The sequence below is a fragment of the Corynebacterium phocae genome (assembly GCF_008693075.1).
GTDB classification, from domain to species: domain Bacteria; phylum Actinomycetota; class Actinomycetes; order Mycobacteriales; family Mycobacteriaceae; genus Corynebacterium; species Corynebacterium phocae.
This window is the reverse complement of the sequence record NZ_VXKJ01000037.1, coordinates 1-57483: the sequence shown is the minus strand read 5'-3', so window position 1 is coordinate 57483 and position 57483 is coordinate 1. Positions and strand designations below refer to the sequence as shown.

Sequence of the window (57483 nt, the reverse complement as noted above, 5' to 3'; positions counted from 1 at the left end):
CTGAAAGACATCAACCTTGAGCTACAAGAGCAAAGAATAGGCATTATCGGCGAAAACGGCAGTGGCAAGTCCACGCTCACCCGCCTGATTAACGGGCTCGGGGAACCCAGCACCGGGACCGTAACGGTCAATGGCCAGGACGTGGCCCGCAATGGCAAGCAGGTCCGCAAAGAAGTGGGGTTCGTGTTCTCCGACGCGGAGAACCAAATTGTCATGCCCAACGTCCGCGATGACGTGGCCTTTTCACTGCGTAGGTTCAAGCTAGACAAACAAGAACGCAACCGCCGGGTTGACGCCGCTCTGGCCAGGTTCGGTCTAACTGACCTAGCGGACAGATCACCCCACACACTATCCGGGGGTCAGAAGCAGCTATTGGCGCTCGCAGCAGTGCTGGTAATTGATCCGAAGATTGTCGTTGCGGACGAACCAACCACACTTCTAGATCTACGCAACCGGGATAGGATCCGGCGGGAGTTCGCCGCGCTCGAGCAGCAGTTAATAGTGGTAACCCACGATCTTGATTTCCTCCAAGATTTTGACCGGGTGATCTGCATTGACAAAGCACGCATTGCTGCGGACGGACCCCCAGCGGAAGTCATTGATTTCTATGTTCGGCTCATGGCTTCGCGCCCCCTGTAGGAGATAACAACGCCATGTCTAAACGCAGGGAAAACATCCCGCTGTCGGTCTACATCCCCGGAAATTCCTTCATCCACCGCGTCAATCCGGCGGCGAAAATAGCCGTGGTGATGCTTTTTGTTATAGTGACCAGTATTTCCTTCAACACGCTCTGGTGGGGGCTGTCCTATATCGCAGTAATCGGGGTGCTCTACGTTTGCGCGCGAATCCCAGTACGGGTTGCGTGGAGCCAGACGTGGCCGCCATTACTGTTCTTACTTCCACTAGCAGGTTTCCAGTGGTGGTCCGAGGACTTTGTTTTTGCGGCGGAAAAATTCTTGGTCTTGCTCTCCGCTCTACTTTTAGCATTCTTGCTCACATTAACCTCTACGGTTGCACAGATCATGGACTCGGTGACCACTGCCCTCTCCCCGCTGGAGAGGATTGGAGTCCCCGTAGACACCATCAGTTTGGCCATGGCCTTGACTATCCGGCTCATTCCACTGATGTTTGAAACCGTCTATGAAGTCCTGGATGCCCGCCAAGCCCGCGGTGCTACGGCCAGCCCGCTGGCTTTTGGCACCCCGGTCATCATCCGCTCCATCCGTCGCGCCCAAGCAATAGGTGAAGCTCTAGCCGCCAGAGGCGTGGGAGACTAAAGCAGCACTAAACCCCGCTGGGGTGAGAACCGAAAACATTTCTTCGGTAACACCCAGCGGGGTTTACTGTTATTACAAGCTGCTACAAGCTACTACAAGCTACTACTGCTCACCACGGAGCTCACGCAAGCGTGCCTGAACTGCGGCGTCATCCACGTCCTCGGTGGTCAGCTTCTTCTCACCGGATGGCTGCGGCTGAGCTGCAGGCTCAGGCTTTTGCATACGCACCGACTTCGCGCCGGCGGCGTTGTCAGCCCTAGGAGCCTCGATGGACTCCTTCTTGTCGCTTTCCACGGCCTTGGTGGAGTTCATCTCCGCGCGAATCTGCTCTAGGCGGGAGTGCCCTGCCATCTGAATGCCTGCCTGCTCCACCTCATGCATACGCGCGTCAACGGAACTTTCTGCCAACTCCGCCTGCCCCAGGGCGTTGGAGTAGCGGCGCTCAATCTTCTCACGCACGGAGTCAAGGGTGGGACCAGATGAAGAGGTAAGTTCGCTCATGGAGCTCAAGGACTCAGAAACTTTTTCCTGCATCTTGGCTTGCTCCAGCTGGGACAGCAGCTTGGAGCGCTCGTTGACCTTCTCGCGCAAAGAAGCGGCATTACGCTCAACAGCCTGACGGGCCTTAGCAGCGGACTGCAGCGCCTGGTCATGCATCTTCTTAGTGTCTTCAACGGATTGCTCCGCAGTCACTAGCTGAGCGGCGAAGGCTTCTGCGGCATTTTCGTACTCCACTGCCTTGGAATCATTGCCATTCTGGCGCTCCTTATCCGCTAGCTCAAGAGCCTGCCGGGTGTTGGCCTGTAGCTTCTCAATATCACCCAAACGGCGGTTGAGCTGCATCTCCAGCTGGCGCTGGTTTCCAATGACGGCGGCCGCCTGCTGGGAAAGTTCCTGGTGCTGGCGCTGAGCTTCCTCGATAGCTTGCTCGATTTGTACCTTGGGGTCAGCGTTTTCCTCAATTTTTGAGTCAAACAACGCCATGAGGTACTTCCATGCCTTAACAAACGGATTAGCCACTATCTTGGGCCTTTCTTATAGAGGGTTTACTATTCTCACGAGTCTACGCTGCTACGAGGACTCACTTTTAACGTGTCTCCCATGTTAGCCAACCCGTATCCACGGTGTTCCACAATGTAAGGATTTAGGGGCTCAACTTAGGGGAAGGCCGTCTATGCCTCCGCTGCAGCAGGTGCGGTGGCGGCCAGTTCCTCATTCATGGTGGGCATCACCATATTACCGGCGGCTTCAATGAGGACCTCTGCAACCGTGGTGCCCAGCCCGTGACACACCGCAGCCAGCATCTCAGAAGAGACTTCCTTGCGCCCGCGTTCTAGCTCTGACAAGTACCCCGGTGACACGTGCGCGATGGAAGCGAGCTCACGGAGCGTAACGCCCTTATCAGCACGGAACGCACGCAGCGTCAGCCCCAGGGCCTGCCGCAGCAACGGCTCCGGCGTCCGCGTAGCCGTCTTTGAAGCCGGAGATGACATCTGGGAAATTGGCTTTTCAAGAAGTGCAGTAGTTGTTTTCATCACTATGTCTAACGCACGGTGGCGGGGATTTGTTCCCGGAGTCTCTATGATTTTTCTAGAATGCCCAAGAAGGTAGATAGGGCAAAGGTTACGGCACCGGTCCGGATTTCCTCCCGGGAACCGTACAACCCCGTTGCCAGGAAGGTCTCCACGGTGCCCCCGTGGTGAGCAATCCCCACGAACACTGTCCCAGGTGGGTGCCCCTCCTGTAAGTCAGGACCAGCCACCCCAGTCAGGGAAATACCCCACGTGGATCCGCAATGCCTGACAGCAGCCACAGCCATGTCCTTGGCCGTGAGCGCGGACACCACCCCCTGCGCTTCCAGAGCCTTTACAGTAGTGCCCAGGAAAGCTGCTTTGACCTCAGTGGCGTAGGTGACCAAACCCCCGCGCAACGCGTGTGAAGCGCCGGGGACTGAACCCACGCTTGCAGCCGCCAAGCCTGCGGTAAGGGACTCGCAGAAAGCTAGAGTCTCTCCCCTGGCTTTTAGAACGGTGAGGACATTTTCAGCAGTCACGTGCTTTTACCTTTCTTCACTGCGCACCAGCACGGGCGGGGTATGGGCTGTTAACCGTTGCTGCGCCGTGCGTCTAGAAGGTACTGGGCACCGGTCACCACGGTCACCACTACTGCCAGCAGCATGACTAGGAAACTAGGGATATCCATCCATCCTGGCAACGGAAGGAAGTAGAGGGCCACGGCAAAGGCTTGGAGCACGGTTTTCAACTTCCCGCCCTTGGAGGCGGGAACCACCTTGCCGGAGCGCAACATCCCCATGCGCCAGAAGGTGATCCCAAACTCGCGGACCAAAATGACCACGGTTACCCACCAGGGAAGGCCGTAAGCCAGGTTGAGGCAAATCAGCGCCGTGGACATCAAAGCTTTGTCCGCGATAGGGTCCGCGATCTTGCCAAAATCTGTAACCAGGTTGTGTTTGCGGGCGATATCCCCGTCAAGTTTGTCGGTAAACATCAACAGACCGAACACCCAGAACGTCCACCACTGGTGACCTGAGAGGGCCAGCCACGCGAAAACCGGAATGAACAGGATACGCAGGCTGGTCAAAACGTTTGGAACGTTGAGATTAGACGGCTTGGACGTAGGAGTCATTTTTCGGTCAGTCACGCCCGCCATCCTACCGCAGCCCCGGCCCGCGCGCGTACCCGTTCGAACGTGCGAGTGTATCTGCCTGCTCCCCAGCTTGCAGGCTCTTATACACACCCGGCGCACACGGCCGGGCGCGGCAGCGGACAGAAACCTCCCCGCAGGCCGGGGAAAAAAGTTTAGACTGTAGCCATGAAATACTTCGCAGTTTCCTACAAGTACGACCCCGAAAATTCCGGTATTGCCCAGACCCGTCCGGAGCACCGGGAGTTCATCTCCCGGCTCCATGGGGAGGGAAAGATTCTAGGCTCCGGCCCGCACCCCGACGGCTTGGGCGGCGCGCTTATCATCTTGAAATTCGATGATGAGTCTACCGAGGTAGCCCAGGTAATTGACATCATGGACCAGGACCCCTTCTGGAAGGGCAACTTGGTGCCAGACCGCACCATCCGCGAGTGGAACCCGGTCATCAACTCTTTCTAGTCTATTTGCCCGTTTCGCCTTCCTAGGACTTTCAGCGAACCGCGCCTGGCACTTGGGTGTAGCTGGCGCTGCGGTACGGACCGGGCCCCATAGACGCTCGCGCCGGGAATGACAAAGCTCTTCCCACCCCACCGGTGCCCCGCGGGGAGCTGCCGGTGAAAGTGGGAAGAGCTTCGTGTGTGTGTCTCCCTTTTACCGCTGGCTAGGAATAACGCGGCTGGGAGTAACGCTTCGCTTTAGCGTTTGGCGGTGTCAGCCTCGGTGGCCTGGCGCAGGAATTTGCCATTCTTGTCGCGGACAATTTTGTTTCCTTCCTCGTCCCAGTCCAGGCGGTTAGAGGTGGCACGCTGGCCGCCGTTGGCCACGTCACGCTTGCTCTTGATAAGAGATAGCACCACCGTTGTGGCCAGGACACCCACAATCACTACCAAGGACCCCAGCGTGGAAATTTCCGGGATGGAGTGGACGTCTTCGCCGCTGTTGATAAACGGCAGGTTGTTCTCGTGGAGCGCGTGGAACAGCAGCTTCACGCCAATAAACAGCAAGATGATACCCAGGCCATAAGCCAGGTAGACAAGTCGCTCCAGCAGGCCGTCGATGAGGAAGAACATCTGGCGCAGACCCATGAGGGCAAAGGCGTTGGTGGTAAAGACCAGGAATGGCTCAGAGGTAATCCCGTAGATGGCGGGAATGGAGTCAAAGGCAAACATGACGTCAATAAGCCCGATAGCAATCAGCGCCACGAACAGTGGGGTTAGGGCGAACTTGCCGGCCTTGGCCCCGGACTTTTCGCGGTAGGTCAGGTTATCCCCGTGGTAGCGCGGGGTCACGTGGACTACCTTGCGCAGCCACTTGATGACCATCATGTCGTTGGGGTTGGTTTCCTCTGCGCCGCGGACTTCATCGATGATGAGCTTGACCGCAGTGTAGATAAGGAAGACGGCAAAGATGTAGAACACATCGGACCAGGCTGCAATCAGCGCTGCGCCGAGCAGGATGAAGATGAGGCGGAACAGCAAGGCCAGAACAATGCCAATCAGCAGCACCTTTTGTTGGAATTTTCGCGGAATCTTGAAAGCCGCCATGATGAGCGTGAAGACAAAGAGGTTGTCTACGCTCAGCGCGAGTTCAGTGATCCAGCCGGTGTAGAACTGCATGGCGTGCTCACCATCCCAAGTAATCCACACTATCCCGCCGAACACCACGGCCATGCCCATATAAAAGGCTGCCCAGGCACCAGCTTCCTTCATGGATGGCGCGTGCGGTGAGCGCACATGCGAGAAGAAGTCAAAGACAAAAAAGCCAGCGATAACGGCCATAGTGATGGCCCAGATCCACAAGGGTACGTGCATAGTTAAAATCCTCCGGTCGGTACTGAAAAGCTAGTACGGTAAAACGATAAAAAAGACCGGAGGTCTCCCCCGCCCACAAAGCAGCAAAATGTGCGGTGTGGACCGGCGCGACCGGGAGCAAGTCTCAGTGGACGTGCAGCCGTGTTGACGGCCAGCGCCGAAGGTGTGGGGTACTCCCCTCCAATTCTTTAAACACACTACACCAAAAGCGCCAACAAGCCCCAGCGCACGCGGTTGCGCGCGGCTGGGGCTTATGGCCGGGTTCCGGAAACCCGGAGCTCTAATACCGCCTCCGGTGGTTAGAAGGCACCAGCGGAGGGATTGTAGGTTGCCTTGACCGCTTTGGTTTCGGCGGCGTCCTCCACTATTTCACCGTCTATGACGGAGGTCTCATCACCGCTGGGGCCGGCTTCCTGGTCCAGCTCGTCCTGCATCTCCTTGGGGGCATCGGCGGGGTCGGCGCCCTTCAAGTACCACAGCATGGTCTCTAGCTCTTCCGGCTTGGTGAGTACCTCGCGGGCCTTGGATCCCTCGGAGGGGCCCACGATACCGCGGGTTTCCATCAGATCCATGAGGCGGCCGGCCTTGGCAAAACCAATGCGCAGCTTGCGCTGAAGCATAGACGTAGAACCCAACTGGGAGGTGACCACCAGCTCGACGGCCTCAAGCAGGTCGTCCAGATCCTTTCCGATGTCCTCATCAATGTCCTTCTTGGCCTCAGCCGCCTTGTCCTCGGTGACTCCCTCGGTGTAGTTGGGCTGGCCCTGAGCCTTGGCGGCATCGACAACAGCTTGCACTTCGTCGTCCGCAACGAACGCGCCCTGCATGCGCACCGGACGTCCGCCCTGTGGAATGAACAGGCCATCACCCATACCAATGAGCTTTTCCGCACCGGCCTGGTCCAAAATCACGCGGGAGTCCGTCAGCGAAGAGGTAGCAAACGCCAGGCGCGAAGGCACGTTGGTCTTAATCAAGCCAGTCACCACGTCCACGGACGGACGCTGGGTTGCCAGCACCAGGTGAATACCAGCGGCGCGGGCCTTTTGCGTGATACGCACGATGGATTCTTCGATCTCCTTCGGCGCGGTCATCATCAGGTCCGCCAGCTCGTCTACCACGCACACGATAAACGGGTAGGGGCGCATCTCCCGCTTAGAGCCGGCCGGGGCCTGGATTTCTCCAGAGCGAACCTTGTCATTGAAGTCCATGATGTGGCGCACGCGCGCGGACTTCATGTCCATATACCGCTGCTCCATCTCCTCAACCAGCCATTGCAACGCGGCGTTGGCCTTCTTTGGCTGCGTAATGATGGGCGTAATCAGGTGCGGGATGCCCTCGTACGGGGTCAGCTCCACCATCTTCGGGTCCACCAAGATAAGGCGGACCTCCTCCGGGGTGGCGCGGGTGAGGATGGACACCAACAGGGAGTTCACAAACGCGGACTTACCCGAGCCGGTGGCACCGGCCACCAACAGGTGTGGCATCTTCTGGATGGAGGAAGAGATGAACTGCCCCTCAATATCCTTACCCAGGCCCACCAACATCGGGTCGGTGGTGTTCATGTTCTCCGAGTCCAGCACCTCGCGCAGGCGCACCATCTCCCGGTCTGGGTTAGGCACCTCAATACCTACCGCGGACTTGCCGGGGATAGGCGTTAGCAGGCGTACATTCTCGGTGGCCACGGCATACGCCAGGTTGGATTGCAGGTTGGTGATCTTAGAGACCTTCACGCCCGGGCCCAGCTCAATTTCATAGCGGGTGACTGTGGGGCCACGGCTAAAGCCCACCACGTGGGCGTCAACCTTGAACTCTGCAAAGACGTCGGTTATCGCCGCAATAATGCGGTCGTTGACCTCCGTGTGCGCCTTGGCGGGCTTGCCCGGCGTGAGCAAAGAAGTTTCCGGAATGTGGTAGTTACTGCCTTCATCAACAGGGATAACGCTAGTTTCCCCAGCGGGTTCTACGGCCGCCGGTGGTTGTTCCATGTTCCGGCCGGTGGCCGGATCCATCCCGGAACGCTGAATAATTGCCTTGCGCACGGCCTCCCGTGACGCCGAGATGGTATCTCCGGCCGCACTAGCAGCTGCCTTACTTGCCGATACCGCCGCGCCCGCGCCGGCCGCACCTGCAGCCAGGGAGGCCCCGGCCGCTCCAGCAGAACTAGCTGCCGCACCTGCAGCCAGGGAGGCCCCGGCCTCGCCTGCCGAACGGGCTGCCGCACCTGCCGCACCTGCAGCGCCGGCACCGGCAATGGTGGCACCAGCAGCCCCTGCCGCTCCGGCAACGTCTGCTACCGCCTGCGAACGCTTGCGTGGTGCAGGCTGACGCGGTTCCGGAACCACCGGGATCTCGTCCGTGTCGCTCGCGCTGAACGTGCGGGCTGTTCCCAGGTGCTGGGTAGCACTACTTGATTCCCCGTCTTCGGGTAGTTGTGCCGCATCCGCGGACGGGCGTAGCCCCTCGTCCAACGGGTAATTATCCAGCGGGGAGCTTCCGGGGCGCCCGGGGCCGCTATCTCCCCTGCGGGGGGCAACGGACTCAGCGCTAGGAGCGCGCCGGACTGTGGGGCGCACGCCACGGCGGCTCGGCCGCCGCCGGTCTTGTTCAATGTCTTCGATATCTGCGGAAGCATTGCCGTACAGATCTTCATCCTGGTCAAGATCAGGATCATCGTCATCGGTGGAATTGAGCTGCTGGCTAACCCACGCTGCCACCATATCCCACACCTCGCGCACAGTAATGCGGGTTATAAGAAGGGCGGCGTAGACAATAACCAGCGCTAACAACGGAATAGCAACGTAGGCTGAAAAGCCGGTGGCCAGCAGACCTCCGGTCCAGGCCCCCACTGCCCCACCGGCATCCATCCGGTCCGCCCAGGAGTCCGGGTTGTCCGCAAAGAGGTGAATCAGCCCCAGCATGGAGACAACAATGAGGGCAACCCCCACAATCATTCGGGTCTCCATCACTCCGGAGGGACCTTGCAATTGCAGCATGAGCGCGACTGCAACAGCCACTAGGGCCACTGGCAGCACCAGGGCACCGGCACCGATAATCAAGTGCGCGACTTTAGCGATAACGGCTCCGATGGGGCCCGCGATGTCTAGCCAGACCGAGGCTCCCAACACTGCTGCCAAGCCTATGAGCACCAGGCCCACGACGTCCGGGTTACCTATGGCAATACCGCTGGAGGTTGATGGCTTGTCCGGATGGTCCTCCATTCCGTCATCCGCGTCATTTTTAGCCACGCGGGACCGCCCGGAGTCACCAGCATCTTGTTTCTTAGTTCGCTTGGACCGTGATTGGCGTTCCTTGCTCATCCTACCCGTTTCTACATCTTCTTCTTCGTCTTCTTCAGCAGCCAAGAATTCGTTCAACCCCACCCCAGCGGCGTAAGAGCTGGAATCTGAGCCGTAGCCGTCCTCGCGCCCGGTCCCGTCCTCGCGGTCATCACCGTCTTGGTTTCCGGAACCAAGGCTCCGAGTGAGGCTTCCCAGGCCGCGGGCGGCCGCGCCAAAGGCAGCCCCTACCCCGTGGCCTACTGCTCCGAAGGCGCTGCCGGTGCGCTCACCGGAGGTAGCGGCCGCCCGGCTGGACGAGGCGCCGGTGAGGGTCAGCGAAGACGCGCCGCTGGCGGAGCGGGCGCGGGTTTTCGCGGCTGGCCGGCTGCGCGCGGTAGTGGAACCTTGCGCCTTCGAGCGTCGTTTGCTGCGGGAATTCCGCGAGCTGGAGGAAGCATTCTTGACAGACATGGAAACCACTTTAGACGCTTTGACACCAGTATTCCCATACGCAACACCAGTGAGCAGAACTTTTCTTCAGTCCCGGGCGCTACCCAGAAGGTAAACCCTAGAGGCTTGACCTAACGATGGCGGTGTCATCACCCTTAATGACCACCTCAGCCTCGTCCCGGCCAAAAACCCACAGCAGTAACTCCGGGACCGCGCCCATCACGGTAACAACCGCACTCCCCTGACTGGTCACCCCGCGCGAGTTCGCGGCAAGCAAACGCGGGTAGCCCGGAGCAAACAGCGCCACCGGCTTGGTAGATTTGGTCAACATCCGCGGTGCCAACACCGTGAGAGTCTTATACATTTTGTCATTAACCACGGTGGAAAACTCCCGGGGCTTCACCATGCCGTTGGCCCTCCGCACATCCTCGTGGTGAACAAAGTGCTCCGCAAAGTTGGCAACGGAATCGAAGAACCTTAACGGGTGGAACTTCTTGGGGCCGGCGGCCCACGCGGAGACAACCGCTGCGTAATCGCGCTCCGCAACCTCCCGCATGACATCTTCAGTCACTTTAGAAAGAAATGGGAAAACAATCCCGGCGGCGGCCCGCGGATGGTGTTCCCGCAACCACAGATGGGCGGCCATCTCACGGGTATCCCACCCACCGCACAGGGTAGGAGCAGCGGGGCCAAGTTCCAGGAGCAACGCAGCGAGCTTTTCACGCTCAGCAGAAGAAAACGACATGAGCCCTAGCATACAACCAAAGGTTGCAGCTAGGGCTCACCTCCACGACCTGATGCCTATAAGGACCGGGAAACGTGGTTCACGTTAACTAGCGCGACTCCCGTGCGCCTGATACGTCATCATCAAGATCGAGCTGCCCGGAGGCGGTCTGGATGATGGTGGGCAGAATAACCGGTTCGCGCTTGTGCTTTACCGACATCAGGCGGGTGACCTTGCGGCGCACCTTCTGCACCATGCGGTAGGTGTCATTTTCGCCTTCAGCAGCCAAGTCATTCATGGTGCTTTCTACCAGCTCCGCGATTTCCGGCACTACTCCGCGGTCATCATCGCTAAAGCCCGTGGTCTCAACCGTTGGGCGTTCCAGCAAACGGCAGGTCCGGTTGTCAATTACACAGGTGATGGAGACAACGCCGCCAGCACCCAGGTTAGTACGGTCCGCCAAAGTGTCCGCGTCCACGTCACCCATTGTTAGGCCGTCCACGTACAAGTTGCCAATCTGCAGCTGGCCAACCACTTGCGCGCGCCCCTTCTGCAGGTCCACAACCACACCGTTTTGGGCCAAGACCACGCGGTCACGGTCCACGCCGGTGGAGATTGCCAGCTCCTTGTTTGCACGCAGGTGGCGCCACTCGCCGTGTACCGGCATAGCGTTGCGCGGACGGGCTGCGTTGTAGAGGAACAACAGCTCCCCGGCGTAGCCGTGTCCGGAAGAGTGAACCTTGGCTTCCTTACTGGTGATAATCTCCGCACCAATCTGGGACAGCATATTCATCACGCCGTAAATTGCTTCCTCATTGCCCGGAATGAGCGAGGAGGAGAAAATAACCATATCCCCATCGCGGACAGTGATCTGGCGGTGTTCCCGGCGGGCCATGCGCGACAGTGCCGCCATGGGTTCACCCTGCGTACCGGTGGTAATCAACATGACCTTGTGAGGGGCCATCCGGGCGGCGTCATCGATAGAAATGATGGTGCCACGCGGGACCTTCAACAAGCCCATCTTCTCCGCGATTTCCATGTTCCGCAGCATGGACCGGCCATTGAAAGCAACCTTGCGGCCGTTGGCAACAGCTGCGTCCACAGCGGCCTGCACGCGGTAAACGTTGGAGGCGAAGGTGGCCAGAATCACGCGCTGCTTGGCCCCGGAGACCAGGCGGTTGAGAGCCGCCGGAATATCTCCCTCAGAGCCCGAAACACCAGGGATGTTAGCGTTGGTAGAGTCACAAAGCATGAGGTCCACGCCCTCATCACCGAAGCGGGACAGTGCCGGCAAATCCGTTGGGCGGCCGTCAAGCGGGGTCTGATCCAGCTTGATGTCACCAGTCTGGATAACGCTACCCGCTGGGGTGTTGAGCATGATTCCCAAGGCGTCAGGAATGGAGTGGTTCACGGCCCAGAAACGGCACCGGAACGGCCCATAGGAAACATCAGACTGCTCATTGACCTCAATGAACTTGGGACGCAGGCGGTGTTCCTTACACTTCGCGGCGATCAGCGCGATAGTAAAGCGGGAAGCCACGATAGGGATATCACCGCGCAACTTCAACAGCCACGGGATAGCACCAATGTGGTCCTCGTGCGCGTGAGTGATAACCAGCGCCTTGACCTTGTCCAGCTTCTTTTCAATCGGACCGAAGTCAGGCAGGATGAGATCCACGCCGGGCTCACCGGAGGACGGAAACAGCACGCCACAGTCGATGATGAGCATGTCGCCCTGGTAATCGAAGACGGTCATGTTACGGCCAATTTCGGAAATACCACCAAGGGCGTAGATACGCAGGGCATCTTTAGGCTGCTTTGGTGGCTCCGGAAGACGCTTGGTCAGATCCGCACCCTGCATTGATTTCAGGACACTCCGGCGGCCACGGTTTCCGCCGTTGTTGTTGCCACCGCCCTGACGGTTATTGCCGCGGCCGTTGTTCCGGTCATCACCGGAGTTACCGCGAGACCCGCCGCGATTGTTATCACGGTTGTTCTCCCGATTGTTCTCGCGGTTGTTGTCACGGCCGTTGCCGTTGCCGCTGCGGCCACGGCCACCCCGTGATCCACGGGAGCGGCGGCGCGAGTTATCCCCGTCCTGCTTTTCTCCGTTGTCTTGACGCTCGGAATTGTCCCGCCTGCTGTTCTCAGAACCCTGGTTCTGCGAATTAGCGGCACCAGCGGTTTCAGCAGCCTTGCTAGCTGCATTCTCCGGTGCTTGGAAAACGGGAGAAGCCGCCTCATTTGAGGCCGCTTCGTTTGCTTCTACCGGTGGGCCCGCCTTGCGGGTAACCTTCCGGGAACTCTTGCGAGATTCAGTCATTCTTTAAAGACTCCAGCCTTTGTCATATCTTGGCGAAGCTCCGCAATTTCTGACTCCGTTGCATCTAGCACCGGAAGCCGCGGAGATCCGCAATCCAAACCTTGCAGTCGCAAGGCAGATTTTGCCATTGTTACGCCACCCAAGCGTGCTTGCGCATGCATGAGTGGGATTAAGTGTGTGGCGTTAATCTCGCGCGCACGCGCGAGGTCGCCATCTTCGAAAGAAGTATAAAGTTCCGCCAAATATTGTGGCGCAGCATGTCCTATAACGGAAATCAGACCAGAGGCCCCCAGGGATAACCACGGTATGTTCAGTGGGTCATCACCGGAGTACCAGTCAATTCCGGTTTCATGCATAAGCTCAGCACCCAGACCAAGGTGACCCTTGGCGTCTTTCACGGCACTGATGGTGGGTAGCTTCGCAAGGCGACGTAGAGTGTCAGCCTCAATAGCAATACCCGAGCGGCCAGGTATATCGTAAACGCACACTGGGAGGTCTGTAGCCTTAGCGATCTCTTCGAAATGGGCAAACACCCCGTCTTGGGAGGGCTTGGAGTAGTACGGGGTTACCACCAGCAGGCTGTCCGCACCGGCTTTAGCCGCAGCTTTTGCCAGCTCAACGGAAACCTTGGTGTTGTTAGTCCCAACCCCGGCACAAACCTTTGCCCGCGTGCCCACTTCATCGATGACGGCCTTGAGCAGTTCAATCTTTTCTTCCGGCGTGGTAGTCGGGGCTTCGCCCGTGGTGCCGGAAATGAACAGAGAGTCAACGCCGTTGTCCACGAGGTGCGTAGCTACCCGACGCGCGGTCGCGGTATCTAGCGCTCCGTGATGATCAAAAGGGGTGACCATAGCTACGCCAACCCGGCCAAATACCGGGGTGTCGGAGTGTGCTGTCATACCTGTGCTCATGTCTGACTAGGTTACCTGTAAACGGCGCTTTTGTTGGTATCCTCTCCGCGTGGTGGCCCCACCGTGTAAGCGCTCCCGGAAAAACCCCAGGTCATGCCATGGTCACGGTCATGGTCATGAGGTGAAACATCCAGGGGGCGGCTAAGCGTACGGGCTGGACGCCATCTCCGTTCCGTCGGCGAGCTTGGTAATGGTGAAATCGGAGAAAATCACCGGTGATTGTTCCATTAAGATTTTCAATGCCGCTACCGCCACCGTCCGCATTTCTTCATCGGCATGCTCGGTGGCGTGGGCGGCAATCATTTCCCGCCACGCGCGGTAGTTCCCGGTCACCACAATCCGCGACTCCGTGGCGTTGGGCAACACCGACCGCGCAGCCTGCCGGGCCTGCTTGAGTCTTAGCAGCGCATTGGGTTCATTAGCAAGGTTTTCCTCAAGACCGGATAGCAACTCCTCGTACATAAACCGCGCGTCCTCCACCGCTCTGATGAACGTGCGGCTGAGGTCTTCGTCCTTGGCAATGAGTGCCGGAACCACGACTTCGGGCTCCTCCGGGTGGACGAACCGTTGGGACAGCTGAGAAAAGGAAAAATGCCTGTGCCTGACCAGTTCGTGGGTAGCTGACCTGGAGATGCCCCTAATGTAGAGCGTCGCAGTAGCGTGCTCCAGCAAGGCGAGGTGGCCCACCTCGATAATGTGGTGCAGGTAAGCCTCATTGCCCGCTGTACGCGGGTTGGGCTTATCAAAGGACTCATAACAGGCACGACCGGCAAATTCGACCAAGGCTTCGCCCGACGTAGCAGTCTCATCCGGCGACCAATCAATATCCGCCGGGGGGTGGAACTCCGTGGCCGCCACCAGTTGAATTTCAAGACTACTTTTCTTTGTCATTCCCTCAGATTCTTTCTTCCTCATGTACGTCAAAGTGACTACCTGTGCGGTGGCTACCTGTGCGCCACTGCATTCGCCGTACGTCACCGGATTGCAGATCCCGCCGAGTTCCAATCCCGTACGGGCGGGCGCCGGATACCAGCTAGATATCCAGGTAATTTTCTAGCCCAACCACCAAGCCGGCGTGTTCGGCTATCTTGCGTACCCCCACCAGAACACCGGGCACAAAGGATGAACGGTCATAAGAGTCCTGGCGAATGGTAAGGGATTGCCCCTGTGCGCCGAAGATTACCTCTTCGTGGGCAACCATTCCCCGGGTGCGGACGGCATGAACGGGGACGCCGTCAACAACCGCCCCCCGCGCGCCTTCCAGGGTCTGCTCCGTGGCGTCCGGCATCTCCCCCATTCCGGCCCCCGCGCGCGCCCGGGCAATACCCTGGGCGGTGTGGATGGCGGTGCCGCTGGGCGCATCCAGCTTTGTGGGGTGGTGGTATTCCACTACCTCGGCCGTTTCAAAGAACTTTGCTGCTTGGGCTGCAAAAGCCATAGTCAAAACTGCGGAGATGGCAAAGTTGGGAGCAATGAGAACGTGACCCGCGCCGTCCTTGCTGGCCCACTCGGCTACCTTATCTAGGCGTTGCTCATCAAACCCCGTGGTCCCCACCACGCAGTGGATGCCATGACCCACGCAGAATTCTAGGTTGTCCATCACCGCACCGGGTTGGGTGAAATCAACCACAACCTCAGCTCCGCTATCAACCAACTTGTCAAGAGAGTCACCCCGGTCTACCTCCGCGACCAGCTCCAGGTCATCTGCGGCGCTAACCCCCTCCACAATCGCGCGGCCTACGCGCCCCTTCGCTCCTAAGATGCCTACTTTGATTGCCATCGTGTGTACTCCTTCGCCTTAGTTTTGCCACTACCCCGCAGTAGTGCTGTGTTTTCACCGCCAGCGCCGCCGCCTCACCACTAGAGCTTGGTGGCAACGTTTAGCCCAGTTGCCCCATGGTGGCCAGAAAACCAGCGCTAGGTAGCCACGCTTGCCGGTTTTTCTCAAAGTCTACAGGCACGCCCCTGGAGTTTTTGTACCGGGCAAGCCGCTACCTGCACGCAGTCCTTATGGAAATCTGTGAAGTAATTTAGAAGCTGGAAAGTTCGGGGCACAAAAGTTTATCTTTCACTGGTACGGGTTTTCCATTACTCTCGTAACCATGTGTGAAGATTTTTCTCAGCCCGGCCCAACGCTTGTAAAACCCCTCGCTGCCTCTTTAGCTGTCTGCGTAGCCGTCTCTCTCTCCGCCTGCTCTCCTTCTGATGGAGTAGACAACGCGCAATCCCAACTGTTAACCAGTACCACCACGGTGTCCAAGGCCAATGCGAAGAAAGAAACGTCCCCTGCGCACACCCCTGGGGAGGCCACAACGGAAAAGGCCACCCGTCCAGCAGACAACGGCGCGGCTGCCAGCACCGCCAGCCCTCCAGCTAAAGAAGCCCCACAGGCCAACGGCTTGCCCGCCGGATTCTTAGGCCAACCAAGTGACCAGGACCGTCCGCTGACCATGAACGGTCCAGCCGACCTGGTTCCCGTTGCGGTCCGCACGGGCTCACACCCCGGTTTTGACCGGTTTGTCATTGAATTCACCGGCACCGGCAAACCCGGATGGTATGCCCGCTATTCGACCGAACCCGCGCAGCAGGGCTCCGGATTCCCGGTTGAGTACCGGGGCACAACGGCTTTGACGGTGGGTGTGGAGGGGACGCCGTGGCCGTTTTCTGCGGAAAAGCAAGCATCGTTCATCGACGCCGGCACTTTCCCAGGCGCGGGAAGTATCCGCTCGGTGGAATTTACCGGAGCGTTTGAAGCCCAGTCCCAATTTGTCCTCGGCCTCGATGAGAAGCGCCCCTACTCCATCACTTTCCTTGAGCAGCCTTCCCGTTTGGTCATAGACTTCCTCAAGGACTAGCACCCCCGGGCGTAGGACCGCCTGATATCCGGTGCCAGTGCAAGAAGAAAAAGCCGCCCGCGGCTAAGCCACAATCTGTGGCCAGCCAGGGCGGCTTTATTCAGCTGACTTTAGTCCTCTACTGGAATAAGGGAGATCTTGCCGCGGTTGTCAATGTCCGCGATTTCTACCTGGACTTTGTCGCCCACGTTGTAGACGTCCTCTACCTTCTCAATGCGCTCATCTCCGCCAATCTTGGAGATGTGCATCAAGCCGTCTGACCCTGGAGTCAAGGAGATGAAAGCACCAAAGGCAACGGTCTTGACAACCGTACCTAGGTAGCGCTCACCAACGGTTGGTAGCTGCGGGTTAGCAATGCCGTTGACGCGCTCGATGGCGGCGTCGGCTGCCTCACCAGTGGCTGCGGAGATGTAGACGGTGCCGTCTTCCTCGATGGAAATATCAGCGCCGGTTTCTTCCGTAATCAGGTTGATGGTCTTGCCCTTGGGGCCAATGAGCTCACCAATCTTGTTCATTGGAATCTTCACCGAGGTAATCTTCGGTGCCAAAGCGGACATCTCATCCGGGGAGTCGATGACGGTTTCCATGGTGTCCAAGATAGCGGCACGAGCATCACGTGCCTGCTCGAGGGCATCCGCCAGCACCTTAGAGGGGATGCCGTCCAACTTGGTGTCGAGCTGCAAAGCGGTGATGAACTCGGAGGTACCAGCGACCTTGAAGTCCATGTCACCGAATGCGTCTTCTGCACCAAGGATGTCGGTCAGCGCAACGAACTTCTCCTTGCCCTTGACCTCACCGGAGACAAGTCCCATAGCGATACCAGCCACGGGTGCCTTCAGCGGAACGCCGGCGTTAAACAGAGACAGCGTGGAAGCGCAGACGGAACCCATGGAGGTAGAACCGTTGGATCCTAGAGCCTCAGATACCTGGCGGATGGCGTAAGGGAATTCCTCACGGGTAGGAAGAACCGGAACCAAAGCGCGCTCAGCAAGCGCACCGTGCCCGATTTCGCGGCGCTTGGGCGAGCCCACGCGGCCAGTCTCACCTACGGAGTAAGGAGGGAAGTTGTAGTGGTGCATGTAGCGCTTAGATGAGTCAGGCGACAGCGAGTCAATATGCTGCTCCATCTTCAACATGTCCAGGGTGGTTACGCCCAGGATTTGAGTCTCCCCGCGCTCGAACAGCGCGGAACCGTGCGCGCGCGGAATGAGTTCAACCTCAACCGCAAGGTCACGAATGTCGGTAACGCTACGGCCGTCAATACGGAAGCCCTCGTTGAGGATCTTCTTACGGACGATGGCCTTCATCAGGGAGTTGTACGCATTGCGGATTTGCTTGGAAGCGTCATCCAATTCCTCAAAGCGGTCCAAGAGAGCTTCTTCCACGGTGGCCATATGCTCATTGGTGGCGTCATCGCGGTCCTGCTTGCCGGCAATGGTCATCAGCTCTTCGAGCTTCTTCGCAGCCTTCTTCTCCACTGCCGCGTAGACATCATCGGAATACGGCGGGAACAGTGGGAATTCCTGGGTTTCTTTAGCCGCACGCTCTGCCAGACCAGCTTGGGCCTTGCACAGTGTCTCAATGAAAGGCTTAGCGGCCTCAAGACCAGCTGCCACGGTGGCCTCCTTGGGAGCCGGGGCACCTTCCTTGATGCGCTGGATGACGTTGTTGCCAGCTCCAGCCTCCACCATCATGATGGCAACGTCTTGCTTGCCACCCTTGTCTACCAGGCGGCCTGCAACAACCATCTCGAAGAGAGCTTGATCGTGCTGGGCGTGGTTGGGGAACGCTACCCACTGGCCCTTGGGGTGCTTATCATCGGCAATAAGCGCCATGCGTACGCCGCCCACAGGGCCGGAAACTGGTAGACCAGACAGCTGCGTTGCAGCAGAGGCACCATTGATAGCCACAACGTCATAGAACTCTTCAGGGTTCATGGACATGACCGTGATGACAACCTGGACTTCGTTGCGCAAGCCTTTAACAAAGGTTGGGCGCAGCGGGCGGTCTACCAGACGGCAGGTCAATACAGCTTCAGTCGAGGGGCGGCCTTCGCGGCGGAAGAACGAGCCCGGGATTTTGCCGGCTGCGTACATACGCTCCTCAACGTCCACGGTCAGCGGGAAGAAATCAAAGCCTTCGCGCGGCTGGTTGGACGCAGTGGTGGTGGTCAGCAGCATGGTGTCATCATCCAAATAGGTGGTGACAGATCCGCCGGCCTGGCGCGCTAGCTGGCCAGTCTCGAAGCGGATGGTGCGAGTGCCAAAGTCCCCGTTGTCCAGGGTGGCAATGGCTTCAGTGATGCCGAACTCTTCGTCGACAATAAATTCAACAGCGTTATTTTCGCTCATTAAAAAGTGTTACTCCTTCAAGTACCGGCGATCATCGTTGCCGCCGGGGGTTTCCAATATTGGTCTTTAATACCAGGGAAAACCTTAGCAGGTTTTAGCTAGTTCCGCTCATAAATTCGCGTCCGGCGCAACCCGAGTGCCTACTTGCTGCCACATAAAGGGGTTCGTTGGGGGCTAAATCACAGCCGCGAGGCCGCCACTTAAAACGAAAAATGCACCCGGCAAAAGCCAGGTGCAAATTATTTTAGACCGTCATCTGACGTCTAGCGTCTAGCGCAAAATTAGCGGCGCAGACCCAGGCGTGCAATCAGGTCACGGTAACGGTCAATGTTGTTAGCTGCCAGGTACTTCAACAGGCCACGGCGGCGACCAACCATCAAAAGCAGGCCACGACGGGAGTGGTGATCATGCTTGTGGGTCTTCAGGTGCTCGGTCAAGCTGTTGATGCGGTAGGTCAGCAGTGCAACCTGTGCTTCGGGAGAGCCGGTGTCGGTCTCGTGTAGGCCGTATTCCTTGAGAACTTCGGTCTTCTGCTCAGTGGTCATTGCCATGAGGTACAACTCCTAAAATATTTTCAGTCCACATAAAATTTATGCCCTTAAAAAGTTTCCCAACGCTAGGCGGTGGTGTCCTTTCTTCGTGCAGCCCGCAACTGCTGTGAACCGCAGTAAGACGAACCGCATTTACTGTACAGCCCTAGCCACACGCGCGCAAACTTCAAGGCCCACAAATTCTACGGGCACAAACCGGAGGTACGGCCCCGCGCCGGCTAGGACGTTTAGTCTTGTAAGAAGAAGGTACCAGGCACCCGCGTGCGGGAATCAGCGCTTAAGACCTTCCGCGCTTTGGCCACGTCGCGGGCCATGTTTTCCAACAGCTCATCTACGGAGGTGAACTTCACCATGTTGCGCAGGTGGGCCACAAACTCCACGGTGGCGGTGTGGCCGTACAAGTTCGAATCCCGGTCCAACACAAAAGACTCAATGGAGCGCTCAGTGTCCCCAAACGTGGGGTTAGTCCCTAGGGAAATAGCGGCCGCATAAGCAATGCCCGGCTCCATGTTGCCCTCCAGCGCGCCTTCAAAGTCAACGATCGTCAGCCAGCCGGCGTAGACCCCGTCAGCGGGCAAGGCCATGGAGTCACTGGGGTATTGGTTAGCCGTGGGATAGCCCAGCTCTTTGCCACCACGCCCAGCGCCGCGAACAATGGGGCCGGTATAGGACATGGGGCGCCCAAGGGCCCAGTTGGCTCCCTCAATATTTCCCACGTCAAGCTGGCTACGGATGAAAGAGGAACAGATTTCTACTCCTTGGTCCGCCAGCAAAGGAAGAGTATGGGCGTCGAATCCGTACTTTTTTCCTAACTCGCGCAGCGTAGCGGCGGTGCCTTGCGCGCCCGCACCGAAGGTAAAGTTCTCCCCCACAAACACTGCGCTGCCATGCAAGGTATCCCGCACCAACAAAGTGACGTAGTCTTCCGGGCTCAAGCCGGCCAGCTCACGGGTGAAATCAACCACTAAGGCGGCGTCTACCCCATGAGCGTGGGCAAGTTCTAGCCGCCGCTCCAGCGTGGACAACGCCTTGGGCGCACGGGACGGCAGAAATACCGACACCGGGTGCGGGTCAAAAGTCACCATCACCACTTTTTGACCACGGGCGTGGGCTTCCGCCGCCGCCTGCGCAATCAGGTGTTGGTGACCGCGGTGCACGCCATCGAATACCCCGATGGTCACCACACACGGGGCGATGTCCGCAGGGACGCTGTCTAATCCGTACCAAATATCCACGCCTGCCATGTTAATACGGATGGACCCAATCCTTTAGACTGGCCTGCATGACTGATGTATTGGCCACTTCTGGCCTGGTTGTTGTAGACAAGCCTGCGGGCATGACTTCCCACGACGTGGTGGGGGCCTTGCGCCGTATTTTCGGCACCAGAAAGGTGGGTCACGCAGGAACACTAGATCCCATGGCCACTGGTGTCTTGGTGGCCGGGATAGAGCGCGGCACCAAGTTCTTGGCACACCTTGTAACTACCACCAAGGCTTATGAGACCACTATCAGGCTGGGAGAAGCCACCACCACGGACGACTTTGAGGGTCAACGCACGTGGGGCGAGTCCGCGGCCGGGCTCTCCGAAGAACAGGTACTAGCAGCCGTGGACAAGCTCACCGGAGACATCATGCAGCGCCCGGCCAGCGTGTCAGCCATCAAGATCGACGGCAAGCGCGCGCATGAGCGGGTCCGGGACGGAGAAACGGTGGATATCCCCGCCCGCCCTGTAACCGTTTCAAAGTTCCAGGTGCACGCGGTTAAACGCGCAGGAGACTTCCTAGATATTGACGCCACGGTGGAATGCAGCTCCGGAACCTACATTCGTTCCTTAGCACGCGATATGGGCGAGGACCTGGGCGTGGGAGGTCATCTTCTTGCGCTACGCCGCACCGAGGTGGGGCCTTTCGCGCTGGAAGATTCCCGCACCCTGGACCAGTTGAAGGATAACCCCGCGCTTTCACTGAACCTGGACCAGGCGCTAATCCGGTCATACCCCACCCTGGAAGTCACCGCAGAAGAAGCCGCGGCGCTGGCAATGGGAAAATGGCTTGAGCCGCGCGGGCTCCACGGCGTTCACGCCGCCGTCTCCCCCAGCGGCCAGGCAATTGCCCTCATCAAAGAGCAAGGCAAACGGCTGGCCACAGTATTCGTTGCCCGGCCATCCACACTGTAGGTACCCACCTGCATGACAGGTGCCCAGCCCTGAACGTGGCCGGCTGGATAGCCTCACCGGCCCAGACGGGCACACTGGTCCAGGTGGGCGCAACGGTCTAGACAGGCACGACGGCGGAGACCACCGCGTAGCCATCCCGGGCTAGCCAGCTGCCCTCGATAGCGGCAACCGGGGTGGGGTGGGATAAAATCCGCGAGGTAAGCGTGCCGTCTAGGCGTATATCAATTTCGGCTTCGTCGAAGTCCAGGAAACGCTCTGTCAGCGGGAACCATGCCTTGTAGGTGGCTTCCTTTGCGCAAAATAGCAGTTTATCCGCGTAGAAGATACCGGCTGCTTTCAGTTCTTCAACCTGGCGGGCCTCCGCTGGGCGGGCGATAGCCTCTAGCACCCCCGGCGGAAGCGGTTCAGTAGGCTCCGCGTCCAGGCCAATCGAGCGCACCTTGTCACCCGGGGCCACCACCGCAGCCCGGAAACCGTTGGTGTGGGTGATGGACCCCACGTAACCCTCTGGCCATAGCGGCATTCCTCTCTCACCGCGCAAGATAGGACTAGCTTCCCCCAACCCCAGTTCCTGTAACGCCTGGTGAGCGCACCACCGCGCGTCCCCAAATTCCGCTTTCCGGGAGTCCACGGCCTGGCTTACCAACGCTTGTTCCAACGGGTGGAGCTGCTCGTAATTCGCTAGGTTGGGTTTGTTCCCCAGGCTGCTGTCACCGGTGCCAAAGATTCCGCTGCTACCGGAAATGGCCGAGCGCAGGTAGCAATAGCGGGCTTCGTCGGGGAAAAGTAAGGATTCCAACATCAGTGGCCTCCTTGCAGGATAGATGTATCCCCGGGAGCCGCGCTATCATCCATTATCTTGACAGGAAAAGGTGCCTCAAGCCCAGCTTTGTCGCGGCCATTCCAGTCGCGCGGATAGCCAAGCGAGACCTCAATGTGCTTGACTCCATCAATTTCCTCTACTCCCGGCATGTGGAGGTGGCCGTAGATGACCGCCAGGGCGTTATAGCGCCGGGGCCACGAGCGTGTATGGCGGGTGCCACACCACAGGGCAATCTCTGCCCACCGCATGTGAAGGGTGGGCTCGCGCACTAATGGCCAGTGATTAACCAGGATTGTCGGGCCTGTGACCCGGCTTAAGCGCTTTGTCGAATACGCCAGCCGGTCCCAGCACCACGCCCTGATGTCTACAAAAGGCGCGATGGCTATCTCATCAGTCATGATGATGTTTTTCTCGTAGGCCAACTCTAAGGCTTGCTCCACGGTGAGCTGGGGCGGCCGGAAGCTGTAGTCATAGAGCGTGAAAAGAGGCGCAATAGTCACCCCGGCGAAAACTGGGTACGCGTCCTCCGGGGTAATAACACCAATCTCGCGGCACCCGCGCACCAGCGCGTTATAGCGGTCGCGGCCGCGGTATTGGTCCTGACTGCGGGAAAACAGCTCGTGGTTTCCGGGGACCCAGATAACTTGGGCATAGCGGGTAGACAAGGTTTTGAGAACCTTGAGCACCAAGTCCACTCTTTCTGCGACGTCACCGGCCACAATCAACCAATCGGCAGGATCGGGCGGGACTAGCTCATCTAGCCTCGAATAGTTAGCCTTCACCGCCGCGTGGAGGTCGGCCGTGGCCCACAGAGTTGCCATCTATGCCCGTCCTTTCTCCCGGCGAGGTGAATCTGGAGTGGATTGTGCCCATTTCATTGATTTAAAACGGTACACAACTCCGGCGGTGCGCAACAGGATAAACGCCAACAAACCGCACCACACGCCGGTTAGTCCTAGGTCCGCCACGAAAGCTATCCAAACACCGGGGAGGTACCCGGCCACCACGCTAACAATCGTGAGCGTGCGGAGGAAAGCGGCGTCCCCGGCCCCCAGCAAGACGCCATCCAAGGCAAACACCACGCCCCCAGCAATGACCATTACAACCATGACCCACCAGGGCGCGGACATAGCGGCAAGCACTTCGGAACTAGAGGTGAAAAAGCTGGGTATCACCCTAGAGCCCAGTGCGAAGACCGCAGCTAGCACTACGGCAAACCCGGTGGAATATTTGAGTATTTTTACGCCGGCTTTATAGGCGTGCTGAGCGGAGCCGGCACCGAGCGCCGCCCCAATGAGGGTCTGCGCGGCAATGGCTAGGGAGTCCAAGACCAGGCTGAGGAAATTCCACAGCTGAGTCATCACCTGGTGAGCGGCTAGGGAGGGCGCACCAAAGCGGCCAACCACGGCAGTCGCAGAAATCATGGCCACCTGGAACGCAAGGGAACGCACAATGAGATCGCGGCCCAAGACCAACTGTTTGCGGATTACCCCAAAGTCAGCGGCCCAGGAGCCTTCATGCTCCCGGATGAGCTCAAATACGAACAATGCCGCGATAATGGCCATGCCCATGACAGTGGCAATGGCTGAGCCCTCAAGGCCCCACCACCTGACAAAGATGGGAATTGCTATGCCTCCGGGGATAAGGCCCGCCAGGGTGAAATAGAGCGGCTTACGGGTGTCTTGGACGCCGCGCATCCATCCGTTGCCGGCCATCTCAATAAGTGCGATGGGGATAGCGGGCGCTGCAATCCGCAGCCAGCTGGCAGCCAAAGCGCCCACCTCGGCGCTACCGGTCAGCGCACGGGCGATAGTGCCGGCAAACAGCCACATCAAGATCATCAACACGCTGCCTATGCCAAGGGCCACCCAGGTTGCCTGCACACCTTCCGCCACAGCCTCCCTTCGGTTGCCCGCTCCGAAGTGCCGGGCCGAGCGTGCCGTGGTTCCATAGGACAGGAAGGTCAACTGGGTAGTAACTACGGACTGCACCACGGAGGCAGCGCCTAATGCCGCTAGCTGCTCCGTCCCTAGCCGGCCCACCACCGCAGTATCCAGCAGCAGGTACAGGGGCATAGCCGCCAAAACGCCTAGCGCCGGAAACGCTAGGCCAAATATTTTACGGGCGGAAATCTCCACGTGAGAGTCCATATTCTCCTTTTAGGTTGTTGTCTTGCGCACCCGGCTACTGATGGGTAGCTTCCAGCGCGCGGACTAGCTCCTTAATCACGGCAGCAGTGGACCCGGATGTTGAGTACCCGGCCGCGCCCACATGGCCGCCGCCGCCAAGAAAGGTAGCCACGGCCGCGCAATCCACCGTGGCAGACCGGAGGGAAACAGTCCAGCGGTGGTGGGAGAACTCCTTGAATACCACGCCTAACTGGGTGCCCTCCAAGACACGTACTTGGTCGACTAGGGACTCAACGGCAACTTCCGAGGCCCCTTGAGTTTCTGTCTCCCTGGCTAGCAAAACCGCCAGGCGATGAGAGCGAGTGTCAACTACCTGCAGGGTGGCCAGAACTTTTCCCTTCATCAACAAGTCCGTAGCGGTGGATGAGTCCAGCAAATCCGCTGCAATCTGTTTGGTGTTCAGGCCGTAATCAATCAGGCGGCGGGCGACGTCGTGCATCTGCGGGCGCCCCCACCGGAACGAACCGGTGTCGGTCATAAGCCCGGCATACAGACAATGTGCCAGTTCCTGGTCAAAAGTAACGCCCAGCGCGTCAAGGATCTTGATGAGGACCACCGTAGTGGACTCACAAGCGGTATCTACGACGTTGATGGCGGCAAATCCGGGATTGGACGCATGATGGTCGACGCAAGCGAAGTTGGACTTAACGCTCAAGGCGTCTGCCAAGTAGCCCGTTCGGTCCAGTGATCCGCAATCAACGGTGACGTAGAGGTCAAAGCCCTCCGGCAATTCCTGTACCCGGCGCACCTCAGTGGCCCCGGGAATGGACATCAGGTTGGAGCTAATCTCCCGCCGTTGGCCCACCAACATCTCAGTTTCCTTGCCTAGCTGGCGCAGCCCCTGGGACAAGGCTGTAGCGGAGCCAATGGCGTCAGCGTCCGGCCGCAGGTGGGCAATAACACACACCCTTGTGGCTTCCTGCAAAGCCGCTATCAGACGTTGATACTCACGCTCGAGGTCGCTCATCTAATTAGTTGTCCGATTTATCGGTGGAATCAGCCGTCTTATAAGGATTGGGATCACCGGCTGGCTGGGCGTTTTCTTTGAGCTTTGCCAATTCTTCGTCGCGTTTGCGGGCGCGCTCAAGCAGCTCTTCCATGTGCGCGGAGGCCTCGGGCACGGCGTCGTATTCAAAGCTAAGAGTTGGGGTGTAGCGAACCTGTAGCTGGTCCCCCACAATCTTGCGCAGCTGGCCGCGTGCCCGGAGTAGTGCTTCTTGGGCCTGCCCCAAATCAGGTTCAGAATCGATATCTTTACCCCTGACGGTATAGAACACCGTGGCGTCATGAAGGTCCCCGGTCACGCGGGTGTCGGTGATAGTCACCAGCTCAAGCCGGCGGTCTTTTACCTCGCGCTCGATGGCGCTGGCCACGATCTCCTGGATTCGCTTAGCCATTCTTGCGGCGCGTGCGTGGTCAACCATGTGAGGTTTCTCCTTCTCATCAAGCGGATAGTGTTGTGATCTTCCAGTTTAATCTAGTTGCGGAATCTACACACACCGAACCCAGCGCAGGGCCACCCATAGTCCCCACCTGCAAGAAAGCACCCGCCGCCCCGAAGAGGGGCAAGGCGGGTGCTGGCTTAGGAAGGCAGGGCCTAGGTTCGCGGAACCTCAACCTCTTCGAATGCCTGAATAATGTCGCCTACCTGGATATCCGGGTAAGACAGCACCATACCGCACTCGTAGCCGGCGTTAACTTCGTTAACGTCGTCCTTCTCATGGCGCAAGGACTCGATCTTTGCACCGTCGGTGACAACGTTGCCGTCGCGCACCAGGCGGATCTTGCCATTGCGCTTGACCTTGCCGTCGGTGACCATACAACCTGCAATGGTACCCACAGCGGAGGACTTGAACAGCGCGCGGATTTCCGCAGCGCCGGTCTCGCGCTCTTCGAAAATTGGCTTGAGCATGCCCTTGAGAGCTGCTTCAACCTCTTCGAGTGCACGGTAGATAACCGTGTAGTAACGGATGTCCACGCCCTCAGCGTTGGCCTCCTCTGTTGCCTTGCCTTCAGCACGCACGTTAAACGCAATGATGATGGCATTGGAGGCGGCCGCCAGGGTGACGTTGGTCTGGGTTACAGCACCGACGCCGCGGTCGATGATGTTGAGCTCTACCTCGTCGTCGATCTGGATATCCAACAACGCGTCTTCCAAAGCCTCGACAGAACCGGCGTTGTCGCCCTTGAGGATGAGGTTGAGCGTAGAGGTTTCCTTGAGCACGGCATCCAGGTCTTCCAAGGACACGCGCTTGCGGTTTTTGGCCTGCATAGCGGAGCGACGGCGGGCGTCGCGCTGCGCAGCAATCTGGCGTGCCACGCGGTCATCTTCAACCACCAGCAGGTTATCGCCAGCACCAGGAACGCCGTTAAGGCCCTGGACCTGAACCGGACGGGACGGGCCCGCTTCTTCCACGTCATTGCCAAATTCGTCGAGCATACGGCGAACGCGACCGTGGGCGTCACCGACCACAATGGAATCACCAACACGCAACGTACCGCGCTGAACAATAACCGTAGCAACCGGGCCGCGACCGCGGTCCAAGTGAGATTCTACAGCCACGCCCTGCGCGTCCATGTCTGGGTTGGCGGTCAGTTCCAAGGCGGCGTCGGCAGTAAGAACGACTGCTTCCAGCAGGTCCTCAATATTGAGGTTGTTCTTTGCAGAAATGTCCACGAACATGGTGTCACCACCGTACTCTTCCGGAATGATCCCGTACTCGGTCAGCTGACCGCGGATCTTCTCCGGCTGGGAGTCCGGCTTATCAATCTTGTTCACTGCCACCACGACGGGGATGTCGGCGGCCTTGGCGTGGTTGATAGCCTCAACCGTCTGCGGCATGACGCCGTCATCAGCTGCCACCACCAGGATGGCCAAGTCGGTGGACTTAGCACCACGAGCACGCATGGCCGTGAATGCCTCGTGACCCGGGGTATCCAGGAAGGTGATGGTGCGCTTTCCGCCGTCTACCTCGACCTCGGTCTGATAAGCACCAATACCCTGGGTAATGCCGCCGGCCTCACCCTCGCGCTCGTTGGTCTTACGAATAGAGTCCAAAAGGCGGGTCTTACCGTGGTCAACGTGACCCATAACGGTAACTACCGGTGGGCGCTTGGCAAGCTCTTCCTCGCCGCCCTCATCTGCGCCGAACTGCAAGTCAAAGGACTCCAGAAGCTCGCGGTCCTCATCCTCTGGGGAGACAACCTGAACGTCATAGTTAATCTCAGCGCCCAGCAGCTTCAAGGTCTCCTCAGAAACCGAAGCCGTGGCGGTAACCATCTCACCGAGGTTGAACAACGCCTGTACCAAAGCCGCAGCGTCCGCGCCGATCTTTTCAGCGAAATCGGACAAAGAGGCACCGCGACGCAGGCGAACAGTCTGGCCGTTGCCGTCTGGCAAACGTACGCCGCCAACCTCGTGCTTTTTCTGCTCTTCGAACTCGTTACGCTTCTGGCGCTTGGACTTCTTACCACGGCGTGGAGCGCCGCCTGGGCGACCGAATGCACCAGCGGTGCCGCCACGGCGTCCGCCGCGACCGCCACCTGGGCCACCGCGGAAACCGCCGCCGCCTGGGCCACCTGTTCCCGGTGCGCCGCCTGGGCGTCCGCCACCACGGCCACCGCGACCGCCGCCGGCAGCCGGTGCCTTAGCAGGCATAGCAGCCGGGTTGGGGTGCGAAGGCATCATGGCTGGGTTTGGCCTGCGGCCACCAGCTTGGCCGCCCTGACCGCCCTGACCGGGACGGTCGCTCTGAGGCTTGCGTCCTTGACCACGGTTATCCCCGGGCTTGCCGGCACCGCCACGGCCACCTGGGCCTGGCTTGCCGCCGCCACGCGGGCCCTTGGTACCACCCGGGCGCGGCGCGGTGCGCTCTCCGCCACCGGTGGAGAAGGGGTTATTAGCCACACGGCGCGTGCCGCCCGGCTTAGGCATACTGCGCGGGGTGGGGGTGCGCTTTGCAGCTTCCTCTTTAGGCTTAGCGGCGGGCTTGGGAGCGCCGGGTTTCGGAGCCGCAGAATCCTTAGCCTGAGGCTGCGGAGCAGCAGGCTTGGTAGCGGGCTTTTCCGCAGGCTTGGTGCTGGGCTTTTCTACCTTGGCACCAGCTGGTTTAGGCGCAGATTTTGGCGCGACCTTATCATTTTTAGGTCCGGCTGGCTTCTTCGGTGCCGGTTTTGGTGCCGCCGCGCCCGGTTTTGGTCCCGGCGTAGGCCTGTTGGCTCCGCCTGGTGCTGCAGGCTTGTTAGATCCCGCAGCCTTGGCATCTTTGCCTGTCTTGCTGGCTTTGCTCTCACTGCCTTCGTTGTCAGCAGAGCCGCCACTCTTGGATTCGTAAAAAGCCTTCATCTTCTTCACCACCGGTGGTTCGATGGTCGAAGACGCGGTTTTGACAAATTCGCCCTTTTCTTTCAGGGTTCCGAGCAATTCTTTACTTGTGATCCCGAGCTGTTTTGCCAGCTCGTGGACGCGTAGCTTTCCGGCCACTTGTCTCCTTGTAGGTTTGTACCTTGAGGTGTGGCCGGCCAGCGTTTTAACGCATATAGCTTAAGCCACCCTCAAGCGAGTGAATATTGACTTTCATCGCTGATGCTTCATCGTTGTGCGCTCATCAGTGTTCGGTCTTCCTTTTTTCGTCTTGACGGGTAGAACTACTTGCTAGACCATGGTGATCTTGCAAGTATTGATGTACCTGACCTGTGTCCACGGGTGCGGACGTACGAAACGCGCGGGCAAATGCCCTACGGCGCTCCGCCAGCTCTAAAGCGCTTTCTTCCGGAGTAATCCACGCTCCCCTACCGGGAAGGCGGCGCAACGGATCTGCCAGGACACGGCATTGTTTTTGCTCACTGGTATCAACAACCAGGCGCAAAAGCTCAGTGTCCGGACGGCGCTTTCCGGTAGCAATACAAGTCCGTAAACGGGTCGAGCTCATAGATGAACGTCAACTCCTTTACTAAAAGAACTAAAAACTTGCATTGGTGCTCGAAAAACACACTCGCGCTTAAAGGCCGTGGTTTATCCTACGCGATTTAGCTCAGAAAATACAGTTACCGCCAGCGGTGGGACCCGCAGGTCCACCGCTGGCGGTGCTTTGTTGAGGCTTCGCAGCCGGGTGAGGCTAGCTCTCTTCTTCCGGGGTTTCGGCGTCGGAGTGGATGTCAATCTTCCAGCCGGTAAGACGCGCGGCCAGGCGTGCATTCTGGCCCTCTTTTCCAATAGCCAGTGAAAGTTGGTAGTCCGGAACAACCACGCGGGCTACCTGCAGCTCATGATCTGTGACGTCAACTTTAACCACTTTGGACGGTGCTAGGGCGTTGCCCACATACACCGCTGGGTCCTCGTGGTAATCAATGATGTCAATCTTTTCCCCGGCCAACTCCCGCATGATGTTGTTAACGCGCGATCCCTTGGGCCCAATACAAGCACCCTTGGCGTTAATGCCTTTGACCTTGCCTTGCACAGAGATCTTGGTGCGGTGGCCGGCTTCGCGGGCGATCGCGACTATTTCCACGGCTTCGTCATTGACCTCAGGAATCTCCAGCTCGAACAGCCCGCGCACTAGCTCCGGGTGCGTACGCGACAAGTTGATGGAGACATTCGCCCCGTTCTTGTTGACTCCTACGACAAATGCTTTGACGCGGTCGCCGTGCTTTAGCTTCTCGCCCGGGATCTGTTCAGCGGGGAGCAGCACGCCGTCCTGGTGCTCAAACTCCGAGCCCAGATCGACTACAACTATGCCGCGTTCCCTAGCGCGCGCGTCGGCCTGAACCACACCGGAAACAACTTTGCCGGTTTGCTCGTTATAGGAATCATAGGTACGTTCCGCCTCTGCTTCGCGGAGGCGGCGCACGATTGCGGCGCGGACGGCGGGCGTAGCCGCGCGGCTGAAGTTCATTGGTGTGTCTTCGTACTCACTGATCACATCACCCGTCTCCGGGTCGGATTCGGTGACGATGACGGCCACCGCACCAGTGTCAGCGTCAATGTCCACGCGCGCTTTGGTGGTTTCTGCTAACGCGGCGGGAACTTCTTCCATCTCCCGGTATTCGCGGTACGCAAACAACAACGCGCCGGCGATGGTGGAGAGCATGTCAGATACGGGAATGCCATGCTGGGACTGGATAGTGCGCAATGCTGCAATATCAATATTCACTTGTTAATCCTCTCGAATTGCCTGTTGTGCCGCTTCTTCGAAGTGTAAAGCGGCTGCCTGCGTTTCTGATTCAGGCGGCTTTGCGAACTCAATTTCTACCACTGCACCGGTCAAATTATCAATTCGGGCTACCTGAACAGGCACGTCCTTTTTGCCTGATTTCTTGGTTCGCGGCACCACAATGACAGACTGCTCATCATCTGACAGCGCGCCAAGGCGGTAGATCTGGCCGTCTTTGTTGATAAGGCGGCCACGGTTGCGGCGGAAATGCCGCGGCAAAGTCAACGGTAGGTCAACGCCCGGGGTGGAAACCTCAAGCGTGTACCCGGCACCGAAGTTAAGCTCGCCTTTATCTTCTAACTCATCAAAGAACTCGGAAATCTCCTGGGTCATCACCTCTAGGGTGTCCGACGAGGGGCGGGTATCCCCGTCTAGACGGATAACCACCTGGGATTTTTTCCCGGCCGGGGTTGCCTTAACGTCTTCAATGTCTAGCCCGTGTGAGGCTGCCAGCGGGGCCAAGCGGTTGGTTAAAATTTCTGCGGTGGGAAAAGCCATGTTCCTTAGCTTACTGGGTTGTGCAATCCGGGGCAGGAATGGGCGGTAGAGTATGAGTAGTGAAACGCCAAAAACTATTTCTTGCCACCGCTATATCCCTCCCCGGACTGCTAACGCTGTGCGCTTGTGCCCCGGTAGTGGAACTTTTTGGCCCCCGCCCGGATTCCGCGTTGGTTGAGCTCGCCGCCGCTGAACAGGCCGCCGGCAGAACCGAACATGCGGACGCCCTTTTCGCCGAGGTTTACCGGCTGTGTGGCACCACCCCGGAAGGTGGCCCTCCACACACCTGCTTAGTGGACCGCGAGCAGGCAGTGCGCAACCTAGCAGACTCCCCCGCGCCGGCACTCCTGGACGCAAGAGTCCCGGAGGAATCCCGGCCGCTCATCATCAGCCTGGCTATTAACAACGCCGCGGCGCAACGGCGGCAAAATCTTGAAGGCAACCCCAGTGAGGACAACGTCGCCAATCCGTCTAGCGATGATCCTCTGGGGTTGCCTGCCTTGCCAGCGCAGCTCACCGAAAATGAGGCGAACCAGGCCCGGGCACTGCTGGATTGGGAGTACCAGGTAATTTGGGGGCTGGATTTCGCGCGGGCCTACGCCTCGGAGGGCCTGGAAGAAAGGGTGGACGGGCTAATAAACGACCACCAGGAGATCGCCCAGCGATTGTCCGCTGCGCTAGACTCAGCCCCGGTGCCAGCCGCTGGGTATGATTCAGGCGAGGTAGGACTTCCCACCAATGCGGAACAGGCAGAGCATTTTAGCGGAGAACTACAAGCTCGTACGGCCGCGCGTTTTGAACGAGAAGCCACGCTTGCACCCCAGGCAAAGGCATCCGGAGATTCCCAGGCTTCCTGGATTGAATGGCTGGTGGCCACCGCCGCCTGGGCGCGCACCCGCTAGGAATAGCCCGGAAAAGCCGCTAGGGCTTGCCCGCAAAAGCACAGCCCCGCGCACGCCAACCGAAGCCAAGGAAAGCCAAGGTGAGAGTGATTGCCCCCGCAAGGGGCCTTAAACAACCTAAGCAAGCGGTCGCGGTTCAACCAACACTTGGGGCAATCGAAGCCCTTAAGTACGAGCTATCCGGGCGGCTAAAGAGATGAGCCACAGCTGGGCCGGCTGACGCAGCAGGTGATAGCCCCATGCCTTGGGCCAGTCCTTGATGGCGTGATAGATATTTGCCGGCCACACCGCCAGGAAGAGGGCACACGCACTTACGCCGCCGGCCGCAGCGGTGTTCTCGCGGGCCAGCAGACCCGCTGTAGCTAGCTCCCATGCCCCGGAGGCAAAGTTGTACAGGCGGGGGCCTCCGGGCAACTGCGGCGGGACAATCGATTCAAAGGGGTCGGGCTTGGCAAAGTGCAGTGCGCCCATGGCGGCAAGAGCGCACGCTAGTACGTAACGGCTTTTCATAACCGCCCAGCCTACGTCCACGCAGGGAAAAAGCACCACTTACTAAGGTTCCCAGTGGTTCTTGTAGCCCAGTGGTGCTTGCAGCCCAGTGGTTCTTGTAGCCCAGTGGTGCTTGTAGCCTTCGGGAACCTTGTAGCTTAGGCGGTGGCCGGCGGGGAGCCTAGCCGCGAACTAGTTGCACGAGTGTGTCCACAACGTCATCTGCCGGGACCTCAAGAGTTTCCCCACCGCGGATACGCAGCTCGATTACCCCGTCCTTGAACGACCTGCCCAGGATGGCAACAAACGGCATACCCAGCAGCTCAGCGTCTTTAAATTTCACGCCCGGAGAGACCTTTGGCCGGTCATCGAAGAGGACCTCAATACCGCGGGAATCTAGTTCCGCTACCAGCTTGTCACCGGCTTCCAAAGCGGCTTGGTCCTTGTTGGCCACCGCCACGTGGACTTGGTAGGGGGCAACCTCCACCGGCCAGTTCAGACCCTTTTCATCAGCACGCTGCTCCGCCAGAACGGCCATCATGCGAGAGATTCCAATTCCGTAGGATCCCATGGTGGGAACCGCACGCTTGCCGTTTTCATCCAGAATCTGCACGTCGAAGGCCTCGGTGTATTTGCGCCCCAGCTGGAAGATATGTCCCAGCTCAATACCGCGCTTGAGCGTGAGCGTTCCCTGCCCCGCGGGAGCTGGGTCACCTTCTTTGACCTCCGCTGCCTCCACGAACTCATCCACCTGGAAATCGCGCCCGGCAACTGCGCCCACCACATGGCGGTCTGGGGTATCCGCGCCGATTATCCATGCGGAGCCGTTGACTACGCGGGGATCTGCATAGACCTTGACTTCATTAGCGTTGAGCGCCCGCGGCCCCACGAAGCCCTTGACCAGGAAGCTGTTTTTCTTAAAATCTGCTTCCTCGGCCAAGACGTATTCTAGGGGCTCCAGAGAGGCCTCCAAGCGCTTTTCATCCAGCTCGCGGTCGCCGGGCAGCAACACTGCGGCCAGTTCCCACTCACGTTCTTCCTCGGTAGCCGCAGGCTTGGCCACCTTGAGCATCATGCACTTCAACGTGTCTTTGGCCGTGGCCTCAATCCCGTTTTCTTGCGCCCATTGCACCAGTGAGTCAATGGTGGTGGCACCGGGAGTGGACTGTTCGGTAGCTTCCGGCTGGCCGGTGATGTCAATGGCTTCCGGCACGGGGGTAACAACGGCCTCTACGTTGGCGGCGTAGTCACCGTCGGTGGCCTGGACAAAGGTGTCCTCCCCCACTGGGGAGATAGCCAGGAATTCCTCAGACGCGGAGCCACCCATGGCCCCGGAGGTGGCCTTGACAATGGCGTAGTCAATTCCTAAACGGTCGAATACGGCCTTGTATGCCTTCCGGTGGCGGGCATAAGCCTCATCCAGGCCGGCGTCGGACATATCAAAGGAGTAAGAGTCCTTCATCACAAACTCGCGGCCGCGCAGGATCCCGGCGCGGGGGCGCTCCTCATCCCGGTACTTGGTCTGAATTTGGTAGAGGGTGACTGGGAAGTCTTTGTAGGAGGTGAACATGTCCTTCACGGCGGTGGCAAACAGTTCCTCATGGGTGGGGCCCAGCAGCATGTCTGCGCCCTTACGGTCCTTAAGGCGGAAGAGGTTGTCCCCGTATTCGGTCCACCGGTTGGTCAACTCATAGGGTTCGCGGGGCAGGAGGGCGGGAAAGAGCATCTCCTGCCCGCCGATGGCGTTCATTTCCTCACGCACTACGTCCTCAATCTTACGCAGGGTGCGCAATCCAAGGGGCAACCAAGTGTAGACGCCGGGCGCGGCGCGGCGGACGTATCCTGCACGAACGAGGAGCTTATGGCTGACCACCTCGGCATCTGCGGGGTCTTCGCGGAGGGTACGGAGAAAGAGCTGGGAAAGGCGTGTAATCATGTCTTCACACTTTACCCGGCTAGCATGTATTTATGCTCATTATCCTTCCCCCTTCGGAGACAAAAGCCCACGGCGGCACCGCTGCCCCACTTCAGTTAACGGAGCTGTCCTTTCCGCGGCTCACCCCGGCGCGCCAGGAGATAGCTGACGCTCTCAGCTCCTTAAGCGTTGATGAGGCCCTGGAGACATTAAAACTTTCGGAAAAGCTCCGCCCGGAGGCGGAGAGTAACCAACGCTTGTTCTCCTCCCCCACTATGCCCGCGATTGAGCGCTTTACCGGCGTGCTCTACGACGCGCTGGACGCCTCTTCTCTTCCCGCATCCGCCCGTGCGCACCTGGCGGTAGGTGACGCCTTGTTTGGTCTTATCCGGGCTGATGACCTCATACCCCACTATCGCCTCTCCGGAAACTCGAAACTTGAGGGCCGGACCATGAAATCGCGCTGGGGAAAGCTCATTTCTGCGGAGTTAAATGAACTTAGCGCGGCGGGTGAGTTGGTGGTGGACATGCGCTCTGGCGCGTACCAGAACCTGGGCAAGTGTGCTGGTGCCATCACGGTGCGGGTGGAGTCCGTCCAGAAGGACGGCAGCCGCAAGGTGGTCTCTCACTTCAACAAGCACTACAAGGGGGCTCTGGCACGGGTGCTGGCTATGGCTGAGGCCAGCCACGGCGGCATCGACACGATTGGCGATACCGCTGCTGCGGCTAGCCGCGCGGGCCTGCAGACCGAAATCCGCGGCCAGGAACTGGTGCTGGTGGTCTAGCCGTGCCGACGCCCTGGTCCCGGCACCCAAATTCCGGCGTCCCAAATCCTTCCCCCCTAGTGCAAGGTGGGGTTGTAGCGGAGGCTATTGCGCTTGGTCCGAGTCTCAGTGGCAATGGCTATCCCAGCAGCAACCTCACCGCCTTCGCGGCGTGCGTAGAGGCTTTCCACCACGCGGTCGCGCAAGTCCCACGGGGAAATGGTGTTGATATAGATTTTGGTGCCGCCCTCGAACCCGGCCAGGGTGGAAAGCCGCAACTTGATCATCACGCGCCATGGTTGCGGGATATCCACGCTTGGGGACTGATGGTGCCATTCCTCATTACAGGCCACCTGGGGGCCTACTGCGGCGTGCGCCGCGTGGATGAGATCGGACATCGCTTCGACCTCTGCGGGAGTCTGCTTCCAAGGCTCCGGCGTTGGTGACTTGGAGTAGATCTCGATTGTTGGATACCGGTGACCAAAGCCGGCATACATCACGGCATGGTCGTTTTCTGCGATGATTAAGTTATGCTGCGCGGCGTAGTCCACCGCCCACTGGTTGTACATGTTCGGGTTAGCGCGCAACATCTCTACCTCACGCTCCGCAGAGATACCCCGGTCATCAACGGCCACCAGTTGCTTGTGCAGATGGTCAAAGGACGCACCAGCCGGTGCCAACCAGTTCTGGAAAGCCACCACGTAGGAAACATAGCGGTTGCGCTGGTAGAGGTCCCGCATGGAGTCTGCGGTAAAACGGGTGAACAGATAGTGCTCATTAGGGGTCAGCGTGCCAGAAGAAGCCAGCTGGCTGGTATCGGTAGCACCGTCGGTGAAGTGGCGCTTAGCAATTATGACGTCATGGCCTCCACCAAAGAACCCGGTGGCAATGGCGGTGAGCTCTGCGTCCGAAACATCCGGGTTTAGCCCGGAGGCTTTAAGCCGAAACCGCGCGACGTCAAAGACGTGCTCCCGGCCCGCCGGGTCCTCCAAGTAGCTAGCCATACGCGCCTTCGTAGTAGCGTCTAGCTCATAGCCGTAGTTTTGCTGCCAGTAAGTAAACGGAAGGATTTCAAAAAGGTTGGGCACCCGCCTGAAAAGTGGCTCCGTGTCCCATAACTTCCCCGGTTTTAGACCGCGCAGAATTTCCCCGGAGGGAAGAATACGTGACTTTTCCGGTGGAGTTTCCAGGCGCCGGTTCACACAAAAAGCGCAGGTTGCCACCTGGGATTGTGCGTCAAGCGGCCGCGGGGCGGACACTGATCTACTCAAGGGCCGGTTGCCCCGTCCCGGTACCGTCCACACCTCAGTTCCAGAAAAGGGATTTAGCTGCTTGATTGTCCCGTCTGCCATAGTTTGGATTGGTTCAGTCCTGGCAAAAAGTGGAAGGTTCATACTTTTAAGGATAAACCCCCTATAGACTTGTGCGCTAAGCCAACCTAGCTAAATGTTGAAGGATCCTATGCGCCCGGAAATTACCCACGAATTTGCCACCCAGCTGCCGGAGATGGCCGCCCAAGCCCGCGGTGAGGAGCAGCCCTCACCGGAGCTGGTGGTTCTCAACGTTGACTTGGCCGCGTCCTTGGGGTTGGACCCGGAGTGGCTGCGCAGCAGCGAAGGCCTGGATTTCCTGCTGGGGCACGGCACCGCGCACGCCATGGCATACTCCGGGTACCAATTTGGCCAGTTTAACCCCCACATGGGTGACGGCCGGGCGTTGCTGCTGGGAGAGGTTGGCGGCCGGGATCTCCACGCCAAGGGCACCGGCCGCACGCCCTATTCCCGCCATGGTTCAGACGGCCGGGGCACGTTGCGTTCCATGCTGCGTGAGTATCTCATGAGTGAAGCCATGCACGCTTTGGGAGTCCCCACCACCCGGGGCCTGGCCGTTATTGCTACCGGCCGGAAAATCCAGCGCCAGATAGTTGAGCCCGCCGGTGTCCACGTCCGGGTGGCCGCCAGCCACATCCGGGTGGGCAGTTTCCACTTCGCGGCCCGGGATTCCGGGCTGCTGCAACGCTTGGCGGACTACACCATTGCACGGCACTACCCGGGCAGCACCTACCGGGAGCTCTACACCCAGGCCATGGACGCACAGATTGCCACCGTGGCCGCCTGGCAGCGCTTGGGGTTTATCCACGGGGTGATGAACACTGATAACACCACTCTGTCTGGGGAAACAATCGACTACGGCCCGTGCGCGTTCATGGAGACTTACGACCCTGATACCTGGTTTAGCTCCATTGACACCCAGGGCCGCTACCGCTTTGGCCAGCAACCAGCCATGCTGGGGTGGAACCTCGCGCGTCTGGCGGAGTCCCTGTTGCCGCTTTTTGACAGTGGTCCCAACCGCGCAGTCGAGTTCGCTCAGGAAACCATTAACGGCTTCTACGGCAAGTTTGAACGCCAGTGGCACGGCCAGCTGGCCACCAGGCTAGGCATTTCTGCCGATGCCGTCCCCGGCTACCTCGCCGCAGTCACCGGCCACGACCTCACCAACTTCAACGCCGGACTCAATTCCGGTGGTGCCGGCCTGGCACCGGAGTGGGAACAACGCTGGCGGGAAGAATCCAGCTTCTCCACCCCGGACCCCGCGCAGCGCTTCCACCGCGTAATCCCCCGCAACCTCAACGTGGAGGCCGCCTTAGCCGATATCGGTGAGTTCCACCGCCTCCTGGACGCCGTCACTCACCCCTACCAATCTCAACCCGAATACGAGCAGCCGGGGGATTTGAGTACCTACCGGACTTTCTGCGGTACATAAGCGGCTGCGCCTTGCCCACCACAGCGGGTTTGCCCACCAGGCCAGACACCAGCGGGCTTGCCGCACCGGTTGAGGTGCGCCAAGCCCGCTGGGGTGGGGTTTAACCCTAGCTTTCCTCGAGTTTGAGGGATTTCTGGGTGAACTCCCACAACTCTTCGTAGAGTTTGGGGTTCTTGGAAAGTTTGGATCCGTAGGAAGGCACCATCTCCTGAAGCTTGTCAGCCCAGTGAATCATGTGCTCGCCAAAGCAGCGCTCTAACAGCTCGATCATGGCAGCCGGAGCAACCGAGGCACCTGGAGAGGCACCCAGCAGACCCGCGATACTGCCCTCTTGGTTGTTGATGAGTGAGGTACCAAACTCTAGCGACCCGAACCGTGGCGCACCGGCGGGCTTGATGACCTGGACGCGCTGTCCCGCCACGACGGTCTCCCAGTCCTCCGACTCGGCTGACGGCACGTAAGACTTAAGCTCAACCATGCGCTCGTCGAAGTCCTTCATGACCTCGGAAACTAAGTACTTGGTCAAACCAAATTCCTGCGCGGCCACGCCCAGATAAGAACTGAGATTGTCCGGGCGAATGGACTTGAACAAATCCAGGTAGGAACCTTCCTTCAGGAACTTCGGTGACCACCCGCCGTAGGGGCCAAACATGAGCCCCTTCTGGCCGTCAATGACGCGGGTGTCAAGGTGTGGCACGGACATAGGGGGTGCGCCTACCGCAGCCTTGCCGTAGACCTTCGCTGCATGTTGCTCAATTAGCTCCGGGTTGGTGGAACGCAGCCACATGCCAGAGACCGGGAAGCCGGCAAAGCCAAGGATCTCCGGGATGCGCGCCTTGCGCAGAAGGTTCAGGGCGTAGCCACCGGCACCTACGAAGACAAAGTTTGCGCGCACTACCGTGGTGTCTCCAGTCTGTGCATTCTTGGAGTACACGCGCCACTTTGCGCCGTCGCGCTTGATATCAACCACTTCGGTGTTATAGCGGATTTCGGTGCCTGCGGCGCGAGCCGCCGTAAAGAACTGCTCTGTGAGCGCGCCAAAGTTGATATCCGTGCCGGCGTCGGTCCAGGAGATAGCCACCTTGGGGTTGTCAAAGTCGCGCTCCAACGCCATCAGCGGTAGCTTGTCCGCAAACTCCGCCTCATCATCCGTGAACTGTAGATCCGGGAAGAGATGGTTTCCTTTGAGGATATCGAACCGGCGCTTGAGGAAATCTACCTGGATTTCGCCTTGTGCGAAGGAAATGTGCGGAACCGGATTAATGAATTGACGCGGGTCAACCAAGATGCCGTTGTTGACCTGGTGGGCCCAAAACTGCCGGGACTTCTGGAACTTCTCATTGACTGCCAGCGCCTGGGAGACGTCAACTCTGCCGTTTTTCTCCGGCGTGTAGTTAAGCTCACAGAGAGCGGAGTGGCCGGTACCGGCGTTATTCCACGGGGAGGAAGACTCCAACGCTGGCCCCTCCAGGCGTTCGAATACCATCTGGGTCCAACTGGGCTCTAGTTCGCGAAGCATGGCGCCCAGGGTGGCACTCATGATTCCAGCACCTATCAGCGCTACGTCAACTTCTTCCGCGGGCTGTGGGGAGTTCTTAACGGAGGACAACTCTTTTTACCTCTTTTAAATATCGATTTGTATTTTCTACGGATGTGAATAAATGTTGCTGAAAATGTTCAAGGGTCCGGATTCGGTGATCTCGAACGATCATAATGCCTACCACCATACGCCCACACCTAATCCGGGAAACTAAACCACCCTCATTGTGACAATTTTCTACCCTCTTGCGGCATTCTGCAGCAAAATTACCTACGATTTAGGGGTATGAACCAAATTACCCCCACGTGGTCCGATGTCCCCTGGAATGAGGACATCCTGGGCCCAGACTTCTATGCCACCTCCCTTCCACTTGGTACAGACCCCGACGGCGAAGGCACCATCGAGGCAACCCTGGTGGCCTACCAGCCCCAAACCCCGGGTTTTGCGGACCGCCCGGCACTGCTGTGGGTCCATGGGATGACCGACTACTTTTTCAACACCCCAACAGCCCAACACTTTCACGAGTTAGGCTACGCCTTTTACGCCGTTGACCTGCGCAAGTGCGGCAGGTCCCGCCGTGAGGGCCAACGGTGGCACTACGTCTCCGATCTCAGCTACTACTACACAGACTTGGACAAGGCCCTTGACACTATCCCCAACCAGTCGGTGGTTCCTATGGGCCATTCCACGGGCGGCTTAATCTGCACCCTCTGGCTCAACGACCGGCGGCCGAAGAACGTCAAGGGGCTAATCCTCAACGGCCCGTGGCTGGACATGATGGGAGTCTCACGCCTGACCTATAATTTGCTCAAACCCGTGGTGAATACGGTAGGAAAATACTTTCCGCTTCTCCCCTTTCCCGGGGGCAACCTAACAGCCTTCGGGGACTCCATGCACGTCTCGCGCTACGGCGAGTGGGATTATGACCTGGGATGGAAGCCGCTTCACGGGCACCGGAAGTATGTGGGCTGGTTGCGCACAATCGTGGAAGGCTTTGACCGTATTCACCGCAGAGGAATTGACGTGGGCGTGCCGTACCTAACTGTATGCTCCACCCGTTCCATTTTGAGCGAGCCTTATAGCCGCGCCATCAATTACGTGGACGCGGTTGTGGACGTGAATCAAACCGCCATGTGGGCAACAACTTTGGGCGAGGATCACACTTTGCTGCCCATCCACGGAGCCCGGCACGAGGCTTTTTCCTCCGTGCCCAAAGTCCGCGAGCAAGTTTTTAGCGTCACCGACGCCTGGCTAGAGCGACTCGACTTATAGTTGCGCTACGGTGGCTAAGACATATGGTTCCACGGCGCCTTCCGCCAGATGGACACACCAGTCCTCCGCCATAGGCACGACCCAACTTTCGTTACTAATAAATAAGGAATAGACCACTCTATGACAAGCTCCACTCCGCAGCCTTCCGCTCACTACGACCTCATCATTATTGGCACCGGTTCCGGCAATTCCATCCCCGGCCCGGAGTTCGAGGATAAATCCATCGCGATTATCGAGAAGGGCACCTTTGGTGGCACATGCTTAAACGAGGGGTGCATACCTACCAAGATGTACGTCTACGCCGCCGATGTTGCCCTCGCGGCGCGCCAGGCAGGCAAGTTGGGCGTTGAGGCCACAGTCAACAACGTTGATTGGCAGTCAATCGTTGACCGCGTGTTCACCAACCGGATCGATCCCATTGCCCAAGGTGGTGAGCAATACCGTCGCGGTAATGAAAACCCCAATATCACGGTCTATGCTGGCCACGCCCGCTTCGCGGGACCAAAACTGGTCGAGGTTAATGGGGAATATCTCTCCGCAGATGACATAGTGATCGCGGCAGGAGCGCGCCCTTTCATCCCACCAGTCTTTGCAAACTCGGGCGTTCGTTACTACACCAACGAGGACATCATGCGGCTTCCCCAGCAGCCCAAGAAACTCATCATCGTTGGTGGCGGCTATATCGCGATGGAGTTCGCCCATGTCTTCGATGGTTTGGGAACTAAGGTGACCATAGTCAACCGCTCCCAGACGGTCCTGCGTTTCCTAGACGAAACGCTGTGCGACCGGTTTAATGAGCTAGCCAAACAGCGCTTTGACTTCCGGATAGGGACCGGGACAAAGCTATCCGAATCCGCCACCGGAGTAGTCCTTACCTTAGATAATGGCGAGGAAATAGAGGCTGACGCAATCTTGGTAGCCACCGGGCGGGTACCCAATGGTGACCAGATGAATCTTGGCAGTGCGGGGATACGCACACACGCCGACGGCCGCATTGAAGTGGACGAATACGGCCGAACTTCGACCCCAGGCGTCTGGGCCCTGGGAGATGTGTCCTCGCCTTACATGCTCAAGCACGTAGCAAACGCGGAGACCCGCGCTGTCAAGCACAACTTGGCTAACCCAAGCGACATGCAGAAAATGCCCCACGACTTAGTCCCCTATGGGGTCTTCACTCACCCGCAGATTGCAACGGTAGGGCTGACCGAACAGCAAGCCCGTGAACAAGGCCGCGAGCTGACTGTGAAGGTTCAGGCCTACGGGGACGTAGCCATGGGGTGGGCGATGGAAGATTCCGCAGGCCTGGTCAAGCTCATCGCCGATAAAGAAACCGGCCGTTTATTGGGCGCCCACATCTTAGGTGCGCAAGCGACGACGCTCATCCAGCAGTTAATCACCGTCATGGCTTACGATATCGACCTGCGCGGCTTCGCTCGCAATCAGTATTGGATCCACCCTGGGCTGCCGGAGGTAGTTGAAAACGCTCTCCTCGGGCTGGACTGGGAATAGACCATATAACCCCAAGGCGTTACGTGATATAGAACACAGCTACCCCTGGGGTTTTTGGGACCAAATAGTTTCCCTAGTAGATCCGCCTTGTCCTTGCCAGATCTCCCGCCCACTATGACGGGGTGGGGGGAATTTTCCCCAGAGCGAATCAAAATCTGTGATTTAGTTATGCGAATCTGGGATGATCAGGCTAAAGTGGGCTTATAGCACTGGACTATGCCCCATAGGCAACCACGTGTTGTCTGGAATCTCTCTGTCTATTTAAGATAGATAGCCCAAGACCATTGATGGTTTCATCACGAAACCTGACACTTTCAACGTTTAAGGATTTTTTGAATATGCGTATTCGTAAAGCTGCCCTTGCCGGCGCTACCGCAATTGCCGTAACCTTCTCCGGCACCGTTGCCGCAACCGCCCAGGAGACTACCGAGACCAACACTGGCTCTTCTTCCATCTTCCCTTCTGAGAAGCGCGCTGATACTGATGCAGAAGGCAACCTAATCAACAACGGTGACAAGAAAGACAGCACCATGTCCTCGAAGCTCGGTAGCCTGCTTGACGCAACCAAGCCTGCTGACGGAACCAAGATCTTCGGCGATGACGCTGACGTTTCTTCCCAGCCTAAGTGGGCTCAGGCTCTCTACGGCGTAGGCATTGCCTCCATCGTCATCACCATCCTGGGTGGCCTGGTTGGCCCTGTACTGAACTTCATTCAGTACGGCCCATTCTCCCGCTAATCAAACCTCACCAGCCCCCACAATTTTTGAAAGGCATTAACAATGCGTAACTTCCGCACCGCAGCTATTGCCGCTGCAACCGCCGTCACCGTCGCTTTCGGTGGCGTATCCATCGCCTCTGCTCAAGACAACAACGTCTCTCAGGGGTCAGATACCTCCAAGACCTCTTCTTCCACGACCAAGCCTGGCGAGACCATGCCTAAAGGCGAGACCAAGCCTGACGAGACCATGCCTAAAGGCGAGACCAAGCCTGACGAGACCATGCCTAAAGGCGAGACCAAGCCTGACGAGAAGATGGACGGTGACTCCAAGGCAGCCGTAGACACCGGCAAGGACTTCAAGAAGGCCGCTGACGCTGCGTCTTCCAAGGGTGAAGGCTCCCTGTCCTCCAAGGTTGCTGGCGTTACCGAAGCCGACAAGCACGCCATCGGCGCCAACCTGCTGGGCAAGTACATTGATGACACCCAGAACCCAGCATGGGCACGTATCTGGCGCGAAGGCACCTACGTTGGCTTGATTGCCGCTGGTATCTCCACCGTTATCGCTATGTACAACTTCGCTGTATTCAACGGTCTCATCCCTGACCTGCTTGCCGGCCTTTTCGCCCACAAGTAAATCCTTTAGGGTTATAACTTTTTAAAGAGGGTGCCTCCGCTTCGTGCGGAGGCACCCTCTTTCTTCTATGTCAAGGCTGAAGTGAAAATTGTGGCGGTATCACCTTCCAGGAGGTGGTACCGCCGCATACTTTGCTACACCTGTTCTCGCTCCGCAGGTGACAATGTGAGGATCTCATTTCCTTCCTCAGTGATTACCAGGGTGTGCTCAAACTGGGCGGTGTACCGGCCGTCAGTGTTTTGCACCGTCCAGCCATCATCCCAAATCTCATAGTCCAAGCCACCAATGTTAATCATCGGCTCTACAGTCAGGGTCATTCCGGGCTCTAGGATGTTCCGGTAAGTCATGGAGTCGTAGTGAAGTACAACCAAACCGTTGTGGAAGGTAGGCCCCACCCCGTGCCCGGTGAAGTCCGTAACCACGTTGTAGCCAAAACGCTTGGCATAGGCCTCAATCACGCGCCCAATGACATTGATTTCGCGCCCCGGCTTGGCGGCCCTGATACCCCGCATGGTGGCCTCATAGGTGCGTTCCACCAACAGCCGGTGCTCCTCGGAGACGTTTCCTGCTAGGAAGGTGCGGTTGGTGTCCCCGTGTACGCCGTTTTTGTAGGCGGTCACGTCAATATTGACTATGTCCCCGTCCTGGACAACCGTGGTGTCCGGAATCCCGTGGCAGACGATCTCGTTGAGGGACACACAGCAAGACTTGGGGAAGTTCATGTACCCCAACGTGGAGGGGTAGGCACCGTGGTCCAGCATGTATTCGTGGGCAATCCGGTCTAGCTCATCAGTAGTAACCCCGGGCTTAACGGCCTTGCCCGCCTCATCCAAAGCGTCAGCTGCAATGCGGGAAGCCTCCCTCATTGCCTCAATGATTTCTGGGGTTTGCACGAAAGGTTCGCCCATATTTTCCTGGACAGAGTCCTTCCACACGTACTCCGGACGTTCAATGGACTCCGGTACGGTGCGTAGGGGGGTTGGTTTTCCGGGTTTTAGCTTTCCTCGTTGATTCATGCCCCCTATGCTACTGCTAGCCGCCTGCGCGCAACGCGTCCAGGGTGCGCAAAAAGTGGTCAGTGATATTTACCGAGGTAGTAGAACCGCCGCCCAGCACCACCAACGTGGCAAAGGCTAAGTCATCATCACGGAATCCGGTGAACCACGCGTGGGAGCCCTGGTTAATTTCTGCCTCACCGGTCTTGCCGTAAATAGCGCCGCCGGCCTGCATGCCAGCCGCAGTACCCGAGGTGACCGTTTGACGCATCATCGTCCGGAGGTTGTCAATCACGTACGGCGTCGGGCCATCCGGGTTGGCAGAGGGCGTGGTTTCCTGGTTGGAGATAAGGGTGGGCACCGGGCGGTGGCCAGCCGCAACCGTTGCGGACACCAGGGCCATACCAAAGGGGCTAACCAGGTCCAGGCCCTGTCCGTAGCCGGCCTCAGTCCTTTCCAATGGGGTCTCCCCCGCCGGGACGGAACCGGTGGCGGTGTTTAAGCCAGGAATGTCATAATCCAGGCCCATACCAAAGCGCTTGGCTTCCTCCTTGAGCTGACCAGTGTTCAGGCGGGTAGAGATATCGGCGAAGGTGGTGTTGCACGATTGCGCGAAGGCTCGCTCCAGCGGGACGCTACCCAAGGAAAATCCGTTGTAGTTGACCACGGTCCGCCCGTAGATATTCATGCTGCCAGGGCAAGGGACAATACTGTTTGAGCTCAAGCCCTCGTGTTGCAGCCCGGCGGCCGCAGTGAGGATCTTAAACACCGAGCCGGGAGGATAGAGCCCAGACAGCGCTAGATCACCTTTCCTATTGGCGGCATCGGTCTGCGCCACAGCCAGAATCTGGCCCGTCGAAGGCCGCATGACCACCATCATGGCCTCAGAGTCCGCGCGCAACCGGACGGCTTCCTCAGCGGCCTGCTGCACCTTGGAATCAATGCTAACGCGGATGGCGGGCGCGGGCTGGGCCTCGTGGAATTCAATGTCTGTCAAAGATGCCCCGTGGGGGTTGACTATAGCTATCCGCCAACCATTGGTGCCGTCTATCCTGTCGGAGACCACCTTGGAAACTCGCGCCATAACGTCCGGAGCGAAGTCTTTGCGGACGTTGATTAAAGCCGGCTCCTCATTAATGCGGACTCCCGGTAGGTTGACAGTTGGAGGCTGTTCATACACGCCCACCGAATAGATACCCTCATGCTTTTCCAGGGCGTCGCCCAGCTGCGCGGCGTCAACGCTACCGCCCACCGAGGTGGCAATTATCCGCGCGGCGGCGCGGGGATCATCTATCTGGTTGGTGTCTACCAATAGGCGGTACTGCAGGCCCGGGGACAGAAGCTCCACGCCATCGGAGCTAACCACTGAAGCTCTATCAGCGGTGACGGCGCGCAGTTCCAGGTGCTGATTGAGCCCCAGCCGCGGGTGCACTGAGGTGGGCTGCCAGCGGACCGTCCAGCGTTCATCGGTCTTGGTCAACGCTATGGATGAGTCATAAGTCACGGTACGGTCCCGGGGCAAATCCCAGGTCACGGTGTAGGTGGCGGTGGCGGTCGACTCATTTTGCTTGATGTCTTTTACCTCCACGTCCACGCCCTCAGCCTGCAGGCCGTCGAAGGTGGTGGTGTAGACCTCCGTCGCTTGGTCAGGCTTGTCAACCACCGCCGCCATCAGACCGGTATCGCGGGTTTCAAACGCCGTGACAAAGTCCTCAATCACCGGCTCGGCGGACAACGGTTTTGGAGTACACGCTTGGGCAAGGCTCCCGGCAAAACTCATTACGCACAAAAGCGCCACCGTCTTTTTCATGTTTAAAAACACTACTTCAGTGGTGGCGCAATGGCGTTTAGGCGCGCTTTACTTGGTCACGCGAACCTCTGCTTTGGTGCCTTCAACGGCCTCAAGTCCGTCCTCCTCAGCAATCCGCATGGCTTCTTCGATTAGCGTTTCCACAATCTTGGCCTCGGGCACCGTTTTCACTACCTCACCCTTGACAAAGATCTGGCCCTTGCCGTTTCCGGAAGCCACGCCCAAGTCAGCGTCACGGGCTTCACCGGGACCGTTGACAACGCAACCCATCACGGCTACCCGCAGTGGGAACTCCATGCCTTCTAGCCCGGCAGTGACCTCCTCAGCCAGCTTATAGACGTCTACCTGCGCGCGGCCGCACGATGGGCAGGAAACGATCTCTAGTTTGCGGGGCCGCAAGTTCAGCGCCTGCAGGATCTGGTCTCCTACCTTGATTTCCTCCACCGGATCTGCGGAGAGGGAAACGCGGATAGTGTCCCCAATTCCCTGGGACAGCAAAGCGCCGAAGGCAACGGAAGATTTGATGGTACCCATGAACTTCGGGCCGGCCTCAGTAACCCCGAGGTGCAGCGGGTAGTCGGTCACCTCCGCCAGCTGGCGGTATGCCTCCACCATGAGCACCGGGTCAGAGTGCTTCACGGAGATGGCGATGTCACCAAAGCCATGTTCCTCAAACAGTCCCGCCTCCCACGTGGCTGACTCCACTAGGGCCTCCGGGGTGGCCTTGCCGTATTTTTCCAGCAAACGCTTATCCAGCGAGCCGCCGTTAACACCAATACGGATGGGGATTCCGGCGTCCCCAGCTGCCTTGGCTACTTCCTTGACACGGCCATCAAATTCTTTGATGTTGCCGGGATTGACGCGGATGGCAGCGCACCCGGCGTCAATGGCCTGGAAGATGTACTTTGGCTGGAAGTGGATATCCGCGACTACCGGGATGGGGGATTTCCGGGCGATTGCTGGCAAAGCCTCAGCGTCAACGGGCTTGGGGCACGCCACTCGCACGATGTCACAACCGCTAGCGGTCAACTGCGCGATCTGCTGCAGCGTGGCGTTCACGTCGTGGGTTTTGGTGGTACACATTGACTGCACCGAAATGGGGTGCTCAGACCCCATGCCCACTGGGCCCACGAAGATCTGCCGGGTTTTGCGGCGCGGTGCCAGGATTGGCGGCGGGGCGTCAGGAATGCCGAGTCCGATTGGAACGGTGGTTGACATTGTCTCTCCTAAAAATTTCATGGGGTTTAGCTGGATTCTACTTTACGCTAGCCAAAAATCCGGATTGGGTTGACCACGTCTGCCACGATGACTAGCGCGCCAAAGCCCATTAATAAGGCCGCCATAACGTAGGTGATTGGCATAAGCCCCCGGTAGTCGACTGCTCCCTTGGGGGCCAGTCCCCGCGCCCAGCGCAGGAGGTTGCGGATTTTTTCGTAGCAAATCACGGCGATGTGCCCGCCATCGAACGGCGGCAGGGGGATGAGGTTGAACAAGGCCAGGAAGTAGTTGAGCGAGGCCAACATCATGAAGAAAGATGCCCACAGGTCACGCTCCACTAACTCCCCGCCTAGGCGGGAGGCACCGACTACCGACATGGGTGAGTCTTGGGCCCGCTCAGCGCCAAAGATTGACGCCAAAATTCCGGGAACCTTGGCAGGTATTTGCCCAATCGCAATTACCGTGGACTTGGCCATGTACGCGGAGTATTTGGCCGAAGCTACCGCTGCGCTGACCGGATTATCGTGTTTGACAATGATGTCCAGTGGTTTGTTGACCAAGCCAATAGAGCCGGCTTCGAAGGGTTGTCCTTCCGCGTTAAATCGCGTCACGGTCTCCGGGGTCACCGTCATCTCAAGCTCACGTCCGCCACGCTCAATGGTCAAGACTACGGGCTCGCCTGGGCTATCAATGACTGCATCACGAAGCTGCGCGAAGCTCTCCAGCTTGGTGCCGTCTACCGCCAGGATGACGTCCCCCGGCTGCACACCGGCCCGCCCTGCCGGCCCGGTGCCCTGACATTCTTGGAAGGAGTCCGGCCCTATCTGGTCAGCAGAGCAGGTAACTGCACCAACCTGCGGGCGGATATCGACGTCCATGTCGGGGATCCCGGCGGTCAGCGCAATCCCAAAGAGGATGGAAAAACCCAAAACGATATTGACCGCAATACCGCCGGACATCACCACAATCCGCTGCCAGGCAGGCTTCTTGTACATGGCATGGGGCGCTTCCTCAGCGGTAAGGTTCTCATCATTGGGAATCATTCCCGCGATGTCACAAAAACCACCTACGGGCAGCGCGGCTAAGGAATACTCCGTTTTACCCGCCTTAAACCCCACGAGTTTAGGGCCAAAGCCAATGGAGAACCTGCGGACCCGCATGCCAAAGGCGCGGGCCGAATACATGTGCCCTGCCTCGTGCAGGGCGATGGTCACCCCAATGCCCAGGGCGAATAAAACGATGCCAATAATGTTGGCCATAAATACCTATCTAGCTCTGAATTTCTTGCAAACGCGCCTGTGCATCCGCGCGCGCCTGGCGTTCGACCGCCAGAATGTTGTCGACGCTTGACATTACACCAGATCGCACAGAGCTCTTAAGCATCACGTGTTCGACGGTATCAACTATCTCAGGGAAGTGAATACGGCCGGCTAGGAACGCTTCCGCCGCTTCTTCATTGGCGGCGTTGTAGATAACCCCCGTGCCCTCGCGCGCGGCCTGGCGGGCCAGCTCCACCGCCGGGAAGGCACCGTTGTCCAAGGGCTCAAAGCGCCAGTCCATGGCTTGGGAGAAGTCTAGCGCCGGCTGGGCGCCTGGCACCCTATTTGGCCAGTCCAGGGCAAGGGAGATGGGCAGTTTCATCGACGGCGGGGAGGCCTGGGCCATGGTACAGCCGTCTACAAAGGTAGCCATGGAATGAACTATGGACTGCGGGTGGACGGTGACGTCAATAAGCTCCGGGGCGATGTCAAAAAGCAATGTGGCTTCAATGAGCTCTAGACCCTTGTTGACCAACGTCGCGGAGTTGAGAGTGTTCATCTGCCCCATTGACCATGTGGGGTGTTGGGCGGCTTGCTCCGGGGTGACCTCCCACATCTGCTCACGGGTCCACCCCCTGAAGGGGCCTCCCGATGCCGTGAGGACCAACCGCGCCAGCTCAGAACGCGTGCCTGACTGCAGCGCCTGCGCCATTGCGGAGTGCTCCGAATCAACCGGAACAATCTGGCCCGGTTTGGCCAGCCCCATAACAAACGTGCCGCCTGCCACCAATGATTCCTTGTTGGCCAGCGCCAGGTACTGCCCCGCCTCTATGGTGGCCAGGGTAGCGGCCAGGCCCATCGAGCCAACCAGGCCGTTGAGGACGGTATCTGCCGGCACTGAACGCACCAGCTGCTCCGCAGAATCCGGCCCAGAAATCACGGAGCCGCCTAGGGCCTCCCCTACGATCCGGGCGGACTCCGGCCGGGCCACCGCAATGTGGTCAGCCGAAAGGTTGACAGCCCGAGCCTGGTCAATGATCTGCTGCGGGTTTGAGCCGCCCGCCGCAATGCCAACGACCTCGAATTTCGCGGGATTGTCTGCGATTACCTCCAGCGCCTGGGTGCCAATTGAGCCGGTGGATCCTAGAATGAGTATTCGTTTCTTAGTCACCTCCATCACTTTAGCGAAAACTCGGGGGTATTTAGTCGCTAATGGCAGGTTGATGTTTTAGACTACTAGGCAGAAATTACTATTTCGTGCTGCTTGTCGAAACCCTTCAACAAGCACGACTGCGCGTACACGCGAAGGAGAGCAAGTGTCTTCCCACAAGCCGACCTATGAGGTCTATAACGGCGTTTCCACCGAGGACGTCCCATCCGCAGGTTTTGGTTGGTCCCGTTTCGGGCGCACCGGCATTCAGATTGCTGGCTGGTTGTCAGTCTTTGTTCTGCTGATGTACCACTTTGGCAACCACACCGGACACGTTGAAACCGTGTGGCTCACGGTTCTAGCCGTGGTCATTGCCCTAGGACTTATCATCCACCTGCTTCAACCCAAGCTCCCCCAGGTACGCACCGTCACCGCGCGCAACCAGCCTCCAGGGCACCAGGAGCCTGATTGGATGTACGAGCAAAAGACCTCCACCGGTCACTACGCGCAACTCACCGACGCTGAGCTCCGCGCAATCAACATTGAGCCTTCCCGTGTTGCACACCTACGCAGCGTTGACAGCGCCGAGGGCCGCCACGCGGTTCGTGCCGACTCCGCCCACCGCACCACCGTAGCTCCAGCGCCAAACGGCGGTGCCATCAAGGCAAGCAGCCTAGCGCACGACTAAGAGCTAACAAACGCTAAAAAGCCAGCCCCCATCCGGGAGCTGGCTATTTTTTGCTTTCAGGTCAACCGCCCATCGGGGGGCGGGGCCCAGCGACGCGTGAACCCGCCGGCCAGCACAGGCCGCATGCGGGTCCTACAGGCGCTACTGCCCTTCGCGCTCGTCTGCGGCTAACTGACCACACGCGGCGGCGATCTCGTCGCCCTTGGTGTCCCTGACAGTGCACGGTACACCTTGCGCAATTACCCGGCGCACGAACTCATCGAGCCGGGCGCGCGGAGCGGCGTCCCACTCAGAGCCGGGCGTGGGGTTAAGCGGGATAACATTAACGTGAACCTTGGAACCCAGCGCGCGGTGCAGCTTCTGCCCCAACATGTCCGCACGGAAGTCCTGGTCGTTTTTATCCCGAATGAGCGCGTACTCGATAGAAACGCGGCGGGCAGATTTGTCTGCGTAGTAACGGGCGGCATCGAGAACCTCTGCCACCGGCCAGCGGTTATTAACCGGCACCAAAGAGTCACGCAGCTCATCATCCGGCGTGTGCAAAGACACCGCCAAAGTGCAGCTCAAGTCCTCATCCGCCAACTTTCGGATAGCGGGGGCCAAACCCACAGTAGAAACGGTGACGTTGCGCTGGGACAGGCCAAAGCCCTCCCCGTCCTGGCCGGTAATCTGCCGGACGGCGTGCACCACGCGCTTGTAGTTAGCCAACGGCTCCCCCATGCCCATGAACACGACGTTGCTCAAGCGTCCGCCTTCTTCATCCATCTGCTTGGCCGCCAGGCGGAACTGCTCCACAATCTCCGCCGTAGACAGGTTCCGGTCCAAACCTCCCTGGCCAGTAGCACAGAAGGGACAGGCCATGCCGCAGCCAGCCTGGGAGGAAATACACAAGGTGGCGCGCCCAGGATAGCGCATGACCACGGATTCCAGCATGGTTCCGTCATGGAGACGCCACAAAGACTTGGTGGTCTGGCCGTCATCAGTTGCCGTCTTGCGGATGAGCTCCATCAGCGTGGGGAACAAAGCTTCTTGGACGGCCTGACGCTTATCCGCCGGGATATCGGTCATATCCTCGACGTTGTCCGTCATATGCTCGTAGTAATGCTTTGCCAACTGCTTGGCACGGAATTTAGGAAGCCCCAGTTCGGAGAGCTTTGCTACGCGCTCCTGCGCGGTGAGGTCTGCAAAATGTTTCGGGGGCAGGCCCTTCCGGGGAGCGGAGAAGTTAAGTTTAAGAGTTTCAGCCATGGTAGTGCCTATTTTGGCACGTCCCCACCTGGATCGCTAAACCGAGCGCAAGGTTTATCTAGAAAAACCCGTAGGTAAGGAAGTTCATAGCCACCCACGTGACCATGGCCGCCGGGAGCATTCCGTCCAGCCGGTCCATCAACCCGCCGTGGCCGGGGAGGATTCCCGACATATCTTTAATATGAAGCTCGCGTTTAAATTGTGACTCCACCAGGTCCCCCAGCGTGGCGCACACAACCAGCAGGACGCCCATGATGGCACCTAACCAGAAGATGTGGTGCAGCAAGTAGTGGGTAGTGAGGGCGCCGGTGAAAGCACCGAAAACGATAGAGCCGGCAAAGCCCTCCCAGGACTTCTTCGGGCTTACCGCCGGAGCCATGGGATGGGCCCCGAAGGTTACGCCTGCTATGTAGCCGCCGGTATCCGACGCCACCACGCACAACATGAAGGTAAGAATGGAGGCGGACCCGGAAGCAAACGGGGTTTGGGCGTGGGTCAGCATGGCGGCAAAGGAGCCAAATAGCGGAACCCAGGTGAGTATGAAGATTCCCACCGCAGTGTCGCGAAGGTAGTTAATTGGCGGGTAATGCCGGCCATTATGGAAAAGCCTGCCAAACATCAACGCCAGGACGGCCACCACATACACAGACACCAATCCAGAGGCCCCCAGCGGCCAGGACGCCCAGAGCATAGCCTGACCGCCGATAATCAGCAGCGTCCTGGGAACTTGATATGAGTGCTCCCGCAAGCGCGTGAGCACCTCCCACATGGCAACGCCCACACCCACGGCCACCAGAAGGTACCAGGCCAAGTCCCCTACCCACACGGCGAGGACAACAACTAACCCAAGGAATACGCCAACCCCGATTGCAGAGGGAAGATCCCGGCCCGCCCTACTTTTCTTCTTGGGCGGAAGATCTGTCAACTCACCTGCTTGGGGCTTGGTCACTGGCTATATATCCTTTCAAAAGAAACGCCGCCAGAGTTTCTTGGGGAAAGGTCCGACGGCATATCACTAACGGGGAGAACTAGGAACTAGACCTCCAGAAGTTCCGCTTCCTTAGCGTTGACCAGCTTATCAACCTGATCAACATATTTAGCAGTGATTTTCTCCATTTCCTTTTCTGCGGTGTTTACCTCATCCTCACCGGCGTCGCCGTCTTTCTGGAGCTTCTTCAACGACTCCATTGCCTTGCGGCGCACGTTACGGATGGCAATCTTGCCATCTTCACCCTTAGATTTAGCAACCTTCACCAGCTCTTTACGGCGTTCTTCGGTCAGCTGCGGAATAGTAACGCGCAGAACCTGCCCGTCATTGGTGGGGTTGACGCCAAGATCGGAATTGCGGATGGCGTTTTCAATCTCCTGCATCATGGACTGCTCGTATGGCTTAATAAGCAACATGCGGGGCTCAGGGACTGACACGGTGGCCATCTGGGTAATGGGGGTAGGAATACCGTAGTAGTCCGCTACCAACCCGTTGAACATGGAGGGGTTGGCACGGCCGGTACGGATGGTGACCAGTTGCTCGCGGGTATGCTCCACGGAGGCACCCATGTGCTCTTCTGCCTCGAGGTGAATCTCATCAATCATGTTAAAAACAATCCTTTTGATTATTGATTTGGTTTATTAGGACAAATGTAGCAGGTCGAAAGGCAGGTTCAGCCTAGGACTTGACTAGTGTGCCAATCTTTTCTCCGTTTACCGCCCGGGCAATGTTTCCTTCGACCAGCAAGTTGAATACCAAGATGGGCATGTCATTGTCCATGCACAGGCTAAACGCCGTAGCGTCCGCAACCTTCAAACCTTGCTCAATAACCTCGCGCGGAGTGATGTCATTGTAGAGAGTGGCGTCCGGGTTGGTGCGCGGGTCATCGGAATACACGCCTTCAACACCCTTGGCCAGGAAGAGGACCTCCGCACCAATCTCCAACGCGCGCTGCGCAGCGGTAGTGTCCGTGGAAAAGTACGGCATGCCCATGCCTGCACCGAAGATAACGACGCGCCCCTTTTCCAAGTGGCGGGTTGCCCGCAGAGGCAAGTACGGTTCCGCGATTTGGGCCATGTTGATGGAGGTCTGCACGCGGCAGTCAATCCCCTCTTGCTGCAAGAAGTCCTGCAGAGCCAAGCAGTTCATCACCGTACCCAGCATGCCCATATAGTCGGAGCGGGCGCGGTCCATGCCACGCTGGGATAGCTCAGCGCCGCGGAAGAAGTTACCGCCACCAATGACCACGGCCACCTCAGTGCCCTGCCGGGAAACCTCTGCGATTTGACGGGCCACGTTTTCCACCACATCCGGGTCAATACCAACAGTGCCGCCGCCAAACATCTCACCCCCAAGTTTGAGCATCACGCGCTTGTAGGCCGTGCGCTTGGAGGCGGTTTCTTTAGTATCAGATAGATCAGAATTATCAGTAGCTGCCATGGTGGGTCGATCTCCTTAGTTGGTGACTTAAGCCTCAAGTGATTCACTCTAAGCCTACCGGGTTTGCCCCCAGCTCATAAAACGCCAGAAAGCCGCGGCGGAGAAAATCTCCACCGCGGCTAGCTAATACCGGCCGGGGTAAAGGGTCCGACGGAGAAAACTCACGCGGGCACCTATCCCAGGCTGACTTCAGTAGCTTTTAAGCACCCAGCTCAAAGCGCTTGAAGGCCAGAATCTTGGTGTCAGCCTCATCCAGGACCTTCTGGACGTTCTTCTTGGAGTCAGTCATGGAAGGCTGCTCCGGAAGCACGACGCTCTTGAAGAAGCCGTTCAGGCGGCCTTCCACAATCTTCGGCAGGGCAGCCTCTGGCTTGCCCTCTTCGCGGGTGGTGGCCTCAGCGATATCGCGCTCCTTCTGAACAACCTCAGCTGGAACATCCTCACGGGTGAGGTATTCAGCCTTCATGGCTGCGATCTGGAGAGCTACAGCGTGTGCAACTTCCTTGTCACCTTCGTAGGAGACCAAAACGCCGATTGCTGGCGGCAGGTCAGCGGAACGCTGGTGCAGGTAGTGAGCAACATTGTCGCCCTCGAGGGTGACAACGCGACCGATCTGCAGCTTCTCTCCGGTCTTTGCAGACTCAGCAGTAACAACCTCTTCGACGGTCTGGCCGTCGATCTCAGCAGCGTTAAGCTCTTCGGTGGAGTTAGCCTTAGCTGCAGCAGCAGCCTCGGTGATCTTGTGGGCAAAGTCGATGAAAGCCTGGTTCTTCGCAACGAAGTCAGTCTCACAGTTAACCTCGACCATGGTGTTGCCGGAAACGGCAATCAGGCCCTCCGAAGCTTCGCGGTCAGCGCGCTTGGATACGGACTTTGCGCCCTTGATACGTAGGATTTCGACAGCTTTGTCGTAATCTCCGCCGGATTCTTCGAGTGCCTTCTTGCAATCGAGCATGCCAGCGGCGGTGGCTCCGCGTAGAGCCTTAACATCTGCAGCAGTGTAGTTCGCCATAGTGGGGCGATCCTCCTTGAGTTCAAACAATTTTACGTTGAATCAGCGTAGCCGACATCCGTTCCCAGTGCCGACTACAGGGGGTTTTAAATTAACCCCCGTGGTGAATTTTGTGGGTCAAAAAGACGTTTGACGCTTAAAACCCCCTGGCGCTACCGGTGAGGCAGTTTCCAGGGGGTCAAAGGTCTATTTACTCTGCAGCCTTGGGAGCCTCAGTTGGCTCCGGTGACTCAGGAGTAGCAGGAGCTTCTTCAGCAGCGGCAGATGCTGGGTCGGACGCTGCGGCGGCCTCAGCGGCGTCACGTGCTTCCTTTTCAGCGGAATCGCCAGCGGCATCCTTAGCGGCTGCAACCTGACGCTCTTCGCGAGCCTTGCGGCCCTCCTCAACTGCGGTAGCAATGATGCCGGAAAGCAGCTTGGTGGCGCGGATTGCGTCGTCGTTGCCTGGGATTGGGAAATCAACCTCATCAGGATCACAGTTGGTGTCAAGAATGGCTACCACTGGGATATTAAGCTTCTTGGCTTCCTTAACCGCGATGTGCTCTTTGTTGGTGTCAACAATCCACAGTGCGGAAGGTGCCTTGGACATCTCAGCGATACCGCCCAGAACGCGCTCCAGCTTGGTGCGCTCACGGGTGAGCATGAGAACTTCCTTCTTGGTGCGGCCCTTGTAGCCGTCCTCAGCGCCATCCATTGCCTGCAGTTCCTTCATACGGCGAAGGCGCTTGGCAACAGTCTGGAAGTTGGTGAGCATGCCGCCCAACCAACGGTGGTTGACGTAAGGCATGCCAACGCGCTGTGCTTCCTCAGCAACAGCTTCCTGAGCCTGCTTCTTGGTACCAACAAAAAGGACGGTGCCACCGTGGGCAACGGTTTCCTTAACAAATTCGAAGGCCTCATCGATGTAGGTCAGCGTCTGCTGCAAGTCGATGATGTAGATGCCGTTACGGTCGGTGAAGATGAAACGCTTCATCTTCGGATTCCAGCGACGGGTCTGGTGACCGAAGTGGACACCAGCGTCGAGGAGCTCGCGCATGGTTACAACTGCCATGATTCGCTCGCTTTCTATTAGTCTTTAGGTTTTTACTTACATGTTTTGCGTGGGTTTTTATCCCACACCCTGGCTGCGAAACTTGCTGGCCAACACCCCCGAAATACTATCCAGCGCCACAAATTGCAGTACTAGCCGTGATGAACATCACGGTATTCAAGGGACCAAAGTCAGCAGCATATGCTCCGCCGCGCGTAGTCAGTGCTTCCAGGCAAGTAACCGCTAACGGCTACCATGTGGGCACACTGCTGCTGGTTATCTTATAGGTACGGCCAGGCTCTAGACAAAACGAGGCCCGGCGCGCCCGGCACCGGGCAAGCAACCCACCAGGATTTCGAAGTTATCCACAGGCACCGCTTACCCCCCTAGACGGGCGCGCAGAAGTAGGCCATAGTAACGGGCATGACTACTAACCAAGATAAAACACCAGTAAGTTTCCGGCGCAGGATGGCCTGCCATTTAGCAGCGGCGGCGTGCGCACTGGCGCTCAGCGGAGGCGCGGTTCCTACCTCTGCAGCAACCGCCAGCACCAGCTACCGCGACCCCACCACGGGAAACCCGGCGGTGGCCCGGGTGCTGCGCCCGTTTGAAAAACCCGAGCGCAACTGGCATTCCGGCCACCGGGGCGTGGATCTTGCGCTCGGGGTGGGCCAACCGGTGCTTGCCGCTGGGCCCGGGACTGTGGTCTTTTCTGGAACCGTGGCCGGGCGGCCCTCCGTGGCTGTGGAACACCCAGACGGCCTGCGCAGCACCTACACCCCAGTGTTTGGGAGAAAAACCGTAGGCGAACGAGTAGGCGCCGGGGAGCCCATTGGCACGCTGGCTCCCCCATTTGACGGCCACCCGGGGCTGCACTGGGGTGTGCTGCGGGGCAAAGATGACTATCTCAACCCACTGAGCCTGCTAGCCGCGCCGGTCATCAGGCTAAAGCCCGTGCGCTAGGCGGGCGGTGCCAGGCGCGCGGGTGTCAGGCGCGCTGGTGCGCGGGCGTCAGGCCCGCGGGTGCGCGGGCGTCAGGCGCGCGG

52 protein-coding genes (1 of these 52 only partly in view) are annotated in these 57483 nt (G+C 58.6%); 14 read left to right on the top strand and 38 right to left on the bottom strand.

Annotated elements, in window-relative coordinates; all coding sequences use genetic code 11:
* Together F4V58_RS04565 and F4V58_RS04560 are read left to right on the top strand one after the other, a co-directional pair.
* Window positions 1–639: the 3' portion of an energy-coupling factor ABC transporter ATP-binding protein gene (locus F4V58_RS04565; RefSeq protein WP_075733745.1), read on the top strand. It extends 54 nt beyond the left edge of the window; only the last 639 of its 693 coding nucleotides appear in the window; the start codon falls outside the window, past its left edge; the stop codon is at window positions 637–639.
* A gap of 14 nt (window positions 640–653) precedes the next feature.
* Window positions 654–1277 carry an energy-coupling factor transporter transmembrane component T family protein gene (locus F4V58_RS04560; protein ID WP_075733743.1) on the top strand — a complete coding sequence of 208 codons (624 nt, stop codon included), beginning with the start codon at window positions 654–656 and terminating at the stop codon, window positions 1275–1277.
* A gap of 102 nt (window positions 1278–1379) precedes the next feature.
* On the opposite strand, the gene F4V58_RS04555 is transcribed toward F4V58_RS04560, so the two are convergent.
* The 4 genes from F4V58_RS04555 to pgsA all read right to left on the bottom strand — a co-directional run bounded on the left by F4V58_RS04555 (window position 1380) and on the right by pgsA (window position 3947).
* Window positions 1380–2297: a PspA/IM30 family protein gene (locus F4V58_RS04555; RefSeq protein WP_075733741.1), complete on the bottom strand. Its 918-nt coding sequence runs from the start codon at window positions 2295–2297 to the stop codon at window positions 1380–1382.
* A gap of 152 nt (window positions 2298–2449) precedes the next feature.
* On the bottom strand, window positions 2450–2812 hold the full coding sequence (locus F4V58_RS04550; protein ID WP_075733739.1) for a helix-turn-helix domain-containing protein: 363 nt from the start codon (window positions 2810–2812) through the stop codon (window positions 2450–2452).
* A 44-nt stretch (window positions 2813–2856) separates the two neighbouring features.
* The gene (locus F4V58_RS04545; RefSeq protein ID WP_075733737.1) at window positions 2857–3330 is read right to left on the bottom strand and encodes a CinA family protein; all 474 of its coding nucleotides are present in this window, start codon (window positions 3328–3330) and stop codon (window positions 2857–2859) included.
* Between the two features lie 50 nt (window positions 3331–3380).
* A complete protein-coding gene (gene pgsA / locus F4V58_RS04540) occupies window positions 3381–3947 on the bottom strand; it encodes a CDP-diacylglycerol--glycerol-3-phosphate 3-phosphatidyltransferase (RefSeq protein WP_075733735.1) in 567 nt (188 codons plus the stop codon).
* 162 nt (window positions 3948–4109) lie between these two features.
* On the opposite strand from pgsA, the gene F4V58_RS04535 reads away from it, so the two are divergent.
* Window positions 4110–4400: a YciI family protein gene (locus F4V58_RS04535; protein WP_075733733.1), complete on the top strand. Its 291-nt coding sequence runs from the start codon at window positions 4110–4112 to the stop codon at window positions 4398–4400.
* Between the two features lie 236 nt (window positions 4401–4636).
* Here the strand turns inward: F4V58_RS04535 and F4V58_RS04530 are convergent, their stop codons facing one another.
* The 7 genes from F4V58_RS04530 to dapB form a co-directional block, all read right to left on the bottom strand.
* Window positions 4637–5752 carry a TerC family protein gene (locus F4V58_RS04530; RefSeq protein WP_075733731.1) on the bottom strand — a complete coding sequence of 372 codons (1116 nt, stop codon included), beginning with the start codon at window positions 5750–5752 and terminating at the stop codon, window positions 4637–4639.
* A gap of 299 nt (window positions 5753–6051) precedes the next feature.
* Complete coding sequence (locus F4V58_RS04525) at window positions 6052–9501, bottom strand: DNA translocase FtsK 4TM domain-containing protein (protein ID WP_084559682.1); 3450 nt, start codon at window positions 9499–9501, stop codon at window positions 6052–6054.
* Window positions 9502–9598: 97 nt separating this feature from the next.
* A complete protein-coding gene (locus F4V58_RS04520; protein WP_245803031.1) occupies window positions 9599–10225 on the bottom strand; it encodes a TIGR03085 family metal-binding protein in 627 nt (208 codons plus the stop codon).
* Window positions 10226–10313: 88 nt separating this feature from the next.
* Window positions 10314–12527: a ribonuclease J gene (locus tag F4V58_RS04515; RefSeq protein WP_084559681.1), complete on the bottom strand. Its 2214-nt coding sequence runs from the start codon at window positions 12525–12527 to the stop codon at window positions 10314–10316.
* A complete protein-coding gene (dapA, locus tag F4V58_RS04510; RefSeq protein WP_075733727.1) occupies window positions 12524–13438 on the bottom strand; it encodes a 4-hydroxy-tetrahydrodipicolinate synthase in 915 nt (304 codons plus the stop codon). The genes F4V58_RS04515 and dapA overlap by 4 nt, the downstream gene beginning before the upstream one ends.
* A 141-nt stretch (window positions 13439–13579) precedes the next feature.
* Window positions 13580–14329 (bottom strand): FAD-dependent thymidylate synthase, encoded by a 750-nt coding sequence (thyX, locus tag F4V58_RS04505; protein ID WP_075733725.1) that lies wholly within the window; start codon window positions 14327–14329, stop codon window positions 13580–13582.
* A 142-nt stretch (window positions 14330–14471) separates the two neighbouring features.
* Window positions 14472–15218: a 4-hydroxy-tetrahydrodipicolinate reductase gene (dapB, locus tag F4V58_RS04500; protein WP_075733723.1), complete on the bottom strand. Its 747-nt coding sequence runs from the start codon at window positions 15216–15218 to the stop codon at window positions 14472–14474.
* A gap of 322 nt (window positions 15219–15540) precedes the next feature.
* Between dapB and F4V58_RS04495 the strand changes: the two genes are divergently transcribed.
* The gene (locus tag F4V58_RS04495; RefSeq protein ID WP_075733721.1) at window positions 15541–16293 is read left to right on the top strand and encodes an AMIN-like domain-containing (lipo)protein; all 753 of its coding nucleotides are present in this window, start codon (window positions 15541–15543) and stop codon (window positions 16291–16293) included.
* 110 nt (window positions 16294–16403) lie between these two features.
* On the opposite strand, the gene F4V58_RS04490 is transcribed toward F4V58_RS04495, so the two are convergent.
* The 3 genes from F4V58_RS04490 to F4V58_RS04480 all read right to left on the bottom strand — a co-directional run bounded on the left by F4V58_RS04490 (window position 16404) and on the right by F4V58_RS04480 (window position 20439).
* Entirely contained in the window at window positions 16404–18644 is a 2241-nt protein-coding gene (locus F4V58_RS04490; protein ID WP_075733720.1) for a polyribonucleotide nucleotidyltransferase, read from the bottom strand.
* A 281-nt stretch (window positions 18645–18925) separates the two neighbouring features.
* Window positions 18926–19195 carry a 30S ribosomal protein S15 gene (rpsO, locus tag F4V58_RS04485; protein ID WP_075733718.1) on the bottom strand — a complete coding sequence of 90 codons (270 nt, stop codon included), beginning with the start codon at window positions 19193–19195 and terminating at the stop codon, window positions 18926–18928.
* Between the two features lie 227 nt (window positions 19196–19422).
* Entirely contained in the window at window positions 19423–20439 is a 1017-nt protein-coding gene (locus F4V58_RS04480) for a bifunctional riboflavin kinase/FAD synthetase (protein WP_075733716.1), read from the bottom strand.
* Between the two features lie 38 nt (window positions 20440–20477).
* Here F4V58_RS04480 and truB point away from each other — a divergent pair, with 38 nt between their 5' ends.
* Entirely contained in the window at window positions 20478–21371 is an 894-nt protein-coding gene (gene truB / locus F4V58_RS04475; RefSeq protein WP_075733714.1) for a tRNA pseudouridine(55) synthase TruB, read from the top strand.
* A gap of 97 nt (window positions 21372–21468) precedes the next feature.
* Here the strand turns inward: truB and F4V58_RS04470 are convergent, their stop codons facing one another.
* The 9 genes from F4V58_RS04470 to rimP form a co-directional block, all read right to left on the bottom strand.
* Window positions 21469–22173 carry a 4'-phosphopantetheinyl transferase family protein gene (locus tag F4V58_RS04470; RefSeq protein ID WP_075733712.1) on the bottom strand — a complete coding sequence of 235 codons (705 nt, stop codon included), beginning with the start codon at window positions 22171–22173 and terminating at the stop codon, window positions 21469–21471.
* A complete protein-coding gene (locus F4V58_RS04465; protein ID WP_075733710.1) occupies window positions 22173–23015 on the bottom strand; it encodes a metallophosphoesterase family protein in 843 nt (280 codons plus the stop codon). The genes F4V58_RS04470 and F4V58_RS04465 overlap by 1 nt, the downstream gene beginning before the upstream one ends.
* Window positions 23016–24344: an MATE family efflux transporter gene (locus tag F4V58_RS04460; protein WP_075733708.1), complete on the bottom strand. Its 1329-nt coding sequence runs from the start codon at window positions 24342–24344 to the stop codon at window positions 23016–23018. It lies immediately after the preceding gene.
* A gap of 34 nt (window positions 24345–24378) precedes the next feature.
* Window positions 24379–25350, bottom strand: coding sequence for a DHH family phosphoesterase (locus F4V58_RS04455; RefSeq protein ID WP_075733706.1), 972 nt, complete (start codon window positions 25348–25350; stop codon window positions 24379–24381).
* A gap of 4 nt (window positions 25351–25354) precedes the next feature.
* Window positions 25355–25807, bottom strand: coding sequence for a 30S ribosome-binding factor RbfA (rbfA, locus tag F4V58_RS04450; protein ID WP_075733704.1), 453 nt, complete (start codon window positions 25805–25807; stop codon window positions 25355–25357).
* Between the two features lie 173 nt (window positions 25808–25980).
* A complete protein-coding gene (gene infB, locus F4V58_RS04445; RefSeq protein WP_075733702.1) occupies window positions 25981–28866 on the bottom strand; it encodes a translation initiation factor IF-2 in 2886 nt (961 codons plus the stop codon).
* A 124-nt stretch (window positions 28867–28990) separates the two neighbouring features.
* A complete protein-coding gene (locus F4V58_RS04440; protein ID WP_075733700.1) occupies window positions 28991–29314 on the bottom strand; it encodes a YlxR family protein in 324 nt (107 codons plus the stop codon).
* A gap of 186 nt (window positions 29315–29500) precedes the next feature.
* Window positions 29501–30535, bottom strand: a complete 1035-nt coding sequence (gene nusA / locus F4V58_RS04435) for a transcription termination factor NusA (protein WP_075733698.1) — start codon at window positions 30533–30535, stop codon at window positions 29501–29503.
* Window positions 30536–30538: 3 nt separating this feature from the next.
* Entirely contained in the window at window positions 30539–31093 is a 555-nt protein-coding gene (rimP, locus tag F4V58_RS04430; RefSeq protein ID WP_075733696.1) for a ribosome maturation factor RimP, read from the bottom strand.
* A gap of 59 nt (window positions 31094–31152) precedes the next feature.
* On the opposite strand from rimP, the gene F4V58_RS04425 reads away from it, so the two are divergent.
* A complete protein-coding gene (locus F4V58_RS04425; RefSeq protein WP_075733694.1) occupies window positions 31153–31995 on the top strand; it encodes a hypothetical protein in 843 nt (280 codons plus the stop codon).
* A gap of 165 nt (window positions 31996–32160) precedes the next feature.
* On the opposite strand, the gene F4V58_RS04420 is transcribed toward F4V58_RS04425, so the two are convergent.
* Both F4V58_RS04420 and F4V58_RS04415 read right to left on the bottom strand, forming a co-directional pair.
* On the bottom strand, window positions 32161–32505 hold the full coding sequence (locus F4V58_RS04420; RefSeq protein WP_075733692.1) for a DoxX family protein: 345 nt from the start codon (window positions 32503–32505) through the stop codon (window positions 32161–32163).
* Window positions 32506–32665: 160 nt separating this feature from the next.
* A complete protein-coding gene (locus tag F4V58_RS04415) occupies window positions 32666–34420 on the bottom strand; it encodes a proline--tRNA ligase (protein WP_075733690.1) in 1755 nt (584 codons plus the stop codon).
* A gap of 32 nt (window positions 34421–34452) precedes the next feature.
* On the opposite strand from F4V58_RS04415, the gene yaaA reads away from it, so the two are divergent.
* A complete protein-coding gene (gene yaaA / locus F4V58_RS04410; protein ID WP_075733688.1) occupies window positions 34453–35184 on the top strand; it encodes a peroxide stress protein YaaA in 732 nt (243 codons plus the stop codon).
* 56 nt (window positions 35185–35240) lie between these two features.
* Here yaaA and F4V58_RS04405 read toward each other — a convergent pair whose 3' ends face one another.
* A complete protein-coding gene (locus tag F4V58_RS04405) occupies window positions 35241–36557 on the bottom strand; it encodes a DUF4921 family protein (RefSeq protein ID WP_075733686.1) in 1317 nt (438 codons plus the stop codon).
* Between the two features lie 55 nt (window positions 36558–36612).
* Here F4V58_RS04405 and F4V58_RS04400 point away from each other — a divergent pair, with 55 nt between their 5' ends.
* Window positions 36613–37926, top strand: coding sequence for a protein adenylyltransferase SelO family protein (locus F4V58_RS04400; RefSeq protein ID WP_425429757.1), 1314 nt, complete (start codon window positions 36613–36615; stop codon window positions 37924–37926).
* Window positions 37927–38032: 106 nt separating this feature from the next.
* Here the strand turns inward: F4V58_RS04400 and mqo are convergent, their stop codons facing one another.
* A complete protein-coding gene (mqo, locus tag F4V58_RS04395; RefSeq protein WP_075733682.1) occupies window positions 38033–39535 on the bottom strand; it encodes a malate dehydrogenase (quinone) in 1503 nt (500 codons plus the stop codon).
* A gap of 216 nt (window positions 39536–39751) precedes the next feature.
* On the opposite strand from mqo, the gene F4V58_RS04390 reads away from it, so the two are divergent.
* The 4 genes from F4V58_RS04390 (at window position 39752) to F4V58_RS04375 (ending at window position 43599) form a co-directional block, all read left to right on the top strand.
* Window positions 39752–40738, top strand: a complete 987-nt coding sequence (locus F4V58_RS04390) for an alpha/beta hydrolase (RefSeq protein WP_075733680.1) — start codon at window positions 39752–39754, stop codon at window positions 40736–40738.
* Between the two features lie 120 nt (window positions 40739–40858).
* Entirely contained in the window at window positions 40859–42247 is a 1389-nt protein-coding gene (mtr, locus tag F4V58_RS04385; RefSeq protein ID WP_075733678.1) for a mycothione reductase, read from the top strand.
* Window positions 42248–42585: 338 nt separating this feature from the next.
* Window positions 42586–42984: a hypothetical protein gene (locus F4V58_RS04380; RefSeq protein ID WP_075733676.1), complete on the top strand. Its 399-nt coding sequence runs from the start codon at window positions 42586–42588 to the stop codon at window positions 42982–42984.
* A gap of 42 nt (window positions 42985–43026) precedes the next feature.
* A complete protein-coding gene (locus F4V58_RS04375) occupies window positions 43027–43599 on the top strand; it encodes a hypothetical protein (protein WP_150385709.1) in 573 nt (190 codons plus the stop codon).
* Between the two features lie 134 nt (window positions 43600–43733).
* Here F4V58_RS04375 and map read toward each other — a convergent pair whose 3' ends face one another.
* From map to dxr, 5 genes are read right to left on the bottom strand one after another with little or no spacing between them, the layout of a single operon-like run.
* On the bottom strand, window positions 43734–44615 hold the full coding sequence (map, locus tag F4V58_RS04370; protein WP_075733674.1) for a type I methionyl aminopeptidase: 882 nt from the start codon (window positions 44613–44615) through the stop codon (window positions 43734–43736).
* Between the two features lie 16 nt (window positions 44616–44631).
* The gene (locus tag F4V58_RS04365; protein ID WP_075733672.1) at window positions 44632–46404 is read right to left on the bottom strand and encodes a penicillin-binding transpeptidase domain-containing protein; all 1773 of its coding nucleotides are present in this window, start codon (window positions 46402–46404) and stop codon (window positions 44632–44634) included.
* A 48-nt stretch (window positions 46405–46452) separates the two neighbouring features.
* Window positions 46453–47622, bottom strand: coding sequence for a flavodoxin-dependent (E)-4-hydroxy-3-methylbut-2-enyl-diphosphate synthase (gene ispG, locus F4V58_RS04360; protein ID WP_075733670.1), 1170 nt, complete (start codon window positions 47620–47622; stop codon window positions 46453–46455).
* A 47-nt stretch (window positions 47623–47669) separates the two neighbouring features.
* Complete coding sequence (locus F4V58_RS04355; RefSeq protein WP_075733668.1) at window positions 47670–48881, bottom strand: M50 family metallopeptidase; 1212 nt, start codon at window positions 48879–48881, stop codon at window positions 47670–47672.
* Between the two features lie 10 nt (window positions 48882–48891).
* Window positions 48892–50061: a 1-deoxy-D-xylulose-5-phosphate reductoisomerase gene (gene dxr, locus F4V58_RS04350; RefSeq protein ID WP_211272773.1), complete on the bottom strand. Its 1170-nt coding sequence runs from the start codon at window positions 50059–50061 to the stop codon at window positions 48892–48894.
* A gap of 136 nt (window positions 50062–50197) precedes the next feature.
* Between dxr and F4V58_RS04345 the strand changes: the two genes are divergently transcribed.
* Window positions 50198–50719, top strand: coding sequence for a DUF2631 domain-containing protein (locus tag F4V58_RS04345; RefSeq protein WP_075733666.1), 522 nt, complete (start codon window positions 50198–50200; stop codon window positions 50717–50719).
* Between the two features lie 141 nt (window positions 50720–50860).
* Here the strand turns inward: F4V58_RS04345 and rlmN are convergent, their stop codons facing one another.
* The 6 genes from rlmN to rpsB all read right to left on the bottom strand — a co-directional run bounded on the left by rlmN (window position 50861) and on the right by rpsB (window position 56458).
* Window positions 50861–51967 carry a dual-specificity RNA methyltransferase RlmN gene (gene rlmN, locus F4V58_RS04340; protein WP_075733664.1) on the bottom strand — a complete coding sequence of 369 codons (1107 nt, stop codon included), beginning with the start codon at window positions 51965–51967 and terminating at the stop codon, window positions 50861–50863.
* A gap of 58 nt (window positions 51968–52025) precedes the next feature.
* Window positions 52026–52916, bottom strand: coding sequence for a phosphatidate cytidylyltransferase (locus tag F4V58_RS04335; protein WP_084559679.1), 891 nt, complete (start codon window positions 52914–52916; stop codon window positions 52026–52028).
* Between the two features lie 86 nt (window positions 52917–53002).
* Window positions 53003–53560 carry a ribosome recycling factor gene (frr, locus tag F4V58_RS04330; RefSeq protein ID WP_075733662.1) on the bottom strand — a complete coding sequence of 186 codons (558 nt, stop codon included), beginning with the start codon at window positions 53558–53560 and terminating at the stop codon, window positions 53003–53005.
* Between the two features lie 73 nt (window positions 53561–53633).
* The gene (gene pyrH / locus F4V58_RS04325; RefSeq protein WP_075733660.1) at window positions 53634–54395 is read right to left on the bottom strand and encodes a UMP kinase; all 762 of its coding nucleotides are present in this window, start codon (window positions 54393–54395) and stop codon (window positions 53634–53636) included.
* A 199-nt stretch (window positions 54396–54594) separates the two neighbouring features.
* A complete protein-coding gene (tsf, locus tag F4V58_RS04320) occupies window positions 54595–55407 on the bottom strand; it encodes a translation elongation factor Ts (RefSeq protein ID WP_075733658.1) in 813 nt (270 codons plus the stop codon).
* A 190-nt stretch (window positions 55408–55597) separates the two neighbouring features.
* Window positions 55598–56458 carry a 30S ribosomal protein S2 gene (gene rpsB / locus F4V58_RS04315; protein WP_075733656.1) on the bottom strand — a complete coding sequence of 287 codons (861 nt, stop codon included), beginning with the start codon at window positions 56456–56458 and terminating at the stop codon, window positions 55598–55600.
* Between the two features lie 447 nt (window positions 56459–56905).
* Here rpsB and F4V58_RS04310 point away from each other — a divergent pair, with 447 nt between their 5' ends.
* Entirely contained in the window at window positions 56906–57400 is a 495-nt protein-coding gene (locus tag F4V58_RS04310) for a murein hydrolase activator EnvC family protein (RefSeq protein ID WP_150385717.1), read from the top strand.
* The last annotated feature ends 83 nt before the right edge of the window (window positions 57401–57483 follow it).

Coding starts and splice junctions, on each gene's coding strand:
- F4V58_RS04560 (WP_075733743.1), top strand. CDS start 654: ATGTCTAAACGCAGGGAAAACATCCCGCTGTCGGTCTACATCCCCGGA.
- F4V58_RS04550 (WP_075733739.1), bottom strand. CDS start 2,812: ATGAAAACAACTACTGCACTTCTTGAAAAGCCAATTTCCCAGATGTCA.
- pgsA (WP_075733735.1), bottom strand. CDS start 3,947: ATGGCGGGCGTGACTGACCGAAAAATGACTCCTACGTCCAAGCCGTCT.
- F4V58_RS04535 (WP_075733733.1), top strand. CDS start 4,110: ATGAAATACTTCGCAGTTTCCTACAAGTACGACCCCGAAAATTCCGGT.
- F4V58_RS04530 (WP_075733731.1), bottom strand. CDS start 5,752: ATGCACGTACCCTTGTGGATCTGGGCCATCACTATGGCCGTTATCGCT.
- F4V58_RS04525 (WP_084559682.1), bottom strand. CDS start 9,501: ATGTCTGTCAAGAATGCTTCCTCCAGCTCGCGGAATTCCCGCAGCAAA.
- F4V58_RS04520 (WP_245803031.1), bottom strand. CDS start 10,225: ATGTCGTTTTCTTCTGCTGAGCGTGAAAAGCTCGCTGCGTTGCTCCTG.
- F4V58_RS04515 (WP_084559681.1), bottom strand. CDS start 12,527: ATGACTGAATCTCGCAAGAGTTCCCGGAAGGTTACCCGCAAGGCGGGC.
- dapA (WP_075733727.1), bottom strand. CDS start 13,438: ATGAGCACAGGTATGACAGCACACTCCGACACCCCGGTATTTGGCCGG.
- thyX (WP_075733725.1), bottom strand. CDS start 14,329: ATGACAAAGAAAAGTAGTCTTGAAATTCAACTGGTGGCGGCCACGGAG.
- dapB (WP_075733723.1), bottom strand. CDS start 15,218: ATGGCAATCAAAGTAGGCATCTTAGGAGCGAAGGGGCGCGTAGGCCGC.
- F4V58_RS04495 (WP_075733721.1), top strand. CDS start 15,541: ATGTGTGAAGATTTTTCTCAGCCCGGCCCAACGCTTGTAAAACCCCTC.
- F4V58_RS04490 (WP_075733720.1), bottom strand. CDS start 18,644: ATGAGCGAAAATAACGCTGTTGAATTTATTGTCGACGAAGAGTTCGGC.
- rpsO (WP_075733718.1), bottom strand. CDS start 19,195: ATGGCAATGACCACTGAGCAGAAGACCGAAGTTCTCAAGGAATACGGC.
- F4V58_RS04480 (WP_075733716.1), bottom strand. CDS start 20,439: ATGGCAGGCGTGGATATTTGGTACGGATTAGACAGCGTCCCTGCGGAC.
- truB (WP_075733714.1), top strand. CDS start 20,478: ATGACTGATGTATTGGCCACTTCTGGCCTGGTTGTTGTAGACAAGCCT.
- F4V58_RS04470 (WP_075733712.1), bottom strand. CDS start 22,173: ATGTTGGAATCCTTACTTTTCCCCGACGAAGCCCGCTATTGCTACCTG.
- F4V58_RS04465 (WP_075733710.1), bottom strand. CDS start 23,015: ATGGCAACTCTGTGGGCCACGGCCGACCTCCACGCGGCGGTGAAGGCT.
- F4V58_RS04460 (WP_075733708.1), bottom strand. CDS start 24,344: ATGGACTCTCACGTGGAGATTTCCGCCCGTAAAATATTTGGCCTAGCG.
- F4V58_RS04455 (WP_075733706.1), bottom strand. CDS start 25,350: ATGAGCGACCTCGAGCGTGAGTATCAACGTCTGATAGCGGCTTTGCAG.
- rbfA (WP_075733704.1), bottom strand. CDS start 25,807: ATGGTTGACCACGCACGCGCCGCAAGAATGGCTAAGCGAATCCAGGAG.
- F4V58_RS04440 (WP_075733700.1), bottom strand. CDS start 29,314: ATGAGCTCGACCCGTTTACGGACTTGTATTGCTACCGGAAAGCGCCGT.
- rimP (WP_075733696.1), bottom strand. CDS start 31,093: ATGGCTTTTCCCACCGCAGAAATTTTAACCAACCGCTTGGCCCCGCTG.
- F4V58_RS04420 (WP_075733692.1), bottom strand. CDS start 32,505: ATGAAAAGCCGTTACGTACTAGCGTGCGCTCTTGCCGCCATGGGCGCA.
- F4V58_RS04415 (WP_075733690.1), bottom strand. CDS start 34,420: ATGATTACACGCCTTTCCCAGCTCTTTCTCCGTACCCTCCGCGAAGAC.
- yaaA (WP_075733688.1), top strand. CDS start 34,453: ATGCTCATTATCCTTCCCCCTTCGGAGACAAAAGCCCACGGCGGCACC.
- F4V58_RS04405 (WP_075733686.1), bottom strand. CDS start 36,557: ATGAACCTTCCACTTTTTGCCAGGACTGAACCAATCCAAACTATGGCA.
- F4V58_RS04390 (WP_075733680.1), top strand. CDS start 39,752: ATGAACCAAATTACCCCCACGTGGTCCGATGTCCCCTGGAATGAGGAC.
- mtr (WP_075733678.1), top strand. CDS start 40,859: ATGACAAGCTCCACTCCGCAGCCTTCCGCTCACTACGACCTCATCATT.
- F4V58_RS04380 (WP_075733676.1), top strand. CDS start 42,586: ATGCGTATTCGTAAAGCTGCCCTTGCCGGCGCTACCGCAATTGCCGTA.
- F4V58_RS04375 (WP_150385709.1), top strand. CDS start 43,027: ATGCGTAACTTCCGCACCGCAGCTATTGCCGCTGCAACCGCCGTCACC.
- map (WP_075733674.1), bottom strand. CDS start 44,615: ATGAATCAACGAGGAAAGCTAAAACCCGGAAAACCAACCCCCCTACGC.
- F4V58_RS04365 (WP_075733672.1), bottom strand. CDS start 46,404: ATGAAAAAGACGGTGGCGCTTTTGTGCGTAATGAGTTTTGCCGGGAGC.
- ispG (WP_075733670.1), bottom strand. CDS start 47,622: ATGTCAACCACCGTTCCAATCGGACTCGGCATTCCTGACGCCCCGCCG.
- F4V58_RS04355 (WP_075733668.1), bottom strand. CDS start 48,881: ATGGCCAACATTATTGGCATCGTTTTATTCGCCCTGGGCATTGGGGTG.
- rlmN (WP_075733664.1), bottom strand. CDS start 51,967: ATGGCTGAAACTCTTAAACTTAACTTCTCCGCTCCCCGGAAGGGCCTG.
- frr (WP_075733662.1), bottom strand. CDS start 53,560: ATGATTGATGAGATTCACCTCGAGGCAGAAGAGCACATGGGTGCCTCC.
- pyrH (WP_075733660.1), bottom strand. CDS start 54,395: ATGGCAGCTACTGATAATTCTGATCTATCTGATACTAAAGAAACCGCC.
- tsf (WP_075733658.1), bottom strand. CDS start 55,407: ATGGCGAACTACACTGCTGCAGATGTTAAGGCTCTACGCGGAGCCACC.
- rpsB (WP_075733656.1), bottom strand. CDS start 56,458: ATGGCAGTTGTAACCATGCGCGAGCTCCTCGACGCTGGTGTCCACTTC.
- F4V58_RS04310 (WP_150385717.1), top strand. CDS start 56,906: ATGGCCTGCCATTTAGCAGCGGCGGCGTGCGCACTGGCGCTCAGCGGA.